The organism is Kocuria sp. CPCC 205261, assembly GCF_040981025.1.
Taxonomy (GTDB): Bacteria; Actinomycetota; Actinomycetes; order Actinomycetales; family Micrococcaceae; genus Kocuria; species Kocuria marina.
This window is the reverse complement of record NZ_JAVKPU010000006.1, coordinates 57,282-114,952: the sequence shown is the minus strand read 5'-3', so window position 1 is coordinate 114,952 and position 57,671 is coordinate 57,282. Positions and strand designations below refer to the sequence as shown.

The 57,671-nt window shown below is 68.9% G+C and carries 48 protein-coding genes and 4 pseudogenes (2 of these 52 cut by a window edge); 30 read left to right on the top strand and 22 right to left on the bottom strand.

Annotation, left to right across the window (positions count from 1 at the left end):
* Both RF646_RS07810 and RF646_RS07805 read right to left on the bottom strand, forming a co-directional pair.
* Positions 1-948, bottom strand: partial view of a sugar porter family MFS transporter gene (locus tag RF646_RS07810; RefSeq protein ID WP_368835663.1) — the 5' portion only. The gene continues 483 nt to the left of window position 1, outside the view; the window shows 948 of its 1,431 coding nt (coding positions 1-948); the start codon lies at positions 946-948; its stop codon lies off the left edge, out of view.
* A 255-nt stretch (positions 949-1,203) separates the two neighbouring features.
* The gene (locus tag RF646_RS07805; RefSeq protein WP_368835662.1) at positions 1,204-2,460 is read right to left on the bottom strand and encodes an ROK family protein; all 1,257 of its coding nucleotides are present in this window, start codon (positions 2,458-2,460) and stop codon (positions 1,204-1,206) included.
* 338 nt (positions 2,461-2,798) lie between these two features.
* Between RF646_RS07805 and RF646_RS07800 the strand changes: the two genes are divergently transcribed.
* A complete protein-coding gene (locus RF646_RS07800; RefSeq protein WP_368835661.1) occupies positions 2,799-3,653 on the top strand; it encodes a phosphatase PAP2 family protein in 855 nt (284 codons plus the stop codon).
* 147 nt (positions 3,654-3,800) lie between these two features.
* Here the strand turns inward: RF646_RS07800 and RF646_RS07795 are convergent, their stop codons facing one another.
* The 4 genes from RF646_RS07795 to RF646_RS07780 form a co-directional block, all read right to left on the bottom strand.
* A complete protein-coding gene (locus tag RF646_RS07795; RefSeq protein WP_064846944.1) occupies positions 3,801-4,211 on the bottom strand; it encodes a universal stress protein in 411 nt (136 codons plus the stop codon).
* Between the two features lie 41 nt (positions 4,212-4,252).
* Positions 4,253-5,761, bottom strand: a complete 1,509-nt coding sequence (locus RF646_RS07790; protein WP_167317876.1) for an APC family permease — start codon at positions 5,759-5,761, stop codon at positions 4,253-4,255.
* 245 nt (positions 5,762-6,006) lie between these two features.
* Positions 6,007-7,518 carry a peptide MFS transporter gene (locus RF646_RS07785; RefSeq protein WP_085108195.1) on the bottom strand — a complete coding sequence of 504 codons (1,512 nt, stop codon included), beginning with the start codon at positions 7,516-7,518 and terminating at the stop codon, positions 6,007-6,009.
* A 206-nt stretch (positions 7,519-7,724) separates the two neighbouring features.
* Positions 7,725-8,555 (bottom strand): aldo/keto reductase, encoded by an 831-nt coding sequence (locus RF646_RS07780; RefSeq protein ID WP_085108198.1) that lies wholly within the window; start codon positions 8,553-8,555, stop codon positions 7,725-7,727.
* 145 nt (positions 8,556-8,700) lie between these two features.
* Here RF646_RS07780 and RF646_RS07775 point away from each other — a divergent pair, with 145 nt between their 5' ends.
* Positions 8,701-9,039 carry a hypothetical protein gene (locus RF646_RS07775; RefSeq protein WP_144932800.1) on the top strand — a complete coding sequence of 113 codons (339 nt, stop codon included), beginning with the start codon at positions 8,701-8,703 and terminating at the stop codon, positions 9,037-9,039.
* Between the two features lie 78 nt (positions 9,040-9,117).
* On the opposite strand, the gene RF646_RS07770 is transcribed toward RF646_RS07775, so the two are convergent.
* A complete protein-coding gene (locus tag RF646_RS07770; RefSeq protein WP_368835660.1) occupies positions 9,118-9,810 on the bottom strand; it encodes a hypothetical protein in 693 nt (230 codons plus the stop codon).
* A gap of 43 nt (positions 9,811-9,853) precedes the next feature.
* Between RF646_RS07770 and RF646_RS07765 the strand changes: the two genes are divergently transcribed.
* From RF646_RS07765 to RF646_RS07745, 5 genes and pseudogenes are all read left to right on the top strand, one after another.
* A complete protein-coding gene (locus tag RF646_RS07765; protein WP_159450052.1) occupies positions 9,854-11,191 on the top strand; it encodes an MFS transporter in 1,338 nt (445 codons plus the stop codon).
* Between the two features lie 85 nt (positions 11,192-11,276).
* A complete protein-coding gene (locus RF646_RS07760; RefSeq protein WP_064846950.1) occupies positions 11,277-11,762 on the top strand; it encodes a MarR family winged helix-turn-helix transcriptional regulator in 486 nt (161 codons plus the stop codon).
* A 50-nt stretch (positions 11,763-11,812) separates the two neighbouring features.
* Complete coding sequence (locus tag RF646_RS07755; RefSeq protein ID WP_368835686.1) at positions 11,813-13,756, top strand: ABC transporter ATP-binding protein; 1,944 nt, start codon at positions 11,813-11,815, stop codon at positions 13,754-13,756.
* A 3-nt stretch (positions 13,757-13,759) separates the two neighbouring features.
* Positions 13,760-14,362, top strand: coding sequence for a DUF421 domain-containing protein (locus tag RF646_RS07750; RefSeq protein ID WP_085108210.1), 603 nt, complete (start codon positions 13,760-13,762; stop codon positions 14,360-14,362).
* A gap of 663 nt (positions 14,363-15,025) precedes the next feature.
* Positions 15,026-15,636 (top strand): annotated as a pseudogene (locus tag RF646_RS07745) (transposase); the annotation flags it as partial.
* A 94-nt stretch (positions 15,637-15,730) separates the two neighbouring features.
* Here the strand turns inward: RF646_RS07745 and RF646_RS07740 are convergent.
* Positions 15,731-15,865, bottom strand: coding sequence for a hypothetical protein (locus RF646_RS07740; RefSeq protein ID WP_269155754.1), 135 nt, complete (start codon positions 15,863-15,865; stop codon positions 15,731-15,733).
* A gap of 157 nt (positions 15,866-16,022) precedes the next feature.
* Here RF646_RS07740 and RF646_RS07735 point away from each other — a divergent pair, with 157 nt between their 5' ends.
* The 6 genes from RF646_RS07735 to RF646_RS07710 all read left to right on the top strand — a co-directional run bounded on the left by RF646_RS07735 (position 16,023) and on the right by RF646_RS07710 (position 23,147).
* Complete coding sequence (locus RF646_RS07735; RefSeq protein WP_085108213.1) at positions 16,023-17,189, top strand: ABC transporter ATP-binding protein; 1,167 nt, start codon at positions 16,023-16,025, stop codon at positions 17,187-17,189.
* Positions 17,186-17,989, top strand: coding sequence for an ABC transporter permease (locus tag RF646_RS07730; RefSeq protein WP_368835659.1), 804 nt, complete (start codon positions 17,186-17,188; stop codon positions 17,987-17,989). Before RF646_RS07735 ends, RF646_RS07730 begins: the two co-directional genes overlap by 4 nt.
* Entirely contained in the window at positions 17,986-18,663 is a 678-nt protein-coding gene (locus RF646_RS07725; protein WP_064846971.1) for an ABC transporter permease, read from the top strand. Before RF646_RS07730 ends, RF646_RS07725 begins: the two co-directional genes overlap by 4 nt.
* The gene (locus RF646_RS07720) at positions 18,660-19,646 is read left to right on the top strand and encodes an ABC transporter substrate-binding protein (protein WP_368835658.1); all 987 of its coding nucleotides are present in this window, start codon (positions 18,660-18,662) and stop codon (positions 19,644-19,646) included. The genes RF646_RS07725 and RF646_RS07720 overlap by 4 nt, the downstream gene beginning before the upstream one ends.
* 512 nt (positions 19,647-20,158) lie before the next feature.
* On the top strand, positions 20,159-22,123 hold the full coding sequence (locus RF646_RS07715) for an amylosucrase (protein ID WP_085108222.1): 1,965 nt from the start codon (positions 20,159-20,161) through the stop codon (positions 22,121-22,123).
* Between the two features lie 415 nt (positions 22,124-22,538).
* A complete protein-coding gene (locus RF646_RS07710) occupies positions 22,539-23,147 on the top strand; it encodes a hypothetical protein (RefSeq protein ID WP_368835657.1) in 609 nt (202 codons plus the stop codon).
* An 80-nt stretch (positions 23,148-23,227) separates the two neighbouring features.
* Here the strand turns inward: RF646_RS07710 and RF646_RS07705 are convergent, their stop codons facing one another.
* Entirely contained in the window at positions 23,228-23,884 is a 657-nt protein-coding gene (locus RF646_RS07705) for a GNAT family N-acetyltransferase (RefSeq protein WP_368835656.1), read from the bottom strand.
* 162 nt (positions 23,885-24,046) lie between these two features.
* Between RF646_RS07705 and RF646_RS07700 the strand changes: the two genes are divergently transcribed.
* Complete coding sequence (locus RF646_RS07700) at positions 24,047-24,667, top strand: superoxide dismutase (protein WP_035962724.1); 621 nt, start codon at positions 24,047-24,049, stop codon at positions 24,665-24,667.
* A gap of 179 nt (positions 24,668-24,846) precedes the next feature.
* Complete coding sequence (locus RF646_RS07695; RefSeq protein ID WP_368835655.1) at positions 24,847-25,824, top strand: 2-hydroxyacid dehydrogenase; 978 nt, start codon at positions 24,847-24,849, stop codon at positions 25,822-25,824.
* 96 nt (positions 25,825-25,920) lie between these two features.
* Here RF646_RS07695 and RF646_RS07690 read toward each other — a convergent pair whose 3' ends face one another.
* Entirely contained in the window at positions 25,921-27,360 is a 1,440-nt protein-coding gene (locus RF646_RS07690) for a cysteine desulfurase family protein (RefSeq protein ID WP_368835654.1), read from the bottom strand.
* Positions 27,361-27,431: 71 nt separating this feature from the next.
* On the opposite strand from RF646_RS07690, the gene RF646_RS07685 reads away from it, so the two are divergent.
* Complete coding sequence (locus tag RF646_RS07685) at positions 27,432-27,764, top strand: cupin domain-containing protein (RefSeq protein WP_085108234.1); 333 nt, start codon at positions 27,432-27,434, stop codon at positions 27,762-27,764.
* Here the strand turns inward: RF646_RS07685 and nadC are convergent.
* From nadC to RF646_RS07665, 4 genes are read right to left on the bottom strand one after another with little or no spacing between them, the layout of a single operon-like run.
* Complete coding sequence (gene nadC, locus RF646_RS07680) at positions 27,761-28,660, bottom strand: carboxylating nicotinate-nucleotide diphosphorylase (protein WP_368835653.1); 900 nt, start codon at positions 28,658-28,660, stop codon at positions 27,761-27,763. The two genes, RF646_RS07685 and nadC, sit on opposite strands and share 4 nt — an antisense overlap.
* Positions 28,638-30,416, bottom strand: coding sequence for an L-aspartate oxidase (locus tag RF646_RS07675; protein ID WP_368835652.1), 1,779 nt, complete (start codon positions 30,414-30,416; stop codon positions 28,638-28,640). Before RF646_RS07675 ends, nadC begins: the two co-directional genes overlap by 23 nt.
* A 3-nt stretch (positions 30,417-30,419) precedes the next feature.
* Complete coding sequence (gene nadA / locus RF646_RS07670; protein ID WP_368835651.1) at positions 30,420-31,751, bottom strand: quinolinate synthase NadA; 1,332 nt, start codon at positions 31,749-31,751, stop codon at positions 30,420-30,422.
* Complete coding sequence (locus RF646_RS07665; RefSeq protein ID WP_368835650.1) at positions 31,748-32,455, bottom strand: NUDIX domain-containing protein; 708 nt, start codon at positions 32,453-32,455, stop codon at positions 31,748-31,750. Before RF646_RS07665 ends, nadA begins: the two co-directional genes overlap by 4 nt.
* 678 nt (positions 32,456-33,133) lie before the next feature.
* On the opposite strand from RF646_RS07665, the gene RF646_RS07660 reads away from it, so the two are divergent.
* Positions 33,134-35,491 (top strand): AAA family ATPase, encoded by a 2,358-nt coding sequence (locus RF646_RS07660; protein ID WP_368835649.1) that lies wholly within the window; start codon positions 33,134-33,136, stop codon positions 35,489-35,491.
* Between the two features lie 6 nt (positions 35,492-35,497).
* Here the strand turns inward: RF646_RS07660 and RF646_RS07655 are convergent, their stop codons facing one another.
* Positions 35,498-36,871: an amino acid permease gene (locus tag RF646_RS07655; RefSeq protein WP_368835685.1), complete on the bottom strand. Its 1,374-nt coding sequence runs from the start codon at positions 36,869-36,871 to the stop codon at positions 35,498-35,500.
* A 344-nt stretch (positions 36,872-37,215) separates the two neighbouring features.
* On the opposite strand from RF646_RS07655, the gene RF646_RS07650 reads away from it, so the two are divergent.
* A complete protein-coding gene (locus RF646_RS07650) occupies positions 37,216-38,775 on the top strand; it encodes an AbgT family transporter (protein WP_368835648.1) in 1,560 nt (519 codons plus the stop codon).
* A gap of 229 nt (positions 38,776-39,004) precedes the next feature.
* Here RF646_RS07650 and RF646_RS07645 read toward each other — a convergent pair whose 3' ends face one another.
* Complete coding sequence (locus RF646_RS07645) at positions 39,005-41,809, bottom strand: hypothetical protein (protein ID WP_368835647.1); 2,805 nt, start codon at positions 41,807-41,809, stop codon at positions 39,005-39,007.
* Positions 41,810-41,932: 123 nt separating this feature from the next.
* Complete coding sequence (locus RF646_RS07640) at positions 41,933-43,351, bottom strand: glucose-6-phosphate dehydrogenase (protein ID WP_094393236.1); 1,419 nt, start codon at positions 43,349-43,351, stop codon at positions 41,933-41,935.
* Positions 43,352-43,582: 231 nt separating this feature from the next.
* Between RF646_RS07640 and RF646_RS07635 the strand changes: the two are divergent.
* The 9 genes and pseudogenes from RF646_RS07635 to RF646_RS07595 form a co-directional block, all read left to right on the top strand.
* A pseudogene (locus RF646_RS07635) lies at positions 43,583-43,961 on the top strand (glycoside hydrolase family 15 protein); the annotation flags it as partial.
* Between the two features lie 51 nt (positions 43,962-44,012).
* A pseudogene (locus tag RF646_RS07630) lies at positions 44,013-44,618 on the top strand (ribonucleotide-diphosphate reductase subunit beta).
* 251 nt (positions 44,619-44,869) lie between these two features.
* Positions 44,870-46,246: an L-serine ammonia-lyase gene (locus RF646_RS07625; RefSeq protein ID WP_368835646.1), complete on the top strand. Its 1,377-nt coding sequence runs from the start codon at positions 44,870-44,872 to the stop codon at positions 46,244-46,246.
* Between the two features lie 16 nt (positions 46,247-46,262).
* A complete protein-coding gene (locus RF646_RS07620; RefSeq protein ID WP_368835645.1) occupies positions 46,263-46,775 on the top strand; it encodes a metallophosphoesterase in 513 nt (170 codons plus the stop codon).
* Positions 46,776-46,784: 9 nt separating this feature from the next.
* On the top strand, positions 46,785-47,426 hold the full coding sequence (thpR, locus tag RF646_RS07615) for an RNA 2',3'-cyclic phosphodiesterase (protein ID WP_144931893.1): 642 nt from the start codon (positions 46,785-46,787) through the stop codon (positions 47,424-47,426).
* Positions 47,423-48,670, top strand: coding sequence for an MFS transporter (locus RF646_RS07610; RefSeq protein ID WP_368835644.1), 1,248 nt, complete (start codon positions 47,423-47,425; stop codon positions 48,668-48,670). Before thpR ends, RF646_RS07610 begins: the two co-directional genes overlap by 4 nt.
* 50 nt (positions 48,671-48,720) lie before the next feature.
* A pseudogene (locus tag RF646_RS07605) lies at positions 48,721-49,093 on the top strand (Zn-dependent hydrolase); the annotation flags it as partial.
* 138 nt (positions 49,094-49,231) lie between these two features.
* Positions 49,232-50,407, top strand: a complete 1,176-nt coding sequence (locus RF646_RS07600) for a CaiB/BaiF CoA transferase family protein (RefSeq protein ID WP_368835643.1) — start codon at positions 49,232-49,234, stop codon at positions 50,405-50,407.
* Positions 50,404-51,579: an acyl-CoA dehydrogenase family protein gene (locus RF646_RS07595; protein ID WP_368835642.1), complete on the top strand. Its 1,176-nt coding sequence runs from the start codon at positions 50,404-50,406 to the stop codon at positions 51,577-51,579. The genes RF646_RS07600 and RF646_RS07595 overlap by 4 nt, the downstream gene beginning before the upstream one ends.
* Positions 51,580-51,591: 12 nt before the next feature.
* Here RF646_RS07595 and RF646_RS07590 read toward each other — a convergent pair whose 3' ends face one another.
* Together RF646_RS07590 and RF646_RS07585 are read right to left on the bottom strand one after the other, a co-directional pair.
* The gene (locus RF646_RS07590) at positions 51,592-52,593 is read right to left on the bottom strand and encodes an N-acetylglucosamine kinase (RefSeq protein ID WP_368835641.1); all 1,002 of its coding nucleotides are present in this window, start codon (positions 52,591-52,593) and stop codon (positions 51,592-51,594) included.
* A gap of 30 nt (positions 52,594-52,623) precedes the next feature.
* On the bottom strand, positions 52,624-52,947 hold the full coding sequence (locus RF646_RS07585; protein ID WP_064845396.1) for a putative quinol monooxygenase: 324 nt from the start codon (positions 52,945-52,947) through the stop codon (positions 52,624-52,626).
* A 134-nt stretch (positions 52,948-53,081) separates the two neighbouring features.
* Between RF646_RS07585 and RF646_RS07580 the strand changes: the two genes are divergently transcribed.
* Positions 53,082-54,440, top strand: coding sequence for an MFS transporter (locus tag RF646_RS07580; RefSeq protein WP_367401993.1), 1,359 nt, complete (start codon positions 53,082-53,084; stop codon positions 54,438-54,440).
* An 87-nt stretch (positions 54,441-54,527) separates the two neighbouring features.
* On the opposite strand, the gene RF646_RS07575 is transcribed toward RF646_RS07580, so the two are convergent.
* The 3 genes from RF646_RS07575 to RF646_RS07565 form a co-directional block, all read right to left on the bottom strand.
* Positions 54,528-54,719 (bottom strand): CsbD family protein, encoded by a 192-nt coding sequence (locus tag RF646_RS07575; RefSeq protein WP_035965533.1) that lies wholly within the window; start codon positions 54,717-54,719, stop codon positions 54,528-54,530.
* A 194-nt stretch (positions 54,720-54,913) separates the two neighbouring features.
* Entirely contained in the window at positions 54,914-55,876 is a 963-nt protein-coding gene (locus RF646_RS07570) for a hypothetical protein (protein ID WP_368835640.1), read from the bottom strand.
* Between the two features lie 121 nt (positions 55,877-55,997).
* On the bottom strand, positions 55,998-56,465 hold the full coding sequence (locus RF646_RS07565; RefSeq protein WP_368835639.1) for a MarR family winged helix-turn-helix transcriptional regulator: 468 nt from the start codon (positions 56,463-56,465) through the stop codon (positions 55,998-56,000).
* A gap of 178 nt (positions 56,466-56,643) precedes the next feature.
* Here RF646_RS07565 and RF646_RS07560 point away from each other — a divergent pair, with 178 nt between their 5' ends.
* Positions 56,644-57,579, top strand: coding sequence for an SDR family NAD(P)-dependent oxidoreductase (locus RF646_RS07560; protein ID WP_368835638.1), 936 nt, complete (start codon positions 56,644-56,646; stop codon positions 57,577-57,579).
* A gap of 30 nt (positions 57,580-57,609) precedes the next feature.
* Positions 57,610-57,671, top strand: the 5' portion of a protein-coding gene (locus RF646_RS07555) for an amidohydrolase family protein (RefSeq protein ID WP_368835637.1). It continues 922 nt past the right edge of the window; 62 of the gene's 984 nt are visible here — the first part of the coding sequence; it begins with the start codon at positions 57,610-57,612; its stop codon lies off the right edge, out of view.

Below are 57,671 nucleotides of genomic sequence, written 5' to 3'. Positions count from 1 at the left end.
GACCACGGAGGTGGCCACGGAGATGGTGAACGAATCGGACTCCTTGAAGCCCACTGACTCCCACAACACGTTGGAGTAGTAGAAGATCACGTTGATGCCCACGAACTGCTGCAGGGCGGCCAGGCCGATGCCCACCCACACCACGGGCTTGAGCCCGGCCATGGAACCGCGCAGGTCCGCGAAGCGGGGCTTGCGTTCGTCGTCCACGGTGCTGCGGATCTTGGAAACGCGGGCGTCCACGGCGTCTTCACCGTGGATCCTGGAGAGGACGGCGCGCGCCTCGTCCGGACGACCCACCGAGACCAGGTAGCGCGGCGACTCGGGGATCAGGAACGCGCCGATGCCGTACAGCACGGCGGGCACGGCCATGACCAGGAACATCCAGCGCCACGCGGCCAGCCCGAACCACATCTCATTGGCGGCGCCACCGGCCCCGTGGGCGAGCAGGGCGTCGATGAGCAGGGACAGGAAGATGCCCAACACGATACCCATCTGCTGCAGGGAGCCCAGGCGTCCGCGCAGGTGTGCGGGGGAGACCTCCGCGATGTACGCCGGTGCGATCACGGACGCCACACCCACGCCGATACCGCCCACGACCCGCCAGAACACGAGCCATTCGATGGACTGCGTGAAACCGCAGCCGATCGCCGAGAGCAGGAACAACAGTGCCGCGATCTTCATGATGGGGATGCGCCCCGTGCGGTCCGCGATGCGGGAACCGAAGAACGCACCCACGGCGGCGCCCAGGAGGGCCGCGGCCACCGCGAAGCCCAGGGGCCCCGGACCCACGTCGAACGTGGACTGGATGGAGGAGACCGCACCGTTGATCACGGCGGAGTCGTACCCGAAGAGGAGACCGCCGAACGCGGCCACGGTGGTGATGCGAATGACCGCGCCGGTGTTCGTCTGATGACGCTCCGGCGAGTGTGCTTGCGCTGGATGGCTCATCCCGCAGCTCCCTTGCTGTATCGAAATTCAACGCTTCCCGCTCCCGGGCATCATGCCTTCAGTTCCGGGGATGTACCGGTCGAGGGGCCCGTACGAGGCGGGTTTTTGTCTCCTGGAACCAGCTCGTGGGACCAGGGAGGGCGGCTGCCGGGGAAGGACAGTGAACCCAGGGTAGGACCCAGATCACAAAATGTCCATGAGTCGAAGACAAATTTCCCGCGTGTCGTTTGCAGCGGCTGGCGCGCCCCGGACGTCTTACACGGGGAGGGACGTCTCGGCCCGCGCACGGATGAGCGCACCCGTGAGGTGCGCCCGGGCCCCGAGCTGCGCGGTGGCGATCCGCAGCCCGGACACGCAACCGCGCACCGCGTAGCGCTGCACTGCGTCCCGCACGGGATCGAGCAGCAGGTCCTCGGCGCGCGCGAGCTCCCCGCCCACGACCACGAGTTCCGGGTTGAACGCATTGCACAGCTGCGCCACGGCGCCGCCGATCAACCGCCCGGTGTCCGTGATCACCCGGGTGCATCCGGGATCGCCGGCCAGCGCCTCCCGGACCACGTCACCCACGGATTCCACGCGCCGACCCGAGGAGGCCACGACGTCCAGCACGGTCTGGGAGGACACGAAGGTCTCGAGGCACCCTCGGTTGCCGCACCTGCACAGCCCCGCGCGTTCGTCGAGCGTCACGTGGCCGATCTCACCCGCGGACCCGGTGGCCCCGCGGTACAGCCCGCCGCCCAGGATCAGCCCGGCACCCACGCCGTGCGAGAGCTTGAGGTAGGCCATGTGAGCCGTCCCACGCCCCGCGCCGAGCGCGTGCTCGGCCACGGCCCCGGCGTTCGCGTCGTTCTCCACCACGGTGGGACAGCCCAGCGTCCCGGTGGCCAGCGCTCGCAGGTCCAGCCCGGCCCACGCCGGGAGGATGGCCTCCGAACCGAGGCCGCGGCACTCGGCGTCCACGGGCGCGGGAAGGGTGAGCCCCGCGCCCAGGATGCGCTGGGCGGGGACGTCGAGCGAGGTCCGCAACTCGTCCAGGATCTCTCGCGCCCCGGTCAGTACGTCCTCGGCGCGGTGCCCGGCCGGGAGGTCGATGCGCCGCTGCGCGCGGACGTCCAGGTTCAGGTCCGCCACGGCCACGCTCGCGTGGCGGTGGCCCACGTCCACTCCCACCAGGTAGCCGGCGCTCTCGCTGAAGTGCACGCGCTGCCCGCGCCGCCCGCCGTGCTCGGGTTCCATGGCGAGCAGGTCGCACGCGGTGAGCTCGTGGACGATGGACGAGACCGTCGACGGCGCCAGGGCCGTCTCCCGCGCGATGCTCGCCTGGGTCGCCGCACCCAGCTCGCGCACCGCGTCCACGACCCTGCGGCGATTGGCCAGGCGCAGTGCGGCCTGCGATCCCGGGGCGGTCAGTTGCGCGGAGGCAGGCTGCGGCGAGGGTGGGTGTGTGGAGGGCGGGCCGACCTGCGCCCGAGACTCTCGCGTGGAGCGCGGGGGTGGGGGTGTGGACGCCATCGTCTCTTCCCTTCTTGAATGTTTCTTGAGGGCTGAGTGTAGTCAGTATTCGGGAAATGAACTTTTTGAGCGCCCTGTGACGGTGTCCGCGGAAGAAAAAGCACATGACTGGATTACCCATCCCCATCGAGTATATTCCGATCGAATCATGCAACCATAAAAAGGTGTTTTCGGATTACATGTTTCACGTGAAACCTCGTTCTCAGCCCGCGGGGCACGGTGCGCCCGCACATCGACGCCGACCCTGGAACACCCTGGAACTCCGCGTCTGGGACGCCACACCGCGTGCGACACGCCCACTTCAGGAATCGTTGAGTGTCTCGTGTCACCATTGACACATGACCTATCCGGCGCAGCACACTTCCCCCTCGCCGGGCGGGTCCCCGTGGCGGTTGCCGCAATTGCGTCACCGAGTGGCCGTTCCATTGGTCACGGTGTTGCTGACGGCAACCTTTGGGCGTCTGGTGGTGTTGTCACCGCAGATCACCCACGGGGAGACCGCGTTGCTCGAGGGGCTCTCCCAGCATCGCAACGTTCTTTTGGACGCGGTGGCCACTGCGGTGCAGTACGCACTGTCCAACGGCGCGGTGGTGTTGATCATCGCCGCCGTCATCGGGTGGCTGGCCGTCCTCAGACGCCGCCCCCTCGACGCCACCGGGTTCGGCATCACCGCCCTCGCCGGATGGGGTGCCGTGGGTCTGGTCAAAGTGTTCGTGGAGCGGCCGCGTCCCACGTTCCTGAGCGGAGAGGCCCTCGCACCGGTCACCGGCTCCATGTCCTTTCCGTCCTCGCACACGGGTGCGGTCGTGGCGATCGCGCTGGCCATGGGTCTCGTGGCCTCCCGCCGTTCCTCACGGCGTCGGATCGCGCTGCTCGGCACGCTGGCCGTGGTGATCGTCGGGGCCGCCCGCATGTACTCGGGCGCGCACTACCCGTTGGACGTCCTGGCCGCCGTGCCCGTGGCCTGGGCAGGGGTCATCGCCGGGTGCACCCTGGCCAACAAGGTGGTGCCCGCTCTCGCCTTCGGGTTCTCGTGGCGTCAGGCCGGGGTGTCCCAGCCCGCACCCGCGACCATGCGCCGCGCCGGCTCCACGACGACAACCGCGCCCGCGCCGTCGTACCGGCCCGCGCGGGGCAGTACCGCTCTGGACGGCGCCGCGCAGCACGACGAGCGCACCGACCGCGCGGCCTGAGCGTCCTTTCCATCACGTACCACCGACGACGGCGGGCCGGACCTTGGGGGTCCGGCCCGCCGTTCCACGGGGCGATGGTTGGTGCCCGCGTGGTCTCTCCCCGTCAGGGCCGCCGGCGCGTGACGGGAAACTGTCGACGTCGCTCGCTCAGGCGGCGTCGTACCCCGCCTTCACACACAGCACAGGGCACCCGGCCTCGAGCAGCAGCCGCTGCGTGGTGGGGGCCATGATCAATTTGCCCACCGGGGTGCGCCGGCGGGTCCCGATCACGAGCAGAGCGGTCCGGTCGCGATCGGTGGCCTCGAGGATGACGTCCGCCGGATCGGCGTCGTGCGCCACGGGGACCAGCTCGTAGGACACGCCGCTCTCGTCGAGCGCGGCGCGGTCCTCCTTCACGGCGGCTTCGGTGTCCTCGGGGCCGGTGTGCCGCCCCCAGCGCTTGGTGTGATGACCCTGGACCACCACGAGGTCCGCCGAACGCAGGGTGGCCTCGGTGATCCCGGCGCGCAGGGCGGCCCGGCCGGCGGGGGTGGGAAGGTATCCGACAACGATGTTCATGACGTCTCCGGGTCCGTGAGCGGGTGGGTGGGGGAGCGGACTCAGCGGTCCACGTCCTCCAGGTTGGCGAGGTCCTCGGGGCGCTGGAAGCGGGTGCGGCGACCCGTGAACAGGCGGGCGTACAGGAAGTTCAGCAACCACAGGACCAGGCCCAGGGCGATCAGGACGAGCGCGATCTGGTACTCGATGACGTCCTGGGCCCACGGCCCCAGCAGGAACGCGCACGTGATGGCGCCGAGGTAGGGCAGGACGCGCGGGGCGTGGAAGTAGTCGTGACCCTCCTGGGAGCGGTCGCGGCGCAGGATCACGGCGGCCACGTTGACCACGGTGAACACCGCGAGCAACAGCAGCGCCGTGGTGCCGCCCAGTGCCGCGGCGGTGCCCTTACCCATCGCGTTGTTCACCAGGATGATGAGCACCATGCCCAGCGCGGTGGTGAAGATGATCGCGGTCCAGGGGGTGCGGCGCCCGGGGAGCACCTTGCCCAGGAAGCCCGGGATCACGCCCTGCCGTGCCATGCCGTAGAGCAGGCGCGAGGCCATGAGCATGTTGATCAATGCTGTGTTGGCGACCGCGAAGATGGTCAGGAACGGATAGATGGTGTCGATCGGCAGACCGGGGGCGCCGATGCGCACCACGTCCAGCAGCGGGGTCGTGGACTGTCCCAATTCACCGATGGGCACGATCGCCACCGTGAACACGGACACCAGCACGTAGATCACGCCGGTGATGCACAGGCCCAGCAGCATCACGCGCGGGAAGTTACGCGTGGGGTCCTTGGTCTCCTCGACCATGTTGACCGAGTCCTCGAAGCCCACGAAGGAGAAGAACGCGAGGGACGTGACGGCGGTCAGGGCCAGGAACATGCCCTTGTCGTCCGAGGTCTCGAAGATGACCGTGCGGCTGAAGTCCGCGTTGCCCTGGGCCGCGGCCCAGAACCCCACCAGGATCACGATCAGCAGGCCGGTGAGTTCGATGCACGTGAGCACCACGTTGAGCTTGACCGATTCGGACACCCCGCGCAGGTTGATCAACGCGAGGATCGCCAGGAAGGCCACGGCCACGATGGTGATCCCCAGCGGGCCCACGTCCAGGTGGAAACCCTTGGCGAAGTTGGAGGCCACGGTGCTGGATGCCGTGGCGGCGGAGGTCAGTCCCGAGCACAGCACGGCGAACGTCACCAGGAACGTGAGGAAGTGGATCCCGAACGCCTTGTGCGTGTAGAGCGCCGCACCCGAGGCCCCGGGGTACTTGGTCACGAGTTCCAGGTAGGAGAACGCGGTGATCGTGGCCACCACGAACGCGATGAGAATGGGTGCCCACGCGGCGCCGCCGATCTCACCGGCGATGTTGCCGGTCAGCGCGTAGACGCCCGTGCCCAGGATGTCGCCCACGATGAACAGGAGCAACAGTCCCGGACCCATGACCCGCTTCAGCTCATGCCCGCCCCCCGAGGACGCGGGTGCCCCGGCGGCACCGGATGCGCCCGGTGTCCGGCTGTTCGCCGTGGATGCCGGGGTGGCACCCTTCGACGCTGATGAATCGCTCATGGTGTCCTCCGCGGATCGGCCTCGTGCAGCCGCTGACTGGCACCCGTTTCCGATGACATGGATGTGACCCGCGGCTCATGCGTACAGGTAACCCTAAAGGATGCGGTCCGGGTGGTGGGAGCACCAGAGGACCCGGCGCGGCGAGCCGCGTGGGGGAAAGGCGCGGGCGGCGTCGTCGTCCGGTACGACGACGCGCCCCGCACCCGCCGCTGCGGGTACGGGGCGCGCGCCCACGGAAGGGGAACTCAGCGGATGCCGCGCATGAGCCGCAGGATGGGCTTGGCGGCGAGCAACATGATGATGCCGAGCACGATGGTGATCGCGCCCATGGTGCCGAAATAGCCGACCTCGTTCTCACGGGAGTAGAAGCTCGCGAGGGAGCCGGACAGGGCGGTACCGAGGGCCACCGCGAGGTTGTTGAGGGCCACCATCTGCACCGGGAACTTCCGCGGGGCGAGTTTGGTGGACAGGGACAACCCCACGGGGGAGAGGAACAGCTCACCCATGGTCGCGAAGAACAGGACCAGGACGATCCACCCCACGAACACGGAGGCGGTGTTCGCCTGCGTGATGAACAGCAGGAACGCCACGCCGATCGCCAGCAGGGCCACACCGAACTTCACGGGGGTGCTGGGCTGACGGGTACCGAGCTTGGTCCACATGGCCGCGAACACCATGCCGAACAGGATGATGAACACCGGGTTGATGGACTGCACCCAGGAGGGCGGGAACTCGTAGCCCAGGAAGTTCAGGTTCAGGCGGGTGTCCGCGTAGATGGCGAGCACCGTGAACTGCTGCTGGAACAGGGCGAAGAATGCCGCGGTGGCGATGAACATGGGGATGAAGGCCAGGACCCGGGAGTGTTCCTCCGGGGAGAGGTCCTTGTCCCGGAGCATGATCGTGAACAACAGGATGGTCGCCACCAGCACCACGAGGACCACGGCGTCGGCCAGGTTGCCCGGGTTGAGGAGGCCCGTGAACAGCAGCACCAGGATGATCACCACGGCGGCCACGGCGATGCCGATCCACTTGCCGTACTGCGAGCGCGGCAGGGGGTTGGCCACGGTGTGCACGCTGGCGGGCAGGCCCTTGCGGGTGAGGACGTACTGGATCAGGCCGATCGCCATGAAGAAGGCGGCCAGGCCGAAGCCGAAGTGGAAGCCCCACGTGTTCCAGGCGAAGCCGGTCAGCAGGGGGCCCAGGAAGCCGCCGATGTTCACGCCCATGTAGTAGATGGAGAAGCCGGCGTCACGGCGGGGGTCCTCACGGTCGTAGAGGGTTCCCACGAGGTTCACGCACGTGGTCTTGAGGCCACCGGACCCCACGGCGATGCACAGCAGACCGATGGTCAGCCCGGCCACGCTGGGGATCAGGGCCAGGGCGATGTGTCCCGCCATGATGAGCACGGCCGAGGCGAGCATGGTGCGCTCGGAGCCGAGCAACCGGTCCGCGATCCAACCGCCCAGGATGGAACACAGGTAGACGGTGCCGCCGTACGCACCCACGATGCCCGCGGCGACGCCCTGGTCGATGCCAAGACCGCCGTCGGAGACCGCGTAGTACATGTAGTACAGCACCAGTGCTTGCATGCCGTAGAAGGAGAAGCGTTCCCACATCTCCACGGAGAAGAGATTGGCCAGCATTCCTGGCTGGCCGAAGAAGGATTTACGACCCGCGGGGTTGTGCGGGTCCACGTGTGTATTGGGAGCAACGGGCACGCTGCTGGCCTGGCCGCCGTCCGAAGTGTTGTGACTCATAACTCTCTATGATGCACCCGCGCGCCGGGTGCGGTGACCTTTGACGCCGTACGAACGTGCCCCCGGGGCCCTCTCGTGAGGGCCTCGGGGGCACGTTTCCGGGGCATGTTCCCGCCGTGTCGCGGGGAGTCGACGCCGCCTGGTGGCCGGCCGACGCCGCGTCACAGCAGTGTGCGCCGCGTCACGGGACGCGCGTGTCGGAGGTGTCAGTCGTTGAAGTCGGCGGGGTCGGGGCCGAGGCGCCCGTCCTCGCGGGACAGCCCGCTGATCCGCTCGATCTCGTCCTGGCTCAGGGTGAGTTCCTGGGCGTCCCAGTTCTCCTGGATACGCTCCGGGGTCACGGACTTGGGGAACACCACGTTGCCCAGGGCCAGGTGCCACGCGATGATGACCTGCGCGGGGGTGGCGTCGTGGGCGCGGGCGATCTCACCGATGGTCTCGTCCTGCAGCTCCGCCTTGCCCTGGCCCAGCGGGGACCACGCCTCGGTCACGATCTGGTGCTGGGCGCCGATCTCGCGCAGGCGCTCCTGGGTGAAGTACGGGTGCAGCTCGATCTGGTGCACTGCGGGGACCACGCCGGTGTCCAGGACGTCCTGCAGGGCCTTCTCCGTGAAGTTGGAGACACCGATGGAACGCGCCTTACCGGACTCCTTGATCTCCTGGAACGCCTTCCAGGTCTCCACGTACTTGCCCTTCTCGGGCTGCGACCAGTGGATGAGGTAGAGGTCGACGTAGTCCAACCCGAGCCGTTCGAGGGACGCGTCGATGGCCTGCAGTGCGGAATCGTGGCCCTGGTCGTCGTTCCACAGCTTGGTGGTCACGAACAGTTCCTCGCGGGGGATCCCGCTCTTGGCGATCGCACGACCCACACCTTCCTCATTGCCGTAGATCTTGGCGGTGTCGATGTGTCGGTAGCCGATCTGCAGTGCCTTGCTCACGACGTCCTCGGCGACGTCCGCCGCGACCTGCCACACCCCGTACCCGAACTGGGGGATGGTGTTTCCGTCGTTGAGCTGCACGGTCTGGTTGGTGGGCATGAGGGCAAATCCTTTCGTTGACAACTACCGCTCAGTCAACTGCCTACCGGGTGGTTCTGACAAGCCCTTTACGTTCTGGGTGAAGTCCCTGGTGGGGGCGGGTATCCCGGCGGGAGGCCCCGCGGAAACGTGATGGAATAGGGGTATGCAGTTCAATTTCCGGCGCGTCAAATCCCCCGCTTACCTCACGTCCGTGGGTCTCCTGCTCATCGGTCTGCTGTTCGCCCTGGCCTCGGTGGCCGTGGCCGCCTGGATCTTCTTCCTCCTGGGTATCGCCCTGAACGTGGTGACCGTGAGCGTCACGGACGTTCCCGATTCCTCGTCCCGCGCCCGCGGTGCCGGCACCCGGGTGGTCGTGGAGCCCGAGGCGGACACCGAGCAGCACGCGGCGGTCCCGCCCGCCGGATCGTCTCCCGCGGGTTCGTCGTCCCTGCGCCGGGACGAGGAGTGGGTCCGGGACGCACACGAGGGTTCCCGCCAATGACCCTGCCCCGGCAGTGTGCCGTCGTTCCGCAGCACCGGAGCTGATGACGACGGCGCGGTATGGGACCCTGCCCCGCGGTCAGTTCATGGCCGCGGCACGGTAGATCTGCTGCACCGTCAGTTCGGGCAACCGGGTTTCGATCCCCACCGTGTTCTCCGGGTCCGAGCGCAGGTAGCGCACCGGCCCGTGCGATCCCACGGTGAGCTTCTCGGCGTCAGCCAGTGCGTAGACTGCGTCCAGCACGGCGGTGAACGCCGGGCCCTGCGTGGGGTTCACGCGCAGGGTGAGGTGGGCGGTCACGGTGTCCGAGACGCCGTTCTCGTCGAAGGGGGACTCCACGTCGAGCTCGCGTACGATGCCCACACCGTGGCCGATCACCCCCGGCAACCGCGCGGCCAGGTGGCCCCGGGCGCGGGCGAACGCGCCCCGCAGCACCGCGACCCAGGACAGCGCGGCCAGGACGAGCACCACCGCGATGACCCCGAGCCACAGCCCGTTACGGGTGTCCGTGTACCGGATGGCGCTGAGCACCACCACGAGCGCGGAGACCAGGGGGATTACGAGCAGCAGGGAGGCCGTGAGCTTCTCGCGCAGGGTGGGCTTGGCGGCGAGGTCGGGATCGGCCCCCGGGGCCCCGGTGCCGGTACCCGCGGAACCGGTCCCTGCGGCGTCGTCCGACGCGGGTGCGCGGCCCAACTGACGCATGGCGGCGGCATCGAACGCGCGGTCGTCAACGGTCACGGGCGCGGGCCAGGTGTCGTGGGAGTCCATGCCTCCCATTATGGTGGCATGGACGTCCAGGAGAGGTGGCCCCGTGCTCGCAGTCGATCCACGCCCCGAGCGTTCTGTGTCCGCCCGTGCGCCCCGCGCGGGACTGCTGCTGGTCGGCGTGCTCCTGCTGGGGGCCAACCTGCGGGCGGGGATCACCGCGGTGGGCCCGGTGCTGCCGCAGATCGAACACGAGGTGGGATTGAGCGCGTCGCAGGCGTCGCTGCTCGTGAGCCTGCCGCTCGTGGCGTTCGCCGTGATCTCCCCCTTCGCGCCGCGACTCGCGGAGGCATTCCGGCTCGAACGGGTCCTGGGTCTCGCCCTCGTGGTCCTCGCGGCGGGCATCGTGGTCCGCTCGGTTCCCGGACCCGGATTGATCTGGGTGGGCACGGGACTGCTGGGCGCGGCGATCGCGGTGCTCAACGTGCTGATCCCGTCCCTGATCAAACGTGACTGGCCGCACCGGATCGGCCCCATGACGGGTGTGTACCAAGCGGTCACGGCGCTGACCGCGGCGCTCGCCTCCGGTGTGGTGGTCCCCATCGCGGACGTCGCCCCGTCCGGCTGGCGGTTCGCGCTCGGGATCTGGGCGGCCGTGGCGATCATCGGCGTGGCCGTCTTCCTGCCGTGGATCCTGGGGGTGGCCTCCCGGGTGGGCTCGGGCACTGCCGCTCCCCGGGCTGCGGCCCCCGGCCCGGCGGCCCCCGATGCGACGGGGCCTGGTTCGCCGACTCCGAGTTCAGGAGCGGACGACGACGCCGCACCGGCGGTTCCCCCGGCCGTCACCGCGTCCGTTGCACGTTCCCGGGCCCGGCTCCCGCTGGGCTCCGCCCTGGCCTGGCAAGTGACCGTGTACATGGGGCTGCAGTCCACCGTCTACTACACGATGGTCACATGGCTGCCGACGATCCAGATCTCCGCCGGCGCTACCCCGGTCCAGGCCGGGTGGTACCACTTCGCGTTCCAGGCGTGCGGACTCGTGGGGACTCTCTTCGCCGCGTTCATGATCCCCCGGCTCCGGGAGCAGTCCGGTCTGGGTGCGGTGTTCGCTGCCTCAGCGGTGATCGGTCTGCTGGGTCTGCTGTTCGTCCCCTCCCTGTCCCTGTTGTGGGCGCTGTTCATCGGGTTCTGCACCGGCGGGGCGATCGTGCTGGCCATGGCCCTGTTCGGGCTGCGCACCACGGACTACCACCGGGCTGCGGCCCTGTCCTCCATGGCGCAGAGCGTGGGGTACCTCTTCGCCGCGCTCGGCCCCGTGATGATCGGGTTGTTGGAGGACGCCTCCGGGTCCTGGACCGCACCGCTGCTCGTGATGGTCGGGGTGGCCGTGGCACAGGGCGTGTTCATCGCGCTCGCGGGGCGGCGTCGCACGCTGGGTGCCTGAGCGGTCGGCGTGGGGCGGGGTCACCCAGGTCCTTAGATACACGAGATATTTGCTGCGTCAATATATGCTCACTACACTCGTGAGTATGGAAGAGACAAAGTGGCTGTCAGAGGACGAGCGGGAAGCGTGGCTCGCGCTCGTCTCCATCATGTTCCGCCTGCCGGGTGCCGTGGAGGGGCAGTTGCGCAGCGAGGAGGACATGTCACTCGCGGAATACCTGGTGCTCGCCATGCTGTCCGAAGCCCCGGACCACCGGCATAAGATGTCCGCTCTGGCCACGGCCACGAACACGTCCCAGTCCCGGCTCTCGCGAATCGTCGCGCGGATGGAGAAAGACGGGTTGGTCACTCGCGCGGGCCGTCAGGACGACCGCCGCGTGGTGATCGCGGAGATCACCCCCGCGGGACTCGAACGTTTGCGTGAGGCTGCTCCCGCCCACGTGCGTCATGTGCGGGAAATCGTCTTCGACCGACTGGCCCCCGAGCAGGTGGGCCAACTCAGTGAGATCGGCCGCGCCCTCAACCGCGGCTCCAATACCCGCGGTGCCATGGGGCTGGACTGCCCCGCGTGATTCCCTGACCCGGGGATACAGTTGCGAGCGTGAGTATGCAGAGCGCCCACATGGCCATGTGGCGGACCATGAAGGGGCAGGAGAACAAGGGCCGCAAGATCAGCGGTGAAACCGTGCGACGCATCATCACGTTCGCGCGTCCCCACCGCCATGCGATCCTGGCGTTCGTCCTGGTGTCGGTGGCCCTGGCCGTTCTGGGTGTGGTCACGCCCGTGCTGGCCGGGCGGGTGGTCAATGCGATCACCGGCGGGCACGACGTCTCCGTGGTGGTGTGGCTCGCGGTGGCCATCGCGGCGGTAGCCATCACGGACGCTGGACTGTCCCTGCTGAACAGGTGGCAGTCCTCACGAATCGGTGAAGGGCTCATCTACGATCTGCGCACCGCCGTGTACGACCACGTGCAGACCATGCCGCTCGCCTTCTTCACCCGCACGCGCACCGGGGCTCTCGTGTCCCGGCTGAACACGGACGTGATCGGCGCGCAGCGCGCGTTCGCCGGGACCCTGTCGGGTGTGGTGTCCAACGTGGTGTCCCTGCTGCTGACCGTAGGGGTCATGGTCACCATCTCGTGGCAGGTCACCGCGCTGTCCCTGCTGCTGTTGCCCATCTTCCTGATCCCCGCCCGGGCCATGGGTGGCCGGTTGGCCGCGTTGCAGCGTCGCTCCGCCCAATACAACGCCCAGATGTCCACGCGGATGACCGAGCGGTTCTCCGCCGGTGGCGCCACCCTGGTCAAGCTCTACAGCGATCCCGCGCAGGAATCGCGGGAGTTCGCCGCCCGCGCGAACGACGTCCGGGGAATCGGGATCCGCGCGACCATGTTGCAAACCACATTCGTCACCGCCCTGACCCTGGTCTCCGCCCTCGCGCTGGCGCTCGTGTACGGCGTGGGCGGAGCGCAGGCCTTGCTGGGCCACCTGGACGCGGGCTCGGTCGTGGCCTTGGGCATGCTTCTGACCAGGCTGTATACCCCGTTGACCATGTTGGCGAACGCCCACATGGACATCATGAGCGCGGTGGTCAGCTTCGAGCGCGTCTTCGAGGTCCTGGACATCAAGCCCCTCATCACCGAGAGCCCCGAGGCGCGTGCCCTGCCCGAGGGGCCCGTGGCCGTGGAGTTCGATCACGTGCGCTTCTCCTACCCCTCCGCGGACAAGGTCTCGCTCGCGTCCCTCGAGGACGTGGCCGTCCTGGATTCACGCGGCGGCGAGGAAGTCCTGCACGACATCGACTTCCGGGCGGAACCCGGCCACACCGTGGCCCTTGTGGGGTCCTCCGGGGCCGGGAAGTCCACGATCGCGCAGTTGGTCGCGCGGTTGTACGACGTCGACTCGGGCGCGGTCCGGCTCGGCGGCCAGGACGTGCGGGACACGACCTTCGAATCCCTGCGCCGCTCCGTGGGAATGGTCATGCAGGACGGGCACCTGTTCCACGACACGATCCGCGCGAACCTCGGTGTGGCCCGGGAGGGGGTCACGGACGCCGAGCTGTGGAACGCCCTGGAGCGCGCTCGGTTGCGGCACGTGATCGAATCCCTCCCGGACGGTCTGGACACCGTGGTGGGGGAGCGCGGCTACCGGCTCTCGGGTGGCGAGCGCCAGCGCCTCACGATCGCTCGCTTGCTGTTGGCCCAACCCCGCGTGGTGATCCTGGACGAGGCGACCTCCGCCCTGGATTCCACGAACGAGGCCTACGTGCAGGCGGCACTCGACGAGGCGATGTCCGGGCGCACCGCCGTGGTCATCGCGCACCGGCTGTCCACGATCCGCCAGGCGGACCAGATCCTCGTGATCGAGGCCGGCCGAATCGTGGAGCGCGGTTCCCACGAGGAACTGCTCGCACGCGCTGGCCGCTACGCGGAGCTGCACGCCACGCAGTTCGCGGCGGGCCGCAAGGACGACGCCGCTACCCGGCTCGATGACGCCACCCGGCCCAAGGAAGGCGCCGGACCGGCGTCGTCGGCGTCGCTGGAACGCGGTACGGGCCGGGGCTGAGGCGTGCCGTCCTGGGAGGGTCTGGGCTCCGAACTGGGGATCACGTCCGCCCATGCGATCGTGGTGGTGCTCTCCGCGGTGGGGATCTACGTGGCATTCCTCGTCTTTGTGCGGATCTTCGGCCAGCGGGTGCTCACGGCCATGTCCACGTTCGACGTGGTGATCACCGTGATGCTGGGTGCCGTGGCGGGGCGCGTGATCCTGGGGCACCCGCCGACACTCATGAGCGGGGTGCTGGGACTGGGCACCCTGTTCCTGCTGGAAGTGGTGTTCGGCCACCTGGGCACGCGGGCTCGGTGGCAGCGCGTGTTCAATTCACCCGCCCGCCTGCTCATGATCGGTGACCGCGTGGACGAGCACGCCCTGCGTCGCGCCCACATCACGCATTCCGAACTCAACGGGGCACTGCGTCGGGCGGGGGTGCGCTCCTACCGCGAGGTGGCGTGCGTGCTGCACGAACCCGGGGGCGGGATCAGTGTGCTGCGTCGGGGGGTTCCCATCGACCGGCGGATCCTCGCGGACGTGGCCGGGGCGGACCGGATCCCGGAGGAGTTCCTGACCGAGGACATCGGGGACGCGCCACTTGATGCGCCACAGGATCGGTGAACTCACTGATGGGAACCCGCCCCGGTGGTGCGGGGCGAAGTCCCAGGGATGCTCTATAGCAGGCTCGGTTGGTGGAACCTCGTAGAAAGAGAATGTCATGGAATTTAAAAGCCCGATCACAGTTTACTGCAGTGCGTTTGCAGTGATCGGATTGACCATATGCGGATGGTTGCTGATTTCTAAGGGGGTTGTTTTCCCCTTGGCCCTGACTCTGGCGTTTTTCTGTCTAGGGTCTCTCATGACATCCTTTTTCGTCGTTTCCGATGCCGTCTGGGGAAAGCAGATGCGGTGGGATTCGAACGCCTACAGGTCCGGTAGTGCGAGTGAATAGGACGTAGACAAGGATCTCAAGACCGGCCGGCGCATATTTGATCTGCGTTTTCATCATCAGTGCGATACTGGCAATCTGGTTCTTCGTGGTTGGGGGTGTGGTGGGGGTTCGCGCGGCGGTGGTCGTATGGACGTCGGGGTCCCCGTGGATGGAGGTTTTGCACTCACCATCCGGAAGAGCTCGACGTGTTCAACGCTACCTTCGCCGCGCTGTGCCTGATCACGTTCTGCCGCCTCGCCGTACTTGGCCTCGAAGCCGTCGGGCAGCGACTCGACCCGGATCGGGCGGTCATTGAGTGTCGTATCGTCGGGGGTGATCCGTGGTGGCGTAAGTTCAGCGGGTTAAAGGCCGCCGCGGCGGAAGAGCTGCCCGACGCGGTCCGGTGGTGGACCCGTTCCATGTCGTTCGTCTGGCCGGCGACGCCCTCGACCGGTGCCGGCTGTGCATCCAGCAGGACACTCTCGGGCATCGTGGCCGCGCCGGCGATCCGCTGTTGAAGGCGCGCCGGGCCCTGCACACCGGTGCCGGTCTGCTCACCGAGAAGCACACCGCCCGCTTCAACGCCGTGTTAGCGATCGAGGAGCATGTCGAGGTCGAAGCGACCTGAGGCATTTACCAGCGCATTGTCCCCGCCTACCGCGAGCCCGAGAAGAAGAAGGCGAAGCAGATGATGCAAGCGGTGATCCACGCGCTTAGCAGCGGTGTCCCGGCTACGCTCGTCGATATCCGCAAGCTTGGCCACACCTTTAGGCAACGCGCCTTCGACGTGTTCGCGTTCTTCGACCGGTCAGGCACCAGCAACGGGCCGACAGAGGCGATCAATGGGCGCGTTGAGCACCTGCGCGGCTCCGCTTTCGGTTTCGGCAACCTCACCAACTTCATCACCGGGAGCCTGCTCGAGGCTGGAGGATTCAGACCACACCTACACCCTCGAATGCGATGAGCCGGCAATCCCGGTGTTCATCCAGACGCGGGACATCATACAAATCTGACTCGTGAGCGGCGCGCGTGAGTGCAAAATAAAATGGGTGGGGCATTTACGAGTGTTCCGCCCATCGCTGTGGTCGGGGCTTGGGGGTGCGCGTGGCCGCGCGTTGTCCCCGCTCGCGCAGCTTCTGCTCCAGTTCGGACTCGCTGGTGCTGCCCAGGCGGTTCCGATCCTTGGACGCCATCGCGGACGTCTTCCTCGTGCCTTCCTTCCGGACGGCATGCTTCAGCGGCACTTGTGACGGCTCCACCGGGTGAACCGTCACGAATCTGGAAATGGTCCGCTCACCGATGGTTTTGCGCCGTTAGGATGAAACCACGGCTACGAAGGGATACGGCCCCATGACCGATCTGGCGATCCGCTACCGCGGGGTGAGCAAAGTCTATTCGGACGGTACTGCCGCGGTGGATAACTTGGACCTGGACGTTCCCGCGGGTTCCCTCACGGTGTTCGTGGGCCCATCCGGCTGCGGCAAGACCACGTCCCTGCGGATGCTCAACCGCATGGTGGAGCCCTCCTCGGGGACGGTGGAGGTCAACGGTCAGGACGTCGCGAGCATCCCGGCCGCCAAGCTGCGCCGCTCCATGGGGTACGTGATGCAGCAATCGGGTCTGCTGCCCCACAAGACCGTGGAGGACAACATCGCCACGGTCCCCCGGCTGAACGGGGTGTCCAAACGGGAGTCCCGCGCGCACGCCCGGCAGTTGCTGGGCTCGGTGGGATTGGACGAGTCCGTGGCCACCCGGTACCCGGCGCAGTTGTCCGGAGGTCAGCAACAACGCGTGGGCGTGGCACGTGCCCTGGCCTCGGATCCGCCCATCCTGCTCATGGACGAACCGTTCTCCGCCGTGGACCCCGTGGTGCGCCAGGACCTGCAGAGCGAATTGTTGGACCTGCAGAAGCGGTTGCACCGCACCATCATCTTCGTGACCCACGACATCGACGAGGCGATCCTGCTGGGCAACCGCGTGGCCGTGTTCGCGCGCGGGGGCAGGCTCGCGCAGTACGCGACCCCGGAGGAACTGCTGCGGGCCCCCGCGGACGACTTCGTCGCGGACTTCATCGGCCGTGACCGCGGGTTCCGTTCGCTGAGCTTCGACAACGCCTCCGTGGCACTGCAGCCCGTCACGGTTCTGGTCGTGGACACCGGCGAGCGCTTCCTGGTGGGCCCCTGCAGTGAGGACCCCGCGCCGTGGCAGGCGGCGGGAGCGGCGTCGTCGTCGGACTGGGTGCTCGCGGTGGACGAGCGCCGCCACCCGCTGGGCTGGCTGCCCGTGACGGCGTCCGGAGAACCGGCCGCGCGCGAGGAACTGCGTGTGGGAGGGACCCTGTGGCACGACGGCGGGTCGTTGCGCACCGCGCTCGACGCCGCCCTGTCCTCCCCGTCCGGGCAGGCCGTGGCCGTGCACCGCGACGGCTCCGTGGCGGGCGTAGTGCCCGGCGAGGACGTGATGCGCGCGATCGAAGAGCAGCGCTCGGCGCGCTACGACAGGTCGGAACGCTCGTGAACTGGCTGTCGAACAACTGGTCCACGGTCCTGGACCTCGCTGGCGCGCACCTGATCCAGTCCATCGTGCCCGTGGTCGTGGGCCTGCTGATCAGCGTCCCGCTTGCCCGGTTGGCCACGAGCAGACGCTGGTTGCGTCCGGTGTTCGTCACGGGCTCGTCACTGCTGTACACGATCCCCTCGCTGACCCTGTTCGTGGTCCTACCGCTGATCCTGGGCACGGGCATCACGTCCGTGGTCAACGTGATCGTGGCGCTGACCCTGTACGTGATCGCAATCCTGGTGCGCTCGTGCGTGGACGCGTTCGAGTCCCTGGACCGAGATGTCCTCCAGGCCGCCACCTCGCTGGGGTACAAACCCGTGCGCCGCTTCTTTGGGGTGGAACTGCCGCTGGCAGTGCCCGTGATGATCGCGGGGCTGCGCGTGGCCACGGTCTCCAACATCTCCATGGTCTCCGTGGGCGCCGTGATCGGCATCCAGTCCCTGGGCACCCTGTTCACGGACGGGCTGCGCCGCTCGATCGTCTCGGAGATCGTGGTGGGCATCGTGGCCACCGTGCTGATCGCGATCGTGCTGGATCAGCTCTTGCGTCTGCTCGGCCATGTCCTGACCCGCTGGCAGCGCACGGGGACCACGACGGCGCGCGAGCGGCGTCGTGCCGGCGCGGCGCGGCACGACAGCGCTAACGGCCGAGCCGACCGGCCCGGGGGCGGGGACCCCGAGGGCCGCGATTCCGTGGCCGGTGCGCCCGGCGGCGCGGGCGCCGTCGCCGCGGTGAAAGCCCGGGGTGATTGCGCGTGAACCTGTTCTCGGAAGCCGCGCAGTTCCTGACCGACCCCGCCAACTGGAGCGGAGCCACCGGGATCCCGCAGCGTTTGCTCGAACACGTGGGCTACAGCGTGCTGACCATGGGGATTGCGCTCGCGATCGCCGTGCCCCTGGGCCTGTGGGTGGGCCACACACGCCGCGGCGGCGGCGTGATCGTGGGCCTGGCTGGCGCATTGCGCTCGCTGCCCACCCTGGGTCTGCTGAGCCTGTTCACGCTGCTCATGGGGCTGGGGCTCATGCCCCCCATCCTGGCGCTCGTGCTGCTGGCCATCCCGCCCATCCTTTCGGGCACGTACTCGGGGGTCGCCGCGGTCTCCCCGGCGCTCGTGGACGCAGCTCGTTCCATGGGCATGACCGAGGGTCAGGTACTCACGCGCGTGGAGATCCCCGTGGCGCTGCCGGTGATCCTGGGCGGGATCCGCAATGCCGCGTTGCAGGTGCTCGCGACCGTGACCATCGTGGCGTACATCAACCTGGGCGGTCTGGGCCGCTATCTGATCGACGGGCTCGCGGTGCGTGACTACGCGCGCATGCTCGCGTCCGTGGTACTCGTGGCCGTGCTCGCACTGGCCGCGGATGCAGTACTCGCTCTCGTACAACGCCTGGTGACGTCGCCGGGCCTCAGACTGGCAGGAGATCGACCATGACACCGTCCCCCTCTACGCAGCGCACGCGCGCTGCGCACCGCGCCCTCCGCCCCGCCGTGTGGGCGGCCATGACCGCCACGGCCGTGTTCGCCCTCACCGCGTGCGGCGGCGGTTCCGACCCGCTCGCGGAGAACTCGGGCGACGCCGCCTCAGGCGGCTCCTCGGACGCCGTCACCGTGGGTTCTGCGGACTTCCCCGAGTCGCAGGTCATCGCCGAGCTCTACGCCGGGGTGCTGCGGGACGCGGGCGTCACAGTGGAGACCAAGCCGGGCATCGGCGCGCGCGAGGCCTACGTGGGTGCCGTCAAGGACGGTTCCGTGGACGTGGTCCCGGACTACTCCGGGAACCTGTTGCTCTTCGCGGACAAGGACGCCACCGCGGCCTCCGCCGAGGACATCATAAAGGCACTGCCTTCCGCGTTGGAGGGCCAGCAGCTCTCGGTGCTCGACCCCTCCCGCGCGGAGAACAAGGACGCCCTGGTGGTCACACAGGCCACCGCGGAGAAGTACGGTCTGACGTCCATCGAGGACCTCTCCTCGGTGTGCGGGGACCTGATCATGGCTGGCCCGCCGGAGTTCCAGGAACGCGCCTACGGCGTGGACGGGTTGAAGCAGAAGTACGACTGCTCCTTCAAATCCTTCCAGCCCATCAACGACGGCGGCGGCCCCCTCACCGTGCAGGCCCTGACCCAGGACGACGCCCAGGTGGCGGACATCTTCACCACCACCCCGGCCATCCAGGACCAGCACCTCACGGTGCTCGAGGACCCCAAGAACAACTTCATCGCCCAGCAGGTGCTCCCGCTCACCGCCCCGGACCGCTTGCCGCAGAACGCGGTGGACGCGCTGAACGAGTTCTCCACCAAGCTGACCACCCAGGACCTGATCGACCTCAACCGCAAGGTCAGCGGGGACCAGCAGCAGAACCCCGCGGACGCCGCCAAGCAGTGGCTCTCCGACCACGGGTACGAGAAGGCCTCCTGATCCGCGACACCCGCAGCGACGTCGGCCGACGAACTGCCGTCAGGGTCACCTGGTGACGTCCGGAATCCACCCCACGGGGTGGGATCGCCCGGTGCTCCCCGCATGGGGAAGCACCGGGCGTTCGTCATGTTCCGTTCATCCGCGTCCGGCCGAGCGCGTTCTTCACGGCCGTGTGCGCGGTTCTGCACAGGTTTGTCCACACCCGCTGGGGATTCGCGTCATATCGTCCTGACCTGGGGTTTCAGGGGTATCGCCCCACGTGGCCCACCCGAGAACGCGCCATGGTTTCCACACCTGTGGATAACTCTGTGCACAACCTGTGGGGTGAATACGGGGTGCGGGGACGAGTCACGCGGACGTCACCTGAGCGTCGAGTGCAACCGCGCCCGTATCCTGGACGAAACCGGCCCGCGGGAACGCGGGGGCGGTCGATCCGAGCTCGGCATCAAGGGGGATCCCGGGCACCATGACTCCCCACGCACGTGACGTGCGTCAACCGAGGAGGCATTCCCGTGCTGTCCGAACCCTCGATCCCCCGGGACACCACCGATCGCGAACACGTACTCGAATCGGTGCGGGAGCATCTCGCGCTGGATACGCGCGCGACCCCCGAGGAACGCACCGTCTTCCTTGGTCGGCTCAGCCGTCAGCTGGACCGTCTGATCACCTCCTTGCACGCGGTCTACGGACCCGGGCTCGGTATCTGGGACACCGTGACCCGCGCCGTCCTCACCGCGTGGGAGGCCTATGTGCAGCGCCCCCGGGACCTCAAGGACCTGGACCGCCGCCGCGAGGACCAACTGCCGTGGTTCACGTCCCGGGAGGCCGTGGGCGGGGTGTGTTACGTGGACCGCTACGGCGGGGACCTCGCGGGGATCCGGGAGAAGATCCCGTACTTCGAAGAACTCGGGCTGACCTACCTGCACCTCATGCCCCTCTACGAGAGCCCCGCCGGCAACTCGGACGGGGGGTACGCGGTGTCCTCCTACCGCCGGGTGGACCCGGAGCTGGGGACCATGGCGGAGCTCGCGGACCTGGCGGCCGAACTGCGGGCCCAGGGGATCGCCCTGGTGCTGGACTTCGTGTTCAACCACACCTCCAACGAGCATGAGTGGGCCCGGGCCGCGGCCGCCGGGGACCCGTTCTACGAACGCTTCTACTGGATGTACTCGGAGCGCACCGTGCCGGACGAGTTCGAGCGCACCGCGCGGGAGATCTTCCCGGATGACCACCCCGGGGTGTTCACGCGCGTGGACAGCACGCCGGCGGGACGGGACGCGAGCCCCTACGACCCGGATCCCCGGTGGGTATGGACCACGTTCCACCGCTTCCAGTGGGACCTCAACTACTCCAACCCCCACGTCTTCCACGCCATGGCCGCGGAAATGCTGTTCCTGGCCAACCAGGGGGCCCAGGTGCTGCGCCTGGACGCCGTGGCGTTCATCTGGAAGCAACTCGGCACCTCGTGCGAGTCCCAGCCACAGGTCCACGATCTGCTGCGCGCGTTCAACGCCGTGACGGCCCTGGCCGCCCCGGCCGTGGAGTTCAAGTCGGAGGCGATCGTCCACCCGGACGAGGTCATCCGCTACGTCCACCCGGACCAGTGTGCGCTGTCCTACAACCCCCTGCAGATGGCCCTCACATGGGAGGCCATGGCCACCCGGGACGTCTCCCTGCTCTCCGCCGCGCTCGCCGAACGTCACGAGACGCCAGCGGGCACCGCGTGGGTCAACTACGTGCGCGGCCATGACGACATCGGGTGGACGTTCTCCGACGACGACGCCGCTCGCCTGGGTGTCGATGGCCACGACCACCGCCGCTTCCTTAATGCCTTCTACACCGGGCGCCACCCCGGTAGCTTCGCGCACGGCGTGGCCTTCCAGGGCAACCCCCGCACGGGCGATTGCCGGATCTGCGGCACCACCGCGTCCCTGTTGGGTCTGGAGACCGAGCCGGGTCCGGCCGTGGATCGGATCCTGCTGGCGCATTCGCTGGCCATGAGCACCGGCGGAGTCCCCCTGCTTTACCTGGGTGACGAGGTGGGTCAGCGCAACGACGTCCATTGGGACGAGAACCCGGACGCCGCGGACGACGCCCGCTGGGTCCATCGCCCGCGCTACCCCCGCGACGACTACGAACGCCGCCACGACCTGTTCTCGGTGCAGGGGCGGATCTTCGGCGGGATCCGGGGGATGATCTCGGTGCGCCGTGCCACCCCGGAGTTCGAGGGCACCGCGCTCATCCCGTTCATCACGCACAACCGCCATGTCCTGGGCTATCAGCGTCCCGGCGAGCACAGCGTGGTGCTGTGCCTGGCGAACTTCAGCGACTGGCCCCAGTTCGTCACGGGTGAGACGCTGAGCGGTTTCCTGCCCTCGGCGACCATGCTGCACGAGAACGAGCGGGTGGACCTGCGCGGGGGGATCCTGGTGGAGGCTCACGGTTTTCGGTGGCTGCGCGTGATTCCCACCTCCTGACACCGCGGAAATCACAGCGTCACATAACTGCCCCCTAAAAGGGAGTAACTCAACGCAGATAAGCGGGCAGTGAGCGTTATCCACAACGTTTCTCCACAGGAGTGGATAAGTCACACGACTGTCATTCGACCCGGTTGGCCAGACGCTTGTTCGGTATTTACCCTGGTCATGCGTCGTTTTCTGCCGTTGCGGCGCCTGCCCAGGGTGTGTGCGTCGAAACTGTGTTCGAATTGTGCACAGACTTTTCCACCCCTGTGGATAACTTTTCTCCACCTCTTGTGGACGCGTCACACTTCCCCCGGCGGAGTGACGGCTTGTCGTCTTTGCATCAGACTGAGCGTCATAAGTTACTCGCGTGTAGTTGGTGTTCGGTGGGACGAACGCCATGGGGGGAAGCACGCACCAAGGGGGAAACATGTCTGTTCGCATCTCCGAGGTCGATTCCACCGACCACGGATTCTCGCTGCTCGTGGAGCAGGACGTGGCGGTCACCGCCCAGGAGTTCGATCTGGCCCTGGGCAGGCCCAGGGGGATGGGCCGATGGTTCGGGATCCACGTCACGTGGCCCACGTCCCTGGACGATCAACTGCACGTGGGCTCGGCGATCGAGTTCGACGCTCCGGTGGGGCCGTTCACGTTCGACTACGTCATGATCGTCGCGGACCGCGTGCCCGGTGAATCGCTCATGCTGCGCACCACCAAGGGGTTCGCGGACGTGATCATGGAGTACGCGTGGCAGCCCACGAGCTCGGGGGTGACCGTCCAGCTGCGCGCGGATTTCCGACTGCGCGGGGGGTTGTGGTGGAAGCGCCCGTGGGCCCGGATGATGGCCCGCCGCCGACTTGCCCAGGGGCTGGAACGCATGCGGCGGGATCTGGCCGCGGGGCAGCCGGGGGAGTTGGCGACGTCGTCGACCGAGCATCCCTCTCGCGGCACCGGCCACGGCGTGCGGGCTGCTGCCCACGGCAGGCACGCGGGAACGCACCGCAAGGCCACGGGGCGGCGACGCGCGCGAACCGCTTGAAACGCGCTTACTACTGAGAGCTGTGCGGACGCCACCGGGACCAACGGGGGGGGTGTCCCGCGGCCCCCGTCGGCACCGGATTACGGGCTGAGGCGGCGCTCCATGCGCATGACCGTGACCCGGTAATCCAACCGGGGGACGGCGAAATCCACGGCACCGCGGGGCGTGTAGCCCAGACCCGTGTAGAAACGCTTGAGCACCGGGTTGCCGTCATCGCAGTCCAGGCGGGAGACGCTCCGTCCGGACTCGACGATCACCCGTTCTGCGGTGCGGATCAGCCGGGCACCCGTGCCGGTGCCCGCGAGCGAGCGGTCCACCGCGACCCCGTGGGTGTAACCGGCGGGCTCCGGCTGCTCGCCCCAGATCTCAGGATCCGCCCAGATCACACGGATGCTCGCCAGGATCAGGCCGGGCTGCACCGGGGATTCCACGACCCACCACTCGCCGCGGTCGATCTCGCGGCGCACCTCGGCGGGGTCGAACTCGCCCTCGCGCCACTGGTCGATGCCCCGGCCCTGCAACCACCGCGCCAGACGGTCCCGCAGGTTCACGATGCCTTGCGCGTGCGAAGCCTGCGCGCGCGCGATCTCGAGGTCCGCGGGGTCGCCCCCGCCGGTTCGGGCCGCCAACGGGGCGTGGGCGGCGGCGGCGCGTCCCGGCGCGTGGACGCTCGCGGTGGCGCCGCCGGAACCGGTCGCGGTCGCGGTGACCTCCAGGGCGGTATCGGGGGTGGACATGGGCCCAAGGATAGGTCACGGCCCGGGCGGCAACGCACCGGTTGTGACGGAAGATGACGGGCTCCGTGAAACATACGCTAGTGGCTGAACGTCCTTGACCCGCCGAACCGCAGCGACGGACAGTTGAAGCATCACGCACCCGCAAAGGAAGGATGATTCACCGTGGCTGAAAAGTTCACTCTCCCCGATCTTCCCTATGACTACGCAGCGCTCGAGCCGCACATCTCGGCCCAGATCATGCAGCTGCACCACGACAAGCACCACAACACCTACGTGACCGGTGCCAACACCGCGCTCGAGAAGATGGAGGAGGCCCGCGCCAACGGCGACGCCGCCGGTGCCGCCAAGCTCTCCAAGGACCTCCAGTTCAACCTGGGCGGCCACATTAACCACTCCATCTTCTGGAAGAACCTCTCCCCGGAGGGTGGCGACAAGCCCGAGGGTGAGCTCGCCGCGGCGATCGACAACTTCTTCGGTTCCTTCGACGCCTTCCGCGACCAGTTCACCGCGGTGGCCACCACCATCCAGGGCTCCGGCTGGGCCATCCTGGCGTACGAGCCCATCGCCGGCAACCTGGTGATCGAGCAGATGTACGACCAGCAGAACGGTGTGCCCGTGGCCACCATCCCGCTGCTGCAGCTGGACATGTGGGAGCACGCCTTCTACCTGGACTACCAGAACGTGAAGGCCGACTACGTCAAGGCGTTCTGGAACATCGTCAACTGGGCGGACGTGGCCGAGCGCTTCGAGAAGGCTCGCGGCGGCGCCAAGTCCCTCATCTGATCCGGATGTGAAGTCCGCACCCCACGGGGTGCCTCGGAACCCCGCACGGCAGTTCTCGTGGCCGCGCGGGGTTTCGTGTTCCTCCGGGCGGCCGCCGCCGACGCCACTCCCCACCTCCCACGCCCGCCCGCCCGGTCCGTGCCGCATGAGTCGGTGCGTGTCGTACCCGAGGAGAGTTCATGAAGACACCGCGTTTCCTGGTCACCCGTGAGATCCCCGAACCGGGGCCGTCCATCCTGGAGGACGCGGGCGACGTCGAGATCCGGGACGGGATGAGCGCGGACGAACTGCGCGAGGCAGTGACCGGCGGCGAGTACGACGTGGTGGTCTCGCAGGTCTCCGACCGGTTCGACTCAGAGCTGCTGAGCGAGGCGCGGATCCGGGGGATCGCGAACTACGCGGTGGGGTACAACAACATCGACGTCGCGGCGGCCGCCGAACACGGGATCGCCGTGGGAAACACTCCGGACGTCCTCAATGACGCGACCGCCAACACCGCCATGTTGCTCCTGCTCGGCGCCGCGCGGCGTGCCCACGAGGCCGCCGAGTACCTGCGGGACGGGAAGTTCACGGGGATCGGACCCAAACTGCTGGTCGGTCAGGACGTCACCGGGGCCACCCTGGGTATTGCGGGCATGGGCCGGATCGGCAAGGCCGTGGCCCGCAGGGCACTGGGTTTCGACATGACGGTGATCTTCACGCAGCGCCCGCCCGAGGACCGCGCGGTCTCCGACGACGAACTGGACGATCTGGCCGGGAGGGTGCGCCAGGTGCCGTGGGACGAACTGGTCGAGACGAGTGACTATCTCTCGCTGCACGTCCCGCTCACCGAGGACACCACGCACCTGGTCGACGCGGACGTGTTGCGGCGGATGAAGTCCACCGCGGTGCTCGTAAACACCGCCCGCGGCCCCGTGGTTGATGAAAATGCATTGGTTGCGGCGCTGCGGGACGGCGAGATCTTCGCGGCCGGGCTGGACGTGTTCGAGAACGAACCCGAGCTCGCGGACGGGCTGGCCGATCTGCCCAACGCGTTCTTGCTGCCGCACGTGGGTTCCGCAGAAGTGGGCTCACGGGCGGGGATGGCTCGCAAGGCCGCGGAGAACGCCGTGGCCATGGCCTGCGGTGAGAAGCCGCCGTACGAAGTGACGCCGTAGCGTCCCGCCCCCTCGGGGCGTCGCGCGGAACGTGAGCTCACCACGAGCGGCCCTGCGTCACGCCGACATCGGTGTGGCCGCGGGTGGGAACACCGGTCAGAGTGCGTGCTCGCCGCGGAGGTGGGCAATCACTTGCGCGGTGGCGCGGACGGCGCTGTCCACGTGGGCCTCGGTCGTCTCTCGGCCCAGGCTGAACCGCACCGACGTGGTGGCGAGCTCCGCGGGGATCCCCAGGGCCATGAGCACGTGGGAGGGCTCGCTGGAACCGGCCGCGCACGCCGAGCCCGAGGACACGAGCACCCCCAGGTTCTGGAGGTCCACCAGGACGGTTTCGCCATTGACGCCTGGGAAGCAGAAGGACGCATTGGTCGGTAGTCGCGTGATCCCGTTCCGTCCCGACGTCGCTCCGACGGTTTCTGTCGCACGGCCGGCCGGCGGGATGAGGCCCTCGGAGGTGATCGAGGCTGGCGGGTCGACGGAAACGGCCGGGTCCGCGAAAGCAACCGGGCCGTCCGGAGCGACCGGGGTGGCACCGTCATTGCCGAGGTCGCCCACAACGTTTCGAGGATCCTGGCCGGTCAGGATTGCGTCCGGTACGGAGTTCAGGATGCCCGAGATCAGTCGGTCACGCAGGGCTGTCGAGCGGGCCGCGTAGGCCACCCGTTCTCGCTCGGCCAGCTCCAGCGCCACCGCCAGGCTCACGGCGCCGGCCACGGTGGAGGTTCCCGAGCGGCGCCCGCGCTCGTGACCGCCGCCGTTCAGCAGCGGGCGCAGCGGGGTGCCGCGCTTGAGCCACAGCAGGCCGATCCCTGGCGGCGTGCCGATCTTGTGTCCCGCCAGCGTCAGCGCGGCCACTCCCAGGTCTTCGACGTTCAGCGGCAGAGTGCCGGCCGCTTGCACGGCGTCCGTGTGCAGTGGAACCCCGTACTCCGCCGCGATCTCCGCCAGGGCGCGGATGTCCTGGACGGTCCCCACCTCGTTGTTGGCGAGCATCACCGACGCCACGGCCACGGTGGTCGGATCGGAGGCGCCGCTGCTCCCGGGAGGGGCATGGGAGGCGACGCCGCGGGAAGGGGCGGCACGGTCGGGGAGGGTGCGAGCGGCGTCGTCGTCGGACACGAGGGCGGCGCGGAAGGTGTCGGGGGAGAGCGCACCGGAGGGATCGACGGGCAGTTCGAGCGTCTCGAAACCGTCATGCTGGGCGAGTGCGCGGGCGGATTCCAGAACGGCGTCGTGCTCGATGGCGCTGACCAGCACGCGGTGACGCGAAGGCTGCCGTTCCCGGCGGGCCAAGGCGATGCCCTTGACCGCCAGGTTGTCCGCCTCGGTGCCGCCGGAGGTGAAGATGATCTCACCCGGGCGGGCCCCGAGGACCGCGGCAACGCGCTGGCGGGCGTCCTCGAGGGCGCGGGCGGCGCGCTGGCCGCGCTCGTGATGACTGGAGGCGTTACCGAACCCGCCGGTCAACCACGGCCACATGGCCTCGAGCACTTCGCGGCGCGGGGCGGTGGTCGCCGCGTGATCCAGGTAGATCATGATGTGACCTCTCGTGATGACGGACATGTCGTGCCCGTGACGGGCGATGAGCCGGACTGTAAAGATGGACCATGGAAGAAAACACGCTGACCACCATTGCCCAGGACATGCTCACCGAGGCGCGCGAGGCGTCCAGCGGGCGTTCCGCCCACCACCTCAACGGCGGCCGCGAGCACACGCTGCAGCAGACCATGATCGCGCTGGCCGAGGGCCAGGATCTCAAGGAACACGAGAACCCGGGCGAGGCCACGATCCAGGTGATCACGGGCCGGGTGGAGCTCGTCGCCGGCGACGAATCCGTGCAGCTCGGTCCTGCCCAGTACGCCGTGATCCCGCAGCAGCGTCACTCCCTGCACGCGCACGAGGACTCCGTGGTGCTGCTGACGCTCGTGAACAAGGGCTAGTCCACGGCCACGTCCAGACCCAGGTCCAATGCGCGCACCGAATGGGTGAGCGCGCCCACGGAGATGACATCCACGCCGGTGGAGGCCACCCTGCCGATGGTCTCCAGCGTGATGCCACCGGACGCCTCCACGATGGCGCGACCGTCCACCACGGCCACGCCGCTGATCAGGTCCGAGTGGGCGAAGTTGTCCAGCATGATGGTGTCCACCCCGCCGGCCAGGACGTCCTCGATCTGATCGAGCCGGTCCACCTCCACCTCAACGTGCGTGGTGTGCGGCAGCTTCTTGCGCAGTTCGCGCAGCGCATGGGTCACGGAGGTACCGTCCGCGGTGAGCACGGCCAGGTGGTTGTCCTTGAGCATCACGGCGTCCGAGAGGCCGAATCGATGATTGTTGCCGCCGCCGCACGTCACCGCGTGCTTCTCCAGCGCTCGTAGTCCGGGGGTGGTCTTGCGGGTGTCGGTCACGCGGGTGCGCGTGATGGTCCCGGCGGGCAGGTTGTTGGCGCGTTCCACCTCTGCCACGGCCTTCTCGACCTCGGCCACGTACCGGGCGGTGAGCGTCGCGATCCCGGACATCCGCTGCACGAGGTTCAGCACGCTGCGTTCGGCGCTCAGCAGTGGTCGCGCCGGGCCGGTGATGGTTGCGATGGCGGTTCCGGGGGTCAGCGGGTCACCATCGCATACGTGGAGCGTGACCTCCAGGCCCGAGTCCGCCGTGGCGAAGCCGGTCCGGATGATCTCTTCTCCCGCGAAAATTCCTGCTTCCCGCGAGGTGATCGTGGTGGTGGCGGTCGCCGCGGCAGGGATCACGAGCTCGGAGGTGATGTCACCCCACGGCGCATCCTCGGCCAGGCTCGCACGAATCACGACTTCAACGGCTGAGCGAGTCAGCATGGTCTGTCCTTTCGGGGGTGGGTGCTGCGGATCCGGAGGCGATCCATGCGGTGCTTGTGGCCAGGCGGGGGTCGGTGGCCGGATGGTCCACGCGCTGATGGGCTCCGCGGGATTCGGTGCGAGCCAACGAGGCGCATACGAGCGCGTGCCCCACGGTCAGGAGGTTCCGGTCCTCCGCTTCAGCCAGGGTTCCAGGGGCCGCCGCCGTATCCTCCTCGTCCGACGACGACGCCGCCAGCCAGCCTTCCAGCCGCGCCTTCGCCCGTTCGAGGCCCTCGGCGGTGCGGAACACCCCGGCGCCCTGCCACATGGCTTGCTGCAGGCCTGCGCGGGAGAACGGTTCGGCGCCGGCCGAGTCCGTCGAGGACGGTTCCCTTCCCGTGGAATACGGCCAGGTGCTGAGCAGCGGGTCGTTTCGGTCTGCCAGGTGGGGCTGGACGTGGGCCGTTGCCTCATCGAGCACGCGCGGCTCCGGTTCGCTGCAGAGGGCCACGGGCGACGCGTCCGCGGGTTCCCCCGGACCGGCGAGCAGTTCGCCGATCCTGCGGCCGAGGACCGTGGCTTCCAGCAGGGAATTCGAGGCCAGGCGGTTGGCCCCGTGCATGCCGGTGCGGGCACATTCCCCGGCGGCCCACAGTCCGGGAACAGTGGTGCGGCCCAGCGCATCGGTGGCGATGCCACCCATGAGGTAGTGCGCGGCGGGGCTCACGGGGACCCACTCGGTGGACCAGTCGATGCCTCGCCTCGCGAGTTCGGCGTGGATGGACGGGAACCGGCGGGCCAGGAACTCGGCGCGGGTCAGCCCGGGCGGGACGGGGATCGTGGAGCAGTCCAGGTATGCGCCGCCGTCGTCGGATGTCGTGCGCGCCGCGAAGACCGCGCGCGCCACCACGTCCCGGGGAGCGAGTTCCGCGCGGGGGTCCACATCGGTCATGAAGCGGTGGCCGTCCTGATCGCGCAGTACCGCTCCCTCACCGCGGACCGCCTCGGAGATCAGGAACGAACCCGGAGCGGCCATTGCGGTGGGGTGGAACTGGAAGAACTCCAGGTCACGCACCTGGGCACCGGCGCGCAGGGCCAGTGCGATGCCGTCCCCGGTGGCCACCTGGGGATTGGTCGTCCACGGATACAGCTGACCCGCGCCACCCGTGGCGAGCACCACGTGGTCCGCGGGGAGGAACTCCTCGTCGCCCAGCTCTCCGCCGTGGAGAACCGGGTGGACGGTGCAGCCCACGACCCGGTCACCGACCACGATGACGTCCGTGACCAGGGTGTATTCGCGCAGACGGATATGTCCCCCGTGGGCCATCTCGCGTGTCCGAGCGGACAGGGCCTCCTGGATCGCGTGCCCCGTGGCGTCGCCCCCGGCATGCAGGATGCGCGAGATGCTGTGCGCAGCCTCCAGGCCCTGCACCCACGGGGAGTCGGGGCCGGCCACGTGGTCGAAGGCGACGCCGTGGTCTGTGAGGTCGCGAACAGCCGCGGCGGAGTCCCGGACGACCCCGTGCACCACCAGCGGATCACACAAGCCCGCACCGGCCACCAGGGTGTCCTGGACGTGCAGCCGTACCGAATCCGCTGGGTTTCCGCCGGGGAGGGAGCCGGTCATCGCGGCCATCCCACCTTGGGCGCGATCGGTCGCGGTGTGGGTGAGTGCGGCCTTGGTGACCACGGTGACGCGGGCACCGGCCTCCGCCGCGGACAAGGCCGCGCTGAGACCGGCGACCCCGGTGCCGATGACCAGGACGTCAGTCATGACTCACGCCCTCGGGACGGCGGCGAGCATGCGTTCGAGAGCCACGGACGCCTCCCGTGCGACGTCCTCGGCCACGGACACCTGATTGACCACGCGACCGGCCACGAGTTCCTCCAGGACCCACGCGAGGTAGCCCGGGTGGATGCGGTACATCGTGGAGCACGGGCAGATCACGGGATCCAGGCAGAAGATCGTGTGCTCGGGATGCTCCGCGGCCAAACGGTTGACCATGTTGATCTCGGTACCGATCGCGAACGTCTGCCCCGGCTCCGCGGCCTCCACGGCCTTGCGGATGTGGTCGGTGGAGCCCGAGGAATCGGCGGCGTCCACGACCTCCATAGGGGACTCGGGGTGCACGATCACGGTGCAGCCGGGGTATTCCGCGCGGGCCTTCTCGATCTGGCCCACCGTGAAGCGCTTGTGGACGGAGCAGAAGCCGTGCCACAGGATCACGCGGGAATCCTGGAGGACCTGCGCGGTGTTGCCGCCCAGCTCCCTGCGGGGATCCCACAGGGGCATGTGCTCCAGCGGCACACCCATGGCCTTGGCGGTGTTGCGACCCAGGTGCTGGTCCGGGAAGAACAGCACGCGCTGGCCGCGGCCGAAGGCCCAGTCCAGCACGGTCCGTGCGTTCGAGGACGTGCACACGATTCCGCCGTTGCGACCGCAGAACGCCTTGAGCGCGGCGGACGAGTTCATGTAGGTCACGGGGATCACGGAGGCGAGCGGCTCGCCGTCCTCGCCCATGATCGTCCGGCCGTGGGCGTCCGTGGCGTGGGGGCCGAACACGTCCATGAGATCCGCCCAGCACTCCTCCACGGAATCCGCGTCCGCCATGTCCGCCATGGAGCACCCCGCAGCGGGATTGGGAAGGATCACGGACTGGCCGCCCCGGGAGAGGATGTCCGCCGTCTCGGCCATGAAGTGCACACCGCAGAACACGATGGCTTCCGCCTCCGGGTGCGCCTTGGCCTGCTGCGCGAGCTGGAACGAATCACCGATGAAGTCCGCGTGCTTGACCACTTCGTCCCGCTGGTAGAAGTGCCCCATGACGACGGCGCGCTCACCCAGAGTCTTCTTGGCCGCCGTGATCATGGCGTCCAGTTCCTCGGGGGAGGCATCCCGGTAGCGCTGCGGAATGGTGGGCTGCGCGGGGGAGCCGGCCGGAGCGGCGTCGTCCTGGGAAGCACCCGGGCCGTAACCCGCCGAGAGCGGGGCGGGGAACTCCCACGGGTCCTGGGTGAGAGCGGCGTTGCACGAACCGCCCTCAAGGGTCGCCGCGGTGCCGGATGGGCGGGTGGGTAGCAGCGTGAGTCGGGTGGCCACGGAGGTCATGGGGTCTCCTCGGTACGGTCTGACGGGGATGGGCGGAAGAGTCCGGGCGGTTTGGCCGCCGCGAAGCGGTACAGCGTGGGAGGGCGGTGCCGGGCGCCGGCGAGGCGCTCGCCGGTGTCTCGGAGCTGGCCGGAGGACAGGACGTGGCGCCGGAAATTGGAGGGATCCAGGGCTTTGCTGATGATGGCTTCGTGCACCTCGCGCAGGGCCGCGATCGTGAACGTCTCCGGCAGGAACGCCCGGGCCACGGTTGGCTCGGCGATGCGACCGCGCAGGTGTTCCAGGGCGTGGGCCACGATGAGTGAGTGGTCGAACGCGAGGTCCGGCAGGTCGGTGACGCGCAGCCACGTGACGTTGAGGTCGTTCTCGCCCATCGCGGCCTCGTGCGGCGGGAGGGAGGCCCAGTAGACCACGGTGACCTGGCGTTCTTCGGCCCCGGCGGAGCGGGTCAGTCCGCCGAACGTGGCCAGTTGTTCCAGGTGGGTGGGGGCCAACCCGGTGGTCAGGGTGAGGCTGCGCAGGGCGGAGTCCTCGAGATCTTCAGTGGATCGCAATGGACCGCCCGGCAAAGCCCACATGCCGCGGTAGGGATCGCGAATCCGGCGGACCAGGGGTAACCACAGCTCGTGGGCACTGTTCTCGCCCGTGGGGCGGACCGTGAGGATCACCGTGGACACGGCCAGCAGCACGCGCTGATCGGTCATGGCGGCTCCCCGGTCTTCGACGCCCCGCGGGGCCGGATCGTTAGTGTCAAGATGACTCTAACTTGCTAAAGTCGTTATGACCATAAGTGCGACGGGATGCTTCACCCAGCAGGGAGCAGGGCGGTCCACCGAGCGGGGGTCCCGTTCCCCGGGGATGCCAGGAGACCATCGGGGTGCGGGAGCGTGTCGGCGGGCCCGGCTTGCCGCGCCGTCGCCGACGCCGTCGGGGCGAGGGGTCGAACGCTCGGGATGCCTGCTACCGTGTGCCGTCGCGGTTGCCGTCGTCCCCCACGGCCGTCGAGTCCGTCGCGTTGGAGGTGGCCCCACCGCGGCGTAGCTAACGTCCAGGTCCGAGTGTTCGACGCCGGCCCGGGAGAGGATCTCGCGACCGTAGCGGACTGCTTCAGCAACCGTTCCGCCGTTGGCCACCACGGCGGCCGTGATCCGTGCCGCGAAGTCCTCGGCGAGCACATCCGTCCCGGGGCCGTGGGACTGGGATGTGTGCTGGGTGCTCACGGGTGGACCGTCCTCGGACTCGCGGGTGGTGGATGCGGCCGGTGGTGGGTGTTGCTGATGGTGGGTGCCGCTGGTCAGCCTCATTCAGGGCGGGGAGGCCGGACCCCGCGGTGGGCGCGGTAGGGTCACACGTGCACCGCCGCATGGAAAGGATATGCCCGGGTGAACGCGACCAATCCCTCCGAGCTGGTTCTCACCGGCGAGTTCCGGGAGGCCCTGCAGCGGCTGCACCACGGGGAGAGCGTGTTCCTCACGGGCAAGGCCGGGACCGGTAAGTCCACCCTGATCCGGGAGTTCATGGCCCACACCCGGCGCAACGTGGTGGTCGTGGCACCCACGGGTATCGCGGCGTTGAACGTGGGCGGGTACACGATCCACCGGTTGCTCTCGTTGGCCCCGGGGATGTCCCCGGAGGAGGTGCGGCGCGGGCGGTACTACCCCGGCCGGTTCGCGGCCACCCTGCGCGAGTTGCACACGCTGATCGTGGACGAGGCGTCCATGGTCCGGGCGGATCTTTTCGACTGCCTCGTGGCTGCCCTGGAACGTTTCGGCCCCAAACCCGGGCGCAAGTACGGCGGTGTGCAGCTGGTGTTGGTGGGGGACCTCTACCAGTTGCCGCCCGTGGTCACCGATCATGAACGCGAGTACTTCGCGACCCGCTACTCCACCCCGTACTTCTTCTCCGCGGACACCTACCACCGGGACGACTTCGCCACGGTGGAACTGACCACAGTGTTCCGTCAGCTCGGGGACGACCGTCTCGTGGACATCCTCAATGCCGTGCGGGAGGGGGCGCTGCTCGAGGAGGCCCGCCGGGAGCTCAACGCCCGCACCGACCCGGACTTCACCCCGCCCATCGACGAGTTCTGGCTGACCCTGACCACGACCAACCGGATGGCCACGTCCCGCAACCGCGGGATGCTCGAGCAGATCCCCGAGCCGGCTGTGCACCACTCCGCGATCCTCACGGGGCAGCTGGACGGGTTCGAGATCCCCGTGGACCGGGAGCTCGTGTTCAAACGCGGCGCGCAGGTCATGATGCTCACCAACGATCCCTCCGACCGGTGGGTCAACGGCACGATCGCCAAGGTGGCCGACCACTTCTGGGAGGACGGCGAGCTCATCGTGTACATCGAGCTCCCCGACGGTCGCCTGGCCAAGGTCGAACCCAACCTGTGGGAGGTGACGCGGCCCGCCGTCGAACACGGAACGCTGCGCCACGACGTGATCGGGACGTACACGCAGCTGCCGTTCCGCCTTGCGTGGGCGGTGACCATCCACAAGAGCCAGGGGCAGACGCTCGACAATGTGGTGGTGGACCTGACCGGGGGCACGTTCGCCGACGGCCAGTTGTACGTGGCGCTGAGTCGCTGCACGTCCTTCGAGGGGCTCGTGCTGCGGCGCAACGTGTTGCCGCGCGATCTCAAGGTCGATCAGCGCATTCGCCGCTTCCTGCGCTCGGGGTCCCGGGACGCGGACACGAGCAAGGGCAACGTGTACCTGGGCATCTGCAGCGTGGGGGACGTGGGCGAGCGCTGGAGGCCCCGGCCCGTGGAGCTCGCCCTGGTCAGGGACGACGGCCTGGAGCTGAGCACCCTGGTCAACCCCACGCGGGACATGGGGGACGCGCGCAGCGCATACGGGATCACCGCGGGCCAGGTCCAGCTCGCGCCCCTGCTCACGGACGCGTGGGCCGCGCTCGCCCCGCACCTCGCGGGTCGCGTGCCCGTGGGCGCGGACATCGACCGCCAGCTCGGGTACCTCGATCACGAGCTCAAACGCACGGGGTACGTCACGCACATGCCCCTGGGGTACGACGTCGCCGCGGGGCGGGTCTCCGCCCAGCAGCGCCGCGGTCTCGGGGCGGCGACGGCGCTCGAACGGGCCCGTGCGGTGCGTGAGATCGCGGCTTCGTCGGGCGTCGCGGAGGGACTGGCCGATCCGTTCCCCGAAGCTCAGGACCGGTCGGGCTATCTCATGCCCCGGCCGGACGGTGTCACCGGGTTCACCGTGCGGTGCAGTGCGGATACCGCGGGGCGCCCGGGTGCGGTACTCGCCGAGAAGTTGCGGGAGGCCGGGGAGCGCGGGCGGCTCTCCGCGCAGAGCCTCGCGGTGGTGCGCGCCGTGGAGGAGCACACGGGTGAGTACATCCTGGACGGGTCGGCCGATGCGGCTCAGGGGATCGAGGCGGTCCTGGTGCCGGGTGCGCGGATCTGTTTCACCGGAACGGTGATCGGCCCCGACGGGCGGGAGGTCTACCGGGAGGACCTCGAGGATATGGCCGTGGAGCGTGGGCTGCAGCCGGTGGCAAACGTGACCAAGACCCGCTGCGACGTCCTGGTCACCGCGGAGGACGGCTCGCAGTCGAACAAGGCCAAGAACGCCGCGAAGTGGGGCAAGCCGGTGTTCACCGCCCGGGAGTTCACGGCGTGGTGGCGGGGTGAGCCCGCCTCCGCCGGACCGGAGTCGGCCGCGGAAGCGGGCGTGGTGATCCGCCCACTGATCGACCCGGCCGGTTGAACCGGGTTACCTGGAACCGGTGGCCACGGGATCCGTGGTGACCGCAGCGGCGTCGTCGGGCAGGACCGTGCGCTCGCGGCCCTTGCCGCGCACGAACGCGAAGAACACCGCCGTCATGATGACGAGCCACGCGAGCCCGGCGCTCAGGGCGATGCGGGTGTCCGGGGTGAAGGCGAGCAGCACGATCACGAACGCCATGAACGCGAGGGCCGCGTACGTGCTCACGCGACCGCCGGGCAGGGGGTAGGAACTGCGCGGGGCGCCGGCGCGGGCGCGCTCACGGGACATGCCCAGGTGGGAGACCAGGATCATGATCCACACCCACACGGTCGCGAACGTGGCCAGGGACGCGATGATCAGGAACACGTTCTCCGGGATCACCGCGTTGAGCACCACACCGATCAACAGCACCAAGGCCATGAGCGCCACGGTGAGGGTGGGCACGCCGCTGCGGCCCACATGGGTGAACGCGCGCGGCGCGTGACCCTGCTGCGCGAGCCCGTAGACCATGCGCCCGGAACCGAAGATGTCCGAGTTGATTGCGGAGATCGCCGCGGTGATGATCACCGCGTTGAGGATGTGGGGTGCGAACGGGATGCCCAGGGAGTCGAAGATCTGCACGAAGGGGCTGACCTCGCCGGTGACCTCGTTCCACGGGAAGAGGCTCATGAGCACGAACAGGGTCAGCACGTAGAACAGCAGGATCCGCACGGGCACCGTGTTGATCGCGGCGGGGATGGTCTTGGCGGGGATCCGGGCCTCACCGGCGGTGATGCCGATGGTCTCGATCCCGCCGAACGCGAACATCACCACGGAGAAGGACAGCAGCAGACTGGTGAACCCGTTGGGGAAGAGGCCGCCGTGATCCACCAGGTTGTGCAGCCCGGGCGGGGTGTCGGAGGGGACGGCGAAGCCGAAGAGCAGGATCGCGAAACCGCCTACGATCATGAGGATGATGGCCGTGACCTTCACGACCGAGAGCCAGAACTCCAGCTCACCGAAGACCTTGACGTTGAGCAGGTTCAGGCCGGTGATCAGCAGCACGATGGCCAGCACCCAGATCCACTGGGGTGTGTCCGGGAACCAGAACTGCATGTAGATGCCGAACGCCGTGACGTCCGCGAGGGCCACGATCGCCATCTCGAACACGAACGTCCACCCTGTGATGAAACCGGCCAGGGGACCCAGGTAGCGGCCGGCGTACTGACCGAAGGACCCCGAGACGGGGTGGAGCACGGCCATCTCACCGAGCGCACGCATCACCAGGAACACCACGGCCCCGCCCACGATGTACGCGAACAGCACCGCGGGGCCCGCGGTCTGGATGGCCGAGGCCGAGCCGTAGAACAGCCCCGTCCCGATCGCCGAGCCGAGGGCCATGAAGCGGACGTGGCGCACGGTCAGTCCGCGTTTGAGGGCGGCGGGGAATTCGCTCACGGGCGGTCCTTCTCGAGGGTTTCCAGGTGGCGGCCGGGGCGCCGCACACCAGGGGCGGCCGGATCCGGGCCTCTAGGAGATTACACCGGGCGCGTACCCGCCCCGGCTCGTGGGGCGAGAATGAACGGGGTGCATGCCAGGATGCAGGTGCGCCGGCGGAACAGGACGCCGGTGTATCGGTGACAAAGGTGCGCCACGTCACCACCGCTGCGCCGTAATCACGTGTCATGGCCCCGCGGTTGCGTACGTTGGGCGCAGCAGACTCCGCCGGCAGAACGGAACCAGAGATGTCCTCGTCCACGCCCCGTGCCCGCTCGCACGGCACACAGAAGGGGACCGGTGGCCTGCTCCGGGTCCTGAACTGGATCGAGTGGGTGGGCAACAAGCTTCCCGACCCGTTCTGGCTGTTCCTCCTGCTCGCGGGGGTCGTGATCCTGCTCAGCTGGATCCTCTCCGCCGTGGGACTCAGCGCGGTCAACCCCGCCACGGGCGAGACGGTGGCGGTCACCAATCTGTTGGCCCCGGACGGGCTGCGCAAGATGGTCGCGGAAGCGGTCACGAACTTCGTGGAGTTCCCGCCCCTGGGGCTCGTGGTCGTGATCCTGTTGGGCGTGGCCGTGGCCGAACAGTCCGGAATGCTCTCCGCGGCGCTGCGCGGCTCGGTGTCCCGCGTGGGTCCCAAGTGGCTGACCTTCGTCCTGGCACTCACGGGCATCACGGGGTCCATCGCCTCGGACGCGATGTACGTGGTGCTGATCCCCCTGGGTGCGCTCGCGTTCAAGGCCGCCGGCCGGTCCCCGGTCGTGGGGCTCGTGGTGGCGTTCTGCTCGGTCGCGGCGGGCTTCAACGCGTCCCTGTTGCCGACGGCGTCGGACGCCCTCCTGGGTGGCATCACCACCGCCGCCGCGGGGCTGATCGACGACAGCGTGATCGTCACCCCGGTCTCCAATTACTTCTTCACCTTCGTGTCGTCGCTCGTGCTCGCGGCGATCATCACCCTGGTCACGGAGACCGTGCTCGCCAAACGCGGTGCGGCGCTCGAGGAGGACACGGATACCAAGCAGCAGAACATGGGGGACTTCGAGGACATGCGCCTGAAGCCCCGCGAGAAGCGGGGTCTGCGCAACGCCGGCATCGCGTTCGCGATCATGATCGTGATCTATCTCGCGGTCCTGCTGATCCCCGGCTCACCTCTGCGCGCGGAGGACGGTTCCGTGCTGATGTCCCCGCTGCTGCTCAACGTGGGCATCGTGATCGCGGTGATGTTCGCCGTCGTCGGTTGGATCTACGGACGGACCGCCGGGACCATGACCGAGGCGCGACAGATCCCCGAGGCCATGGCCACGGGACTGACCACCGTGACCCCCGTGCTGGTGCTGTTCTTCGCCGCGGCCCAGTTCACCGCGTACTTCCAGTGGTCCGGGATCGGTCCCGTCCTGGCGATCTACGGCGCGGACTTCATCGGCTCGCTGGGACTGCACCCCATCCTCACGTTCACCGGGATCGTGGCGATCGTGGCGGTGATGAACCTGCTCATCACCTCCGGCTCCGCCCAGTGGACGCTGCTCGCGCCGGTGATGGTGCCCATGCTCATGCTGCTCAACGTGTCCCCGGAGATGACCCAGGCGCTGTTCCGCATCGGCGACTCGCCCACCAACGTGATCAGCCCCGTCAGCCCCTACTTCGCGCTCGTGCTCGGCTACCTGCGGCGCTACCAGAAGAACGCCGGGGTGGGCACGTTGATCTCGCTGGTGCTCCCGCTGTCCATCGCAATGCTCGTGGGCTGGTTCCTGCTCTTCATCGCCTGGTACCTCCTCGGCCTGCCGCTGGGTCCGCAGGACCTCTGAACGCGGCGGGGTTCGCCGGGGACGACGACGCCGCGCTGCCGCCCTCGCCCGGCACGCCGCCCCTCGCGGGGCGCGCAGCTTTGGGGTGGCCGGCCAAGGACCGCGAGCCCCACTGGAAACGACGAACGCCCCTCTCCGCCCGGTGACCAGGTCACTGAGCGGGGAGGGGCGTTCTCACCGTCCCCCGGTACCGGAAGCTGGCACCGGCGTCCGTCACCGGGGGAGCGGGTCAGTCGTTGGAGTCCACGGTGATCTTGTCCCCGGACACCGTCACGGTGCCGGAGGTGGAGATGCTCGTGGTGGTGTCCTCGTCGGACCAGTCGGCGGGCTCGTCGTCGTCGTACTCCTCGTTGTGCTGGTAGTTCAGACGCGCCTCCCCGGACTTGCTCGTGGAGAAGGAGATCTCACCGCTGCCGAACGGGGAGCGGGACACCGAATAGGTGGGGTAGCGCTCGATGCTCCACACCGGGTTCCGGTAGTCCTTCTCGTCCCCGAAGATCGAGTACCCGAAGGGGCAGCCGTCCGGCTCGAACTCGCCGGACTTGGCGCACGTGTCCAGCTTGGCGTTGAGCTGCTTGGTGAGGTCCTGCTCCAGCGCCGGGGTGAAGGACTGGCTGAAGGACATGCCCGAGTCCATCGACTCCGCCCCGGCGCGGATCTGCGCCACCTGGTTGCCGCCGTAGGTCACGTACTTGCTCGCGGAGGACACGCCCACGGCGTAGTCGCCCGGGAGCACGGTGAATTCCTGGGCGTGGGGGTCGTTCTGCTTGTCCACCGTGACCTTCTGGTCGTTCACGGTCAGCTCGTCCACACCCGCGGGAACCTCCACGCTGAACGTCTGGTAGAGCGAGGACCCGGCTGCGGTCTCGTCCACGCGCCAGGACTTGAACAGTCCGGCGCGCGAGTCGCTGACCATGGGCAGCGAGACCGGGGTGGTCACGCCGTCCTGGGTCACGGTGGCGTTGACCGTGGCGTGGTCGCCGTCGATCTGCGTGTCCTTGACCTTGTACGAGGACACCCGGTTCTCGGCGGCTCCGTAGATCTCGTCCGTGAGCAGCGCGCGCTCGCCGGTGGCCACGTTCGGGTCCGCGGCCTTCGCCACGGCGGACGCCTTGCCGTCCTGCACGGACTGCAGCAGCTCCTCGGCCTGGTTGTCCGGGCCGAAGACAGTGCGGCTGAGCACCGAGAACACGATCACCGCGGCCATGGCCAGCAGCACCAGGGCGCCCACGATGATCGCGATCAACCGGATCCGCTTCTTCTTGGCCGGGTCCATGGGCGTGCGCTCGGGCTGCGCGGCGGCTGCCGGGCGGGCGTCGTCGTAGCTGGGCAGCACGCGGGTCTGCTCACCCGGGGTGAGCCCGGCGGTGTCACCGCGCTGGGCGGTCACCGTGTCCTCGGTGGGGCAGGCCGCGGGGGACGACGTCGCCGCGGGGGTCGCGGACGTCGTCGTGCCCGGTGCGGTGGCAGCGTGGTGCCCGGCGGCAGCCACCGCGCCACCGGCTCCACCCACTGCGGCGGCGGAGGCCACCACGGCGGCGCGGCCGCGGGAGCGCTCGGAACCGCGCAGACCGCGGGTGACCCCGGCGGGCAGGGAGTTCATGAACGCGGGTACCACGAAGCGGGCGAGCAGCTCGATCACCGCACCCCACAGCAGGAGCACCAGGCACGTCCACCCGGCGGGGCGCAGGCTGAAGCCCGCCCCCTGGGTCCGGCTGCCCGCCTCCGCGGCGAAACCGCTGACGTTGAGCAGCCACATGAGCAGGATGCCGAGCACGAAGTACGCGAGGGGCAGCACGGCCCACGCGAAGGGGTTGCGCGCCACGCGCTGGTTCATGGGACGCACGTGCCCCCAGGCGGTGGCCGCGCACAGCACGGAGACCAGCGCCAGCAGGATGCACAGCACCACAGCCCAGCCGGGCACGGTGCCCTCGCTCCACAGGTAGAACGCGTGGGAGTTGCCGGTCAGGTCCGTGTAGGAGATCGCCGCGCCACCCGCGGTCAGCGCGGAGAGCAGGGAGAGCACGAACAGCCAGCCCACGGCCACGGGCAGCCAGAACAGGGCGGAGAAGCCCGCCACGGCGCCGTACTTCACGAAGGCCCAGATCAGAAGTCCCAGGCCCGCCACCACGGCGAACACGGTGAACTGAACAACGATGGGACGCAGCACCTGAAGCGCACCCGGCAGGGAGCGCTCGGCGCCGATCACCACGCGGCCCGGAGCGGCCTGGGTGGAGCGCACGTTCAGTGCGGAGGCGATGCTCAGCAGACCCACCACCAGGAGCACGGCGAACAGGCCCGGCCCCACGGCGGTGATGCGCAGCTGGAGGGTGGAGTAGAACACGGAGAGGTCCATGCGCAGCACGGTCACCGCGGTGACGATCAGCGCCAGCGCGCCCCACACCACGCCGCCCACGGCGGCCATGACCCACTGCACGGCGCGCGTCTCCACGCGCAGACCCGCCGAGAGCTTGCGCGCCACGAACCACGCGGCGGCGATGCCGCACGCCAGGGCGAAGTGCTGCGGCACGGTGATGCCCGCGGTGCCGCCCTCGCCACCGACGCTCGCGATCACGCGCAGCGGCACCAGCGCGGCCATGGCGGCCAGCTGGAACGGCACGGACAGGAACCATGCGGCGCCGGAGAGGTCGGGGGCCTCACCGGTGAAGGTGCCGATCTGGTTGTCCACCTGATCCGTGAGACTCCCGCTGGAGTCCCCCGCGATGGCTGCGCCCAGGAGCGTGAGCAGCATGGCGAGCACGGTGCCCAGCACCATGCCCACGTAGCCGGCCGCCCCGGCCACGGCGGGAACCCACCAGTGGCGCGGGGTCATCGTGGACAGAGCCGCTGGCGGAGAGTAGGCGTAAGGCTGCTGGCCGGGGGCGGTGGCCGCCCCGGCGCTCGCCGCACCATGGCTGGCGGCACCGGCTGCTGCCGCGCCGTGGCCCTCGTGGCCTGCGGCGGGGACGGCTTCGGTCTTCTCCCCGTTCCGATCCCGGGACTCGCCCGCCGGGCCGTGCGCCGATGATGGCATGTGGTTCTCCCCTGTCACGCGTTGAAGGTCCAGCGGATTGCCTGGACTTTCCCTGGATACCAGAGGAGGACACGCCCCCAGGTCATGCCCCGCCGTGAAAGGGACGTGTGTATGAATAAGTCTCTATTTGACGCGCGGGCCCGCCGATCCTGCGGGGTACTCCTGCAGGGGGGCGCAGGTGTCGTAGGCGTTCTGGATGAGGTCGATGATCCGCCACCCCTCCTCCGTGGCGTCCGCGCGCACGGTGAAGGTGGGGTCCCCGTCCAGGATCCAGCGCATCACGGAGCCGTAGGCCGTGAGCCCCGGCTCCGGGACGCCGCTGGAGAGGGTGAGACGGTTCATGCCGCGGGAGTCGAAGGGGCTGCCCACGTTGGTCTCGAGCTGCACGTGCTCCTCCTCGAAGCCCACGCTGAGTACGTCCGGGGCCAGGGGGTGCGGCCAGCCCTTGTACTCGTGGGGCGGGCGGCGGAAGGTCACGCGGATGTGCTGGGCGGGGTTGCCGATCGCCTTGCCGGAGCGCAGGGTCACCGGCACCCCGTTCCAACGCCAGGTGTCCACCTCCAGGGTGACCTGCACGAACGTCTCGGTCTCCCGCTGCGGGTCCACGTCCTTCTCCTCCGCGTAGTCCGGGACGTCGTGCCCGCCCGTGGTTCCCGCGGTGTAGCGGCCGCGGACCACCGGGGTGATCCCGGGGTGCTCGGCGGCGTGCATGGTGGACTCCTCGTCCCACAGCCGGGTGGCGCGCAGGATGTGCGCGGTGTTGGCGGGGACCTCCACGGCGTCGAATCGGGAAGGCGGGTCCATCATCGTCAGCGCCATGACCTGCAGCAGGTGGGACTGCAGCATGTCCCGGGCGGCACCCGTGCTGTCGTAGAACTCCCCGCGGCCCTCCAGGGCGAGCGTCTCGTCGAAGACGATCTCGATGGACTCCACGTGCCGCCGGTCCCACAGCGGCTCGAACAGTCGGTTGGCGAAGCGCAGGCCCACGATGTCCAGCACGCCGGGCATGCCCAGGAAGTGGTCCACGCGGAACGTGTGCTGCTCGTCCACCAGCTGCCCCACCTGCGCGTTCAGCGCCCGCGCGGAGGCCAGGTCCGTGCCCACGGGCTTCTCGAGCGCCAGGTACAGGTCCTCGGGCAGCGAGTCCAGCTCGGCCAGCGCTGCGCACGCCTTCTTGGTGATGGCGGGAGCCAGCGCGAAGTACAGGCACACGGGGCCGACGACGTCGCCGAGCAGCTTCTCGAGGTCCGCAGCCTCGGTGACGTCGCACGAGACCCAGTGCGTCTCCCGCTGCGCTCGCTCCACGGCGGGGCCGGTGGCGCCCACGGACGCGAACGCCTTGGCGACCGTCTCCTCCCAGGTCCCCGCACGCACGTCGTCGTCCGGACCCAGTGGACCCGGGAAGTCGTCCCGGGCGGAGCCGACGATCGTGATCTCCCGCTCCGGCTGCAGGTCCAGCAGCGAACCGAGCCCCGGCAGGAGCAGTCGCGCGGTGAGGTCGCCGGAGGCGCCGAGAATCACAAGGGTCCTGATGTTGTCCATGGGATCAGGGTAGGGGGTGGACAGAGGCTCGGGCTGCGCTGCCGCACCCCGGGGGACGGCCAGCGGGCGGCGTCGGGGTTCGTGCCAGCGGCTGAGGCTGGAAACGAGACCGGGGCGCAGGAGGCCGGGCACGGGAACGGCGCGACGGCGCCTGTTGGTGCGCGGGTGGCCGGCGGCGGCCTGGACGACTGGGTCTCAGCGGTGGGCTGCGGGGGCGGCTACGACGAGATCGTCACCCGCTCCCTGCCGGTGCTGCGCACCCTGACCCACCCGGAGACCGGCGGGATCGTCGCGGCGCCCACCACGTCCCTGCCGGAGGACTTCGTGGGGGCGCAACTGGGACTACCGCTGCACCTGGCTGCGGGATGCGGCCCTGAGCATTCAGGTGCTCGTGAACCAGGGCCACCAGGACGGTGCGCTGCTGCGGCGGGACCGGCTGCCGTGCGCCGTCGCCGGGCAGGCGGACGTGGCCGCGGTGCCCTCGGTGGCGGCGGGCAACGCGGCGTCGCACGGCGTCGGCCTGGGTCAGATGAACCTGTCCGGGTACCTGGCCCCGCAGCGCATCCACTACGGCAGCGAGAAGAGCGACGACTTCACGAACGCCCTCTACCCGCAGCACTCGATCACCTCGCTCGCCTGCCGGAAGGACCCGACCGCGCGCCTGCGTCCGGTGAACTGGAACCGGGTGCCGGACGGCAAGGACCTGGAGGTGTGGAACCGGTTCACCGCCAACTTCTGGCTCCCGGAGAAGGTTCCGCTGTCCACCGACATTCCCGCGTGGCAACGGATGCGCCCGGAGGAGCGGACGCTGACCACGCGGGTGTTCACGGGCCTGACCATGCTGGACACCGTGTAGGCCACGGTGGGGGGATCTGCCGGATCCAGGGCACCCGCACGCAGCACGAGGAGGCGGCGTACACGAACACTGCCTTCATGCAGTCCGTGCACGCGCGCAGATGCAGGAGTTGACGTTCGAGCCGCTGGAGACGCTCTCGGAGCTCGGGCTGCGGTACTCGGGGCGCTCTACGAACCGCTGGGGCTGATGGAGGACGTGGCGGTCTTCGTGCGGTACAACAATGCGAACAAGGCGCTCATGAACCTGGGCTACCCCGAGCGGTTCCCGGCCGAGAAAACGCGGGTGAACCCCGAGATCCTGGCGGCGCTGTCCCCGGGCAGCGACGAGAACCACGACTTCTTCAGCAGCCCCGGCTCCAGCTACGTGATGGGCAAGGGGGAGGACACCACCGACGCGGACTGGGAGTTCTGAGCCCTCCGGCGGAGCCCGCCGTGGCCCGGCCACTCCCGCGGTGAAGGCCCGGCTCCCCTCCCAGGGTGCCGGGCCGCGGGTGGTCGCGTGCGGCGCCGTCGGCCACCGAGCCTGCGAGGCTTGCCCGCCATGTGGGACCCACGTACGGTGTAGCCGATCCGTGCGGAGCCTTCCGCGCCGCGCGGCCGCCCGGCCTCGCACGGCACCATCCACGCCGCGCCCGAGGGCCTGACAGTGGGGAGAAACGCAACGTGGCGCTCAGTGTTCTGGATCTGTTCTCGGTGGGTATCGGACCGTCGTCCTCCCACACGGTGGGGCCCATGCGGGCCGCACGGCTCTTCGTGGCCGGGCTCGCCGCCGACGCCCTGCTGGAGTCCGTGACCCGGGTCCACTCCCAGCTCTTCGGCTCCTTGGGGGCCACCGGGTGGGGCCACGGATCGGACAAGGCCGTGGTGCTGGGGCTTATGGGCGAGGACCCCGAGACCGTGGACACGGACCTCGCGGACCAGAAGGTCGCGCTCGCGGGGGAGAAAGGGCAACTGCTGCTCGGGGGCACACACCCCGTAGCCTTCGACCGTTCCCGTGACGTGATCATGCACCGCAGGAAGTCCCTGCCCACCCACCCCAACGGGATGAGCTTCACCGCCTACGGCGCCGCCGGCGAGGTCATCCGCGAACGGATCTACTACTCCGTGGGCGGTGGTTTCGTGGTGGACGAGTCCGCGAGCGGTGCGGACAAGGTGGTCGCGGACAGCACCCCCGTGGCCTACCCGTTCAGCACGGGTGATGAATTGCTGGCCATCTGCGAGACCGAGGGTCTGAGCATCGCCCAGATCATGGCCGCGAACGAGCTGTCGTGGCGGCCCGCGGAACAGACCCGGGAGCAGCTGCTGCACATCTGGTCCGTGATGCAGGAATGTGTGGAGAATGGGTGCACGCGCGAGGAGAAGACCCTGCCCGGGGGACTGAAGGTGCGCCGTCGTGCGCCGGAGATGCGCAAGCAGCTGCTCACCAAGGAACCCGGCAACGACCCCTTCTACGGCATGGACTGGGTCAACCTGTACGCGCTCGCGGTCAACGAGGAGAATGCGTCCGGCGGGCGGATCGTCACGGCCCCCACGAACGGCGCGGCAGGGATCATCCCGGCGGTGCTGCACTTCTACACGCGGTTCATGGCGGACGCGTGCGATGACAAGATCGTGGACTTCCTGCTCACCGCCGCGGCGATCGGGATCGTGATCAAGGAGAACGCCTCGATCTCCGGCGCCGAGGTGGGTTGCCAGGGCGAGGTGGGATCGGCGTGTTCCATGGCGGCCGCCGGCCTGTGTGCGGTGCTGGGCGGGAGCCCCCGGCAGGTGGAGTGCGCGGCGGAAATGGGGATCGAGCACAACCTGGGGCTCACGTGCGACCCTGTGGGCGGGCTCGTGCAGATTCCGTGCATCGAGCGCAATGCGATCGCGAGCGTCAAGGCCATCAACTCCGCCCGGCTGTCCATGCAGGGGGACGGGACCCACAAGGTCTCCCTGGATCAAGTGGTCAAGACCATGCGGGAGACCGGCGCGGACATGAAGATCAAGTACAAGGAGACCTCGCGCGGCGGCCTCGCGGTCAATGTGATCGAATGCTGACGGGCACAATGGGGGCGTGAGCACCTCGATCCTCCTCCTCGCGGACACCCACCTGCCCAAGCGGGCCAAGGCCCTCCCGGACCAGGTGTGGCGCGAGGTCGACGCCGCGGACGTGGTGCTCCACGCCGGTGACTGGGTGGACCTGGCCACGTTCGAGGCCCTCGAGCAGCGCTCCCGGAAGCTGATCGCGGTGTGGGGCAACAATGACGGCCCCGAGTTACGCAAACGCATGCCTGAAACCGCATACTGCGCGCTCGAGGGGGTGCGGTTCGCCATGACGCACGAGACCGGCGCCTCAAGCGGACGGGAGCGGCGTATGGACCGGGCGTTCCCGGACATCGACGTCCTGGTCTTCGGCCATAGCCACATCCCCTGGGACACCGTGGCGCCCTCCGGGATGCGCTTGCTCAACCCCGGCAGCCCCACCGACCGGCGGCGCCAACCACACTGCACGTACATGCGCGCGGTCGCTGACGCGGGTGCCCTCACGAGCGTGGAGCTGATCCGGTTACCGCCGCGCACCGTCTAGGGTGGGCGCATGAGGCTGTTCGCGGCTGTTCACCCCACCCGGGCCGCACGTGAGCACCTGATCGGTGCATTGCGTGAGGTCCGTGAACTCACCGGCACCGCACTGCGCTGGGGCGACCCCGAGCAGTGGCACGTCACCCTTGCGTTCTACGGCGAGCAACCCGAGGCTGCGGTGCCGGAGCTCGGGGAGCTGCTGAGCGACGTCGCCCGGGACCACGCACCGCTCACCGTGTGTTTGCGAGGCGCGGGATCCTTCTCCGGCACAACCCTGTGGATGGGCGTGGGTGGTGCCTCGGACGCGCTCGTGGAGCTCATGCACGCGTGCTCGCTGGACCCCGAGGAGCGCGCAAGACAGCGCGCCCACCTCACGGTCGCGCGCATGTCCCGTGCCGAGCGCACGCGCAAGGCTCGCGAACGACGCCGCAGCTCACGCACCGTGGCGCGCCCCGGGCCCGAGCTCGCGCATGTAGTGCACGCGCTGTCCGTGTACGAGGGGCCCGCGTGGACCGTCAGCGAGCTCTCCCTGGTGTCCTCAGAGCTCGGCGAGGGCCGCAGCGGTGGCGCCCTGCACCGCACCGTGCAACGATTCCGGCTGTCGGAGCGCGTCGCCTCGGACGCCCCTGGGCGTATGCCTGAGGAAGGCTGCCGGTGATTGATTCGGTTCGTGGGGCACGCGCCGGCGCGTGGTTGTGGCTGCTCGTGGCATGCGGGGTGTTGACCCAGGCCACCGTGAACCTGTTGCGACCGGTCACGTCCTACAAACTGCTCGCGCTGCACGCGGACTCGATCACGATCGGGTTGACCACGGCCGCGTACGCCCTGGTCCCGCTGCTCACCGCGGTGTGGCTCGGGCGGTACTCGGACCGCACCCGGCAATTGCGCGTGCTGACCCTTTCCGGGGTGTTTCTGCTGGTCGCCGGTGGGGCGCTGCTGGCGCTGTCACCCACGGTGTGGGCGGTCGTGGCCGCGAGCGCCGTGCTGGGCATGGGGCACCTGAGCTTCACGATCGGGGGTCAGACGGCGATCGCCCGTTACGCCGCGGACCGGGACCTGGACAAGGGGTTCGGGTGGTTCACCGCAGCGTTCTCCGCGGGGCAGATGATCGGCCCCGCCCTGGGCGGTTGGCTCGTGGGGCACAGCTCGTCCGCGACCTCCCCGGAGCGCCTCGCGGACGTGAACCAGGCACTGTGGATCGGTGCCGCGATCTCGCTCGCGGCCGTTCCGCTGTTGCTCCTGCGCGCCGGGACACCCGCGGCGGACGCAGCCCCGTCCCGCGCGACCTCCGGTACTGCGGCGCGTTCCGAATCAGCCGACAAACCCACCATCGCACGGGTGCTCAGGGTGCCCCGGGTGGCGTCCCACATGCTCGCCGCACTGTCCCTGCTCGCGATGCTCGATATCCTCACCGCCTTCCTGCCGGTCATCGGGGAGGAGGCCGGTGTGGCTCCCGCGGTCGTGGGTCTGTTGCTCGGCGTCCGGGGTTTCGCGTCCATTGCCTCCCGGTTGCTCCTGCCGTGGTTGTCCCAGCGGTTCTCGCGGCGGGGTCTGCTGCTGACATGTTTGTTCGGGGCCGGCATCACGCTGGTCATCCCACCGCTCGTGCTGGGGAACTTCTGGGCCGCGGCGTTCTTCCTGGCCGTGGGTGGATTCCTGTTGGGTTTGGGTCAGCCACTCACCATGACCATGATCACCACGTCCGTCCCGGGCAACTGGCGCGGCTCCGCCCTGGCGGTCCGGTTGACGGGTAATCGCCTGGGGCAGGTGATCCTCCCCCTGGTTGCGGGTGTCTTCGCGGCACCCCTGGGCCCGGCCGCCGCGGTGTGGATGTGCTGCGGGGTGCTCTTGGCCAGCGGTGCGGAGAAGGCGTGGGGGGACCGCCGCGCGGACCGTTCGTGATGTGACCGTGCCTACCGTGGCCGCAACTGGTTCATGGCTCAGGAGGGTTCATGTCCGCACTGCATCAGGCGCTCCCGCGGGATTTCCGGCGGATGTCCCGCAACGCCGGGCTCGAGTCCGGGGGAGTGGAGTGCCAAGCGGCGACCACCGCGGACGGGCTCAATCGGCAGTGGTTCGTCGGGTGGTTGATCGCGCGGTGCCACGGTGTACTACGACGCGATCGGTAACGAGTTCGGCCTCTTCGAGCTGTGTCCGGGCGCCCCGTACGTGATGGTCGGCTCGCATCTGGACTCCCAGCCCAGGGCCGTCCGGTTCGACGGCGCCTACGGTGTGCTTGCCGGGGCGACCGTGTGCGCGGAGCTGTACCGAGCGGCGCCGTCCGGGGAGACGGAACTGACGTACAACCTGTGCGTGGTGAACTGGACGGGTAGCGCGCCCGGCCGAGCGTCGTCGCCCGTAGACGTGCGGCGGGCGGCGACCCGGAAGCGTAGCGACGTCGTCGAGCCGCGGCCGCGGCGGCGCACCTAGAGTGGAGGACATCGTCGATCTGAGGAGGACCCCGTGACCGAAGCGCTGCCCCTGGACGGTGTGCTCGTGGCCGATTTCTCGCGCGTGCTCGCGGGGCCGCTGTGCACCATGACGCTCGCGGACCTCGGTGCCCGCGTGATCAAGGTCGAGCGCCCGGGCACCGGTGACGACACGCGCGCGTGGGGTCCGCCCTATTCCGAGACCGGTGCCACGTACTTCGAGTCCGTGAACCGCAACAAGGAATCCGTGTGCCTGGACCTGCGGGACGAGGACGGGCGGGAACTCGCGCGCGAACTCGCCCTGCGCGCGGACGTGGTCGTGGAGAACTTCAAGCCCGGCGGGATGGCCAAGCTCGGCCTGGGCTACGAGGAGATCTCGCGCGAGAACCCCGGCGTGGTCTACGTGTCCGTGTCCGGTTTCGGCACCGCCGAGGGCGCCCACCTGGCCGGTTACGACTTCCTGGTCCAGGCCGTGGGTGGGCTCATGAGCATCACGGGCGCCGCGGACGGCGAGCCCACCAAGGTGGGCGTGGCCCTGGTGGACGTCCTGACCGCCAAGGACGCCACGATCGGCGCGCTCGCGGCCCTCGAAGCGCGACGCCGCACGGGCCGCGGCGCGCACATCGACGTCAGTCTGCTCTCGAGTCTGCAGGGTGCCCTCGTCAACCAGGGCCAGGCATACCTGGGTGCCGGTAAGGTCCCCGAGCGCATGGGCAATGCCCACCCGTCCATCGTCCCCTACCAGTTGTTGCACTGCGCGGACGCGCCCCTTGCGGTGACCGTGGGCAACGACGGACAGTTCCGCAGATTCACGGCCGTGCTGGGCATTCCCGAGGTCGCGGACGACGAACGGTTCGCCACGAACTCGGCGCGCGTGGCCCACCGCGACGACCTCGTGCCGCTTCTGGAGGAGGCGCTGTCCGCCCGGACCGCCCGCGAGTGGCAGGAAGCGCTGACCGAGGAAGGGGTGCCTGCGGGCAAGGTCGCCGGGATCGGCGAGGGCGTCACGCTGGCCGAGGACCTCGGACTGGAACCCACGGTGGACGTCCAGGATCGGGAGGGCAGGACCGTGGGACGGCAGTTCCGTCATCCGGCCCGCTGGACCCCACCCCTGGAATCCCCCACGGTCGCCCCGCCGCAGCTCGGGCAGGACACGGAAACGATTGTGGCGTGGCTCCGTGAGCCCCGTCACCGTACAGTGAGAACATGAGCCAACAGAACACCGTCAACGTCATGGACCTGGTGGGCTTCGACTCCCTGCTGAACGAGGAAGAGATCGCTCTGCGATCCACCGTGCGGGAGTTCGTGGACACCACCATCCGCCCCAACATCGCCGAGTGGTACGAGAAAGCGGTCTTCCCCCTGGAGATCGTCCCGGAGATGGCCAAGCTGGGCCTGCTGGGTATGCACCTGAAGGGATACGGCTGCGCGGGCCGTTCCGCCGTGGAATACGGCCTGGCCGGCGCCGAGCTGGAAGCCGGGGATTCCGGTCTGCGCACGTTCGTGTCCGTGCAGGGCTCCCTGGCCATGAGCGCCATCTACAAGTGGGGCTCCGAGGAGCAGAAGCAGGAGTGGCTCCCGCGCATGGCCGCCGGTGAGGCCATCGGGTGCTTCGGGCTCACCGAGCCCACCGCGGGTTCCGACCCCGGTTCCATGAAGACGTTCGCGCGCCGCGACGGCGAGGACTGGGTCATCTCCGGCGCCAAGCGGTGGATCGGCCTGGCGACCGTGGCCAAGGTGGCCGTCATCTGGGCCCAGACGGACGAGGGCATACGCGGTTTCGTGGTGCCCACCGACACCCCGGGCTTCAAGGCCACGCCCATCCAGCCCAAGCTGTCCATGCGGGCCTCGATCCAGTGCGAGATCGAACTCACGGACGTGCGACTTCCCGCATCCGCTCTGCTACCCGAGGCCAAGGGGCTGCGCGGCCCGTTCTCGTGCCTCAACGAAGCCCGGTACGGGATCATCTGGGGTGCCATGGGCGCTGCCCGCGACTCGTTCGAGGTGGCCCTGAAGTATTCCCAGGAGCGCATGCAATTCGATCGCCCGCTGGCCGGGTACCAGCTCACGCAGCAGAAGTTCGCGGACATGGCCCTCGAGATCGACAAGGGCTTCCTGCTCGCACTGCAGATCGGCCGCCTCAAGGACGCCGGCACACTGCAGCACCACCAGATCTCGGTGGGCAAGCTCAACAACTGCCGCGAGGCCATCAAGATTGCCCGCGAGGCCCGCACGATCCTGGGCGGCAACGGCGTCACCCTCGACTACTCCCCGCTGCGCCACGCCAACAACCTGGAATCCGTGCGCACATACGAGGGCACGGATGAGGTGCACGCCCTCATCCTGGGCCAGCAGCTCACCGGGGAGGCGGCCTTCCGCTGATCCCGTGGGTGTTCAGCCCGCCCGACCCGCTCGCCCGTCCCACAGCCCCGTGGCGCGGGCGAGCAGGGGCGCTCCCAGCACGGGTTCCCGGTCCAACAGCGTGACCCGCAGTCCATGATCGCCCAGGCGTTCCCTGAGCTCCACGCCCACCGAGGTGGTTGCGAGCCCGCCTCCCATCACTACGGGGAGGGGCTCGCCCAGGTTCCTGGCCACGTTGATGATCAGCTCCGCGAGGTGCGAGGCGGCCGCCGAGACCAACTCGCGAGCGGCGTCGTCGTGCGGGGCCAGCTCGATCACCGTGCGGGCTAGACCGGCCCAGTGGGTGCGGTCGGGGCGGTCGTGGAACGCCGCGATCAGCTCGGTGGGCGTGTCGACCCCGGCGTGTCCCAACACGGCCCGAGCGAACCGGTCGTCCTCTGCGGGGGTCTCGTCGCTCGCTCCCCGGTGCTGCGCGTCCCGCAGCACATGGCGCACCGCTTCCCGGCCGAGCCAGTACCCGCTGCCCTCGTCGCCGAGCAGGTAGCCCCAGCCCCCGGCGCGGGTCCCGTGGCCGGAAGCGTTCACACCCCACGCCACGGAACCGGTTCCCGCGATCACCGCGATGCCCTCGGTGTGTCCGCCCGCGGCGAGGATCAGGCGGGTGTCATGCACCGCGATCACGGGCGTCTGCGACGCCGGGTAGGCGCCCGGTGCCGGGTGACCGTCCGCCGCCGAAAAAATGCCCGGCGCCGGGCCAGCGCCCGCTGCGGCCTCAGCCACGGAGCGAATGAGCTGCGTCAGTGCAGCGGCGTCGTGCGGGGTGTCCACACCGCCGGCGCCGGCGAGAACCGTGGTGCCGGGTGGCGGTTCCAAGCGGGCGAAGATCTCCCGCAGTGACTGGGTGGCCCGCTCCCGGCTGACGTTCTGCACGTTCGCGCTGCCGGAACGAGCTTCGCGCACCGGGGAGTCCCCGCGGAACAGTACGCCGCGGGTGTGGGATCCGCCGATGTCCAGGCCCACGAGGAACCGGTTCACGGGTTCACGGGTTCCCCGGTCATCAATGCCTCAGCCCTCGACGGTGACTTCACCCATCTCATCCCAGCCGTCACCGTCGATCTGGCGGGAGATGATGCGCGGGGTGCGGACGAGGTACGGCGGGAACTTCTCGGTCATGGCGGTGAAGTGCTCGGACTTCACGTGGGCCTCGGCGGCGTCGTCCTCGAAGGCCTCCACGAGCACGTACTCGTTGGGGTTGTCCAGGCTGCGGGACCAGTCGAACCACTTGTTGCCCGGCTCCTGGCGGGTCGCGGCAGTGAAGTCCGCGACGATCTCGGGCCAGCGCTCGGCGTACTCGTCCTTGACCTCGAACTTGACCACGATGAAGATCATTGCACTGCTCCTGTCCTGGGGTGTGACACGTCCCGTGCCGGTTCCATGCCGTGCCCCAGTATAAGTCGGCGGCTCGCCGTCATGCGGCGTCACGGCGGCCGCGGGAGGAGCGAACCGTGGGCTAGTGTGCAGACATGAGTAGCGCACCTACCCATCTGCCCGTCACGCACGAGCAGCGTGTCACCGCTCGCCGCGCCGTGGTCGCGTCCTCGATCGGTAACGCGCTCGAGTGGTTCGACATCATCGTCTACTCGTCCCTCGCGGTCGTGATTTCCGCGCTGTTCTTCGAGTCGGATTCGATCGGACAGGTCACGGGCACCCTGCTGACGTTCGGTACGTTCGCACTGTCGTACCTGATTCGCCCGCTCGGTGCCCTGGTGCTGGGCTCCTACGCGGACCGCCACGGTCGCCGCCCGGCCCTGACCATCACGATTGCCCTGATGATGCTCGGCACGCTCATCATGCTGCTCGCCCCCACGGCGGCGGTCATCGGCCCCGCGGCAGCGCTGCTCATCCTGCTCGCCCGCCTGATCCAGGGCTTCTCCGCCGGTGGCGAGTTCGGCACGGCCACCGCGTTCCTGATCGAGAACGCCCCCGACAAGCGCGCCTTCTACGGGTCGTGGCAAGTGGCGACCCAGGGCCTTGCGATCCTGATGGCCTCCGGTTTCGGGTTCGCGCTGCACACCCTGCTGAGCCACGACGCGCTGTACTCGTGGGGCTGGCGCATCCCCTACCTCTTCGGCCTGCTCATCGGCCCCGTGGGCCTCTACATCCGCTTGCGCATGGACGAGACCCCGGACTTCCGGGCGTTGCAGGACGAGCGTGCGCGAGCGGCGTCGTCGCCCTCGGAGAGCACGGGTACAACGACGCCGCCCCGCCCGTCCCTCGGGCGCGGTCCCCTCGCGCAGACCATCGTCCACTCCGCCGGCCGGTGGCTCACGGCCGCGGGTGTGGTGGGCCTGGCGTCCATGTCCGTGTACACGATCCTGTTCATGCCCACGTACTCGATCCAGAACTTCGACCTGCCCTCGTGGGCCGCGTACCTGGGCGGTGTGGTGGCCGGCGCGGTGACCCTGGTGGGCTCCCCGTTCGTGGGGCACCTCGCGGACCGCGTGGGACCTGCCCGGGTCATGCTCGTGGCCTCCGCGGTGGGCATCGTGGTGGTGTACCCGCTGTTCCTGTGGTTGGTCGCGGTCCCGACCGTGGCCACCCTAACCGTGGTGCAAGCGGTGCTGGGCGTGATCATGGCCCTGTACTTCGGCCCCATGCCCGCGCTGCTCACCGACATGTTCCCCACGCAGATCCGCACCACGGGGATGTCCGTGGCCTACAACCTGGGCGTCACGGTGTTCGGGGGATTCGCACCCCTCGTGCTCGCGTGGCTCGTGAGCTCCACCGGCTCTCTGACCTCACCGAGCATCTACTACGCGGCGGTGGCGGCCCTATCCCTGGTGTGCCTGCTGATCGCGCGCAAGCGGTTCGCGGTGCGGTGATCCGGACCGCGGTGGGGCGGGCAGGCGAAAGGCCCCCGTCGTGTTCACGACGAGGGCCCTCCGGTCGAAAGGTGGCGGGTGCGGATCTCAGCCCAGCCCGTCCTTCAGATTCTTGCCGGCGTCTTTGATGTTCTCCACGGACTGCTTGGCGCCACCGGAAGCTTTCTCCCCGGCACCCTCAGCTTGCAGATCTGCGTTGTCCGTGGCGTCACCAAGCTTTTCCTTGGCGGAACCGGAAGCCTTCTCCGCAGCATTACTGATCTTGTCGCCGAGTCCCATAGGCACTTCCTTCCGTGGAGCGAACAGGTCCTCATAATCTAGACCCGACGTCCCGTCCGGGGGAAGACATGGCGCGGAACAATTTCCTGGGAGCACCCGCTTCAAAACCTCGGGAGTGGCGGGCCTTCCGGCCCGGGCGACTCACCGGAACCGCGGTGTCTGCCGAACCAAAAGACTCCGCCAGCCCGAGCGGCTCACTGGTAGGACACGAACCACGGCTTGGGCGTCAGCTCGAAGGTCTGCTTGGGGGTGAACGTGGGGGTGTCCTCGTCGTAGAAGTTCTTCCACGCCATGCGGATCCCCCGGGGCAGCTCGTGCTGCAGAGCGTCCCACGTGGACATCTTCAGATCCGGGGTGCCGTGCCCGTCCGCGTGCAGGAGGAACGCGAGCTCGGGGTGGTCCGTCGTGATGGCCTCACGGTTCTGGATCATGGGCATGGAGAACTGGTGCAGGATCAGGGTCTTCTGGGGCAGGCCGTTCTCGGCCGTGAGCCGGGCGAGCCACTGCGTGGTCTCGTTGATCTCCTGAGCGCTCACGGACCCGATCTGCTGCAGCGGGTACTGCCCTGGCCCCAGCCGCCACTCGGGGTCCAGGGCCAGGCCCACGTTGGACCGCTTGAGCAGTTCCTCGTACCGCTTGGCCTGGGACAGGAAGTCCGAGCGGCCGGGCTGCAGGTCCAGGACCACGTAGATCCCGTGCTTCTGCGCGGCCTCGATGTACGGCATGAGGCGCTCCACGGGAGCCTCGCTGGAGAAGTCGCCGTCCGGTCCCGGGTCGGAGGAGGCGGTGGTCGCGATGATCTCGAACGCCGGGATCACTTTCTCCTGGCTGTAGGGCTCGTACTGCTTGGCCAGCTCGATCGCCCGCTCGGCGGATTCCTCCGGCCCCTGCTCCCCCAGCGCGCCCAGCCCCGGGGTGCCCGGGTGTCCGTAGAGCGCCACGAACCGGCGCTCGGGGAACAGGGTGGTGCCCCCGCCGATCAGCTCTGGCGGCTGGGTGGGCGTGGGTGTCGCGCTGGGCTGTTCGGTCGCGGTGGACGACGTCGTTGCGGTACCGTTCGCGGCGTCGTCGCCCCCCGCGTCGCCGCCGGAACCGCAGCCGGTGAGCAGCAGCATGGCGCAGAGGGCGGAAAGGGCGGCGGGGGCGGCGGAGCGCATGGTGCGTGACCTCGATCGGTAGGGGGAGCGCGGGGGAGTCGAGTGTGCTGGTTCCACGGTACGTGTTCGCGGGCGTGAACACCCGGAATCCCGGGGCGGGCGGGGCCGTATGACGGTGCGCTCAGCCCAGTGCCACGCGCTGCAGCAAGTCCAACAGGGTGGCCCGTTCGTCCTCGCTCAGGGGTGCCATTGTCCCGTCCGTGCAGCGGTCCACCGCGGCGCGCGCACGCCGGTAGAGCTCGCGGCCCTTGTCCGTGGGCTCGATCAACTTGGAGCGGCGATCATTGGGGTCGGTGCGCCGCACTACGGCCCCGCGACGCTCGAGGGAATCCACGATCAGCACGATCTGGCTGGGGTCCAGGACAAGGTACCTGCTCAGATCCCGCTGGGACGGGGGCAGGTCCGAACACACGAGGGACAGGGCCGAGTAATGGCGCACCTTCAGGTCCAGTTCCCCCAGGGCCCGGTTGGCGGACGCGGAAGCCAGGGAACTCGCCCGGGCCATGAGGAACACCGGCTCGCTCGCGAGATCACTCGTCCTCAGGTCCGGCGCTGGGTCAAGGGCGTCCTGCGGAAGGGGGGTGGTCATGTCGCTGCTCCTGGGTGTCGTGACGTGCTCCGTGCGGTGGGCGGGGGGTGGGACCGTCCGCCGAAAGATCGTCGTGGATAATCTTAACCGTTGGCAATCTCAATTAAATACGGTCCTATGAAAGAAACATGCGGTGACGCCCATCACCGTCGGAGCAGAACCCCAGAGGGAGCATGTCATGACCGCCACCCCCCTCGAAGGAAAAGTCGCCATCGTCACGGGCTCCGGTCAGGGGCTCGGGCTGGCCTACGCCCAGACCTTGGCCCGGTACGGTGCCGCCGTGGTGATCAACGACGTCAATCAGGAGACCGCGGACGCCGCCGTGGAGTCCATCACCTCGCAGGGCGGCGAGGCCGTGGCCGTCGTCGCGCCCGTGGGTGACACGGAGGCGGCCACCGCGCTCGTGCAGGGAGCCGTGGAGGCCTTCGGCCACCTGGACATCCTGGTCAACAACGCCGGTGTGCTGCGGGACAAGTCCCTGCTCAAGATGACCGACGAGGACTTCGACGTGGTCATCAAGGTCCACCTGCGCGGCACCTTCACGTGCTCGCGCGAGGCGTACCGCTACTTCAAGGAGAACGGTGTGGCCGGGCGGATCATCGCGATCGGTTCGCCCACCGGCCAGTACGGCAACTTCGGTCAGACCAACTACGCTGCCGCCAAGGCCGGCATCGTGGGCATGATCCGCACGTTCGCGCTCGAGATGAAGAAGGCCGGCGTGACCGCCAACGCGGTGATCCCCGTGGCCGCCACGGCCATGACCAAGACCGTCCCGTTCTTCCAGAAGGCCGTGGAGGCGGACGAGCGCGGCGAGGCCATGCCGGCGTTCTTCCGCCACGAGCTGGGCTTCGGCACTGCGGAGGACGTCGCGGGTCTGATCACGTGGCTCGCGTCCGACGACGCCGCGGACGTCTCCGGCCAGGCGATCGGCGCGGGCGGGGACCGGTTGCAGCTGTTCAGCCACCCCACCCCGCTCGTGACCGAGTACCGCGAGGGCGGGTGGACGTACGAGGCGCTCGCGGAGCAGGCCAAGGGCCTGTTCGAGGGCAACTGGCAGACGGTCGGGGAAATGATCCCCGAGCTCCCGGCGGACATGCGCCCCGAGCAGCGCTGATCCCCGTACCCACCAGGCAGGAGGACCGGAATGCGGTATGAATTCGGGGCCGAGCTGGCCCAGCGGGACGGCATCGACGTGCACGTCCACAT

What these genes read in the sequence shown, in the direction of transcription:
- RF646_RS07805 (WP_368835662.1), bottom strand. Translation starts at nt 2,460, where the DNA reads ATGGCGTCCACACCCCCACCCCCGCGCTCCACGCGAGAGTCTCGGGCG.
- RF646_RS07800 (WP_368835661.1), top strand. Translation starts at nt 2,799, where the DNA reads ATGACCTATCCGGCGCAGCACACTTCCCCCTCGCCGGGCGGGTCCCCG.
- RF646_RS07795 (WP_064846944.1), bottom strand. Translation starts at nt 4,211, where the DNA reads ATGAACATCGTTGTCGGATACCTTCCCACCCCCGCCGGCCGGGCCGCC.
- RF646_RS07790 (WP_167317876.1), bottom strand. Translation starts at nt 5,761, where the DNA reads ATGAGCGATTCATCAGCGTCGAAGGGTGCCACCCCGGCATCCACGGCG.
- RF646_RS07785 (WP_085108195.1), bottom strand. Translation starts at nt 7,518, where the DNA reads ATGAGTCACAACACTTCGGACGGCGGCCAGGCCAGCAGCGTGCCCGTT.
- RF646_RS07780 (WP_085108198.1), bottom strand. Translation starts at nt 8,555, where the DNA reads ATGCCCACCAACCAGACCGTGCAGCTCAACGACGGAAACACCATCCCC.
- RF646_RS07775 (WP_144932800.1), top strand. Translation starts at nt 8,701, where the DNA reads ATGCAGTTCAATTTCCGGCGCGTCAAATCCCCCGCTTACCTCACGTCC.
- RF646_RS07770 (WP_368835660.1), bottom strand. Translation starts at nt 9,810, where the DNA reads ATGGACTCCCACGACACCTGGCCCGCGCCCGTGACCGTTGACGACCGC.
- RF646_RS07760 (WP_064846950.1), top strand. Translation starts at nt 11,277, where the DNA reads ATGGAAGAGACAAAGTGGCTGTCAGAGGACGAGCGGGAAGCGTGGCTC.
- RF646_RS07755 (WP_368835686.1), top strand. Translation starts at nt 11,813, where the DNA reads ATGGCCATGTGGCGGACCATGAAGGGGCAGGAGAACAAGGGCCGCAAG.
- RF646_RS07740 (WP_269155754.1), bottom strand. Translation starts at nt 15,865, where the DNA reads ATGGCGTCCAAGGATCGGAACCGCCTGGGCAGCACCAGCGAGTCCGAA.
- RF646_RS07735 (WP_085108213.1), top strand. Translation starts at nt 16,023, where the DNA reads ATGACCGATCTGGCGATCCGCTACCGCGGGGTGAGCAAAGTCTATTCG.
- RF646_RS07720 (WP_368835658.1), top strand. Translation starts at nt 18,660, where the DNA reads ATGACACCGTCCCCCTCTACGCAGCGCACGCGCGCTGCGCACCGCGCC.
- RF646_RS07710 (WP_368835657.1), top strand. Translation starts at nt 22,539, where the DNA reads ATGTCTGTTCGCATCTCCGAGGTCGATTCCACCGACCACGGATTCTCG.
- RF646_RS07705 (WP_368835656.1), bottom strand. Translation starts at nt 23,884, where the DNA reads ATGTCCACCCCCGATACCGCCCTGGAGGTCACCGCGACCGCGACCGGT.
- RF646_RS07695 (WP_368835655.1), top strand. Translation starts at nt 24,847, where the DNA reads ATGAAGACACCGCGTTTCCTGGTCACCCGTGAGATCCCCGAACCGGGG.
- RF646_RS07690 (WP_368835654.1), bottom strand. Translation starts at nt 27,360, where the DNA reads ATGATCTACCTGGATCACGCGGCGACCACCGCCCCGCGCCGCGAAGTG.
- RF646_RS07685 (WP_085108234.1), top strand. Translation starts at nt 27,432, where the DNA reads ATGGAAGAAAACACGCTGACCACCATTGCCCAGGACATGCTCACCGAG.
- nadC (WP_368835653.1), bottom strand. Translation starts at nt 28,660, where the DNA reads ATGCTGACTCGCTCAGCCGTTGAAGTCGTGATTCGTGCGAGCCTGGCC.
- RF646_RS07675 (WP_368835652.1), bottom strand. Translation starts at nt 30,416, where the DNA reads ATGACTGACGTCCTGGTCATCGGCACCGGGGTCGCCGGTCTCAGCGCG.
- nadA (WP_368835651.1), bottom strand. Translation starts at nt 31,751, where the DNA reads ATGACCTCCGTGGCCACCCGACTCACGCTGCTACCCACCCGCCCATCC.
- RF646_RS07665 (WP_368835650.1), bottom strand. Translation starts at nt 32,455, where the DNA reads ATGACCGATCAGCGCGTGCTGCTGGCCGTGTCCACGGTGATCCTCACG.
- RF646_RS07655 (WP_368835685.1), bottom strand. Translation starts at nt 36,871, where the DNA reads ATGGCCCTCGGCTCGGCGATCGGGACGGGGCTGTTCTACGGCTCGGCC.
- RF646_RS07650 (WP_368835648.1), top strand. Translation starts at nt 37,216, where the DNA reads ATGTCCTCGTCCACGCCCCGTGCCCGCTCGCACGGCACACAGAAGGGG.
- RF646_RS07645 (WP_368835647.1), bottom strand. Translation starts at nt 41,809, where the DNA reads ATGCCATCATCGGCGCACGGCCCGGCGGGCGAGTCCCGGGATCGGAAC.
- RF646_RS07640 (WP_094393236.1), bottom strand. Translation starts at nt 43,351, where the DNA reads ATGGACAACATCAGGACCCTTGTGATTCTCGGCGCCTCCGGCGACCTC.
- thpR (WP_144931893.1), top strand. Translation starts at nt 46,785, where the DNA reads ATGAGGCTGTTCGCGGCTGTTCACCCCACCCGGGCCGCACGTGAGCAC.
- RF646_RS07595 (WP_368835642.1), top strand. Translation starts at nt 50,404, where the DNA reads ATGAGCCAACAGAACACCGTCAACGTCATGGACCTGGTGGGCTTCGAC.
- RF646_RS07585 (WP_064845396.1), bottom strand. Translation starts at nt 52,947, where the DNA reads ATGATCTTCATCGTGGTCAAGTTCGAGGTCAAGGACGAGTACGCCGAG.
- RF646_RS07580 (WP_367401993.1), top strand. Translation starts at nt 53,082, where the DNA reads ATGAGTAGCGCACCTACCCATCTGCCCGTCACGCACGAGCAGCGTGTC.
- RF646_RS07575 (WP_035965533.1), bottom strand. Translation starts at nt 54,719, where the DNA reads ATGGGACTCGGCGACAAGATCAGTAATGCTGCGGAGAAGGCTTCCGGT.
- RF646_RS07570 (WP_368835640.1), bottom strand. Translation starts at nt 55,876, where the DNA reads ATGCGCTCCGCCGCCCCCGCCGCCCTTTCCGCCCTCTGCGCCATGCTG.
- RF646_RS07565 (WP_368835639.1), bottom strand. Translation starts at nt 56,465, where the DNA reads ATGACCACCCCCCTTCCGCAGGACGCCCTTGACCCAGCGCCGGACCTG.
- RF646_RS07560 (WP_368835638.1), top strand. Translation starts at nt 56,644, where the DNA reads ATGACCGCCACCCCCCTCGAAGGAAAAGTCGCCATCGTCACGGGCTCC.